At 62.7% G+C, this 44,267-nt stretch carries 37 protein-coding genes; 18 read left to right on the forward strand and 19 right to left on the reverse strand.

All coding sequences use genetic code 11. The features are described 5' to 3' along the window. Positions 1-305: 305 nt before the first annotated feature. The gene (locus EI969_RS11885) at positions 306-1,070 is read right to left on the reverse strand and encodes a putative DNA-binding domain-containing protein (protein ID WP_160387973.1); all 765 of its coding nucleotides are present in this window, start codon (positions 1,068-1,070) and stop codon (positions 306-308) included. Then, positions 1,063-1,905, reverse strand: coding sequence for a DUF692 domain-containing protein (locus tag EI969_RS11890; RefSeq protein ID WP_160387974.1), 843 nt, complete (start codon positions 1,903-1,905; stop codon positions 1,063-1,065). Before EI969_RS11890 ends, EI969_RS11885 begins: the two co-directional genes overlap by 8 nt. 438 nt (positions 1,906-2,343) lie before the next feature. Here EI969_RS11890 and EI969_RS11895 point away from each other — a divergent pair, with 438 nt between their 5' ends. Further along, positions 2,344-3,390 carry a class I SAM-dependent methyltransferase gene (locus tag EI969_RS11895; protein WP_160387975.1) on the forward strand — a complete coding sequence of 349 codons (1,047 nt, stop codon included), beginning with the start codon at positions 2,344-2,346 and terminating at the stop codon, positions 3,388-3,390. Positions 3,391-3,553: 163 nt separating this feature from the next. Continuing rightward, on the forward strand, positions 3,554-4,396 hold the full coding sequence (locus EI969_RS11900; protein ID WP_160387976.1) for an NAD-dependent protein deacetylase: 843 nt from the start codon (positions 3,554-3,556) through the stop codon (positions 4,394-4,396). Positions 4,397-4,510: 114 nt separating this feature from the next. Here EI969_RS11900 and EI969_RS11905 read toward each other — a convergent pair whose 3' ends face one another. After that, a complete protein-coding gene (locus tag EI969_RS11905; protein WP_160387977.1) occupies positions 4,511-5,407 on the reverse strand; it encodes a LysR family transcriptional regulator in 897 nt (298 codons plus the stop codon). A 264-nt stretch (positions 5,408-5,671) separates the two neighbouring features. Here EI969_RS11905 and EI969_RS11910 point away from each other — a divergent pair, with 264 nt between their 5' ends. The 3 genes from EI969_RS11910 to EI969_RS11920 are packed head-to-tail and all read left to right on the forward strand — an operon-like array spanning position 5,672 to position 8,265. Beyond that, positions 5,672-6,370 carry a CoA transferase subunit A gene (locus tag EI969_RS11910; protein ID WP_110662269.1) on the forward strand — a complete coding sequence of 233 codons (699 nt, stop codon included), beginning with the start codon at positions 5,672-5,674 and terminating at the stop codon, positions 6,368-6,370. Positions 6,371-6,406: 36 nt separating this feature from the next. Next, entirely contained in the window at positions 6,407-7,072 is a 666-nt protein-coding gene (locus EI969_RS11915) for a CoA transferase subunit B (protein ID WP_057399619.1), read from the forward strand. A gap of 11 nt (positions 7,073-7,083) precedes the next feature. Further along, positions 7,084-8,265, forward strand: a complete 1,182-nt coding sequence (locus EI969_RS11920; RefSeq protein WP_160387978.1) for an acetyl-CoA C-acetyltransferase — start codon at positions 7,084-7,086, stop codon at positions 8,263-8,265. Between the two features lie 205 nt (positions 8,266-8,470). Here EI969_RS11920 and EI969_RS11925 read toward each other — a convergent pair whose 3' ends face one another. Further along, a complete protein-coding gene (locus EI969_RS11925; RefSeq protein ID WP_160387979.1) occupies positions 8,471-9,793 on the reverse strand; it encodes an Nramp family divalent metal transporter in 1,323 nt (440 codons plus the stop codon). A gap of 385 nt (positions 9,794-10,178) precedes the next feature. Here EI969_RS11925 and EI969_RS11930 point away from each other — a divergent pair, with 385 nt between their 5' ends. From EI969_RS11930 to EI969_RS11945, 4 genes are all read left to right on the forward strand, one after another. Continuing rightward, positions 10,179-10,973: a hypothetical protein gene (locus EI969_RS11930; protein ID WP_160387980.1), complete on the forward strand. Its 795-nt coding sequence runs from the start codon at positions 10,179-10,181 to the stop codon at positions 10,971-10,973. A 58-nt stretch (positions 10,974-11,031) separates the two neighbouring features. Continuing rightward, positions 11,032-11,949, forward strand: coding sequence for a DMT family transporter (locus EI969_RS11935; protein ID WP_160387981.1), 918 nt, complete (start codon positions 11,032-11,034; stop codon positions 11,947-11,949). Positions 11,950-12,032: 83 nt separating this feature from the next. Then, positions 12,033-12,713 carry a glutathione S-transferase family protein gene (locus EI969_RS11940; protein ID WP_160387982.1) on the forward strand — a complete coding sequence of 227 codons (681 nt, stop codon included), beginning with the start codon at positions 12,033-12,035 and terminating at the stop codon, positions 12,711-12,713. Between the two features lie 70 nt (positions 12,714-12,783). Beyond that, positions 12,784-13,350 (forward strand): hypothetical protein, encoded by a 567-nt coding sequence (locus EI969_RS11945; protein ID WP_160387983.1) that lies wholly within the window; start codon positions 12,784-12,786, stop codon positions 13,348-13,350. Between the two features lie 3 nt (positions 13,351-13,353). On the opposite strand, the gene EI969_RS11950 is transcribed toward EI969_RS11945, so the two are convergent. The 3 genes from EI969_RS11950 to EI969_RS11960 form a co-directional block, all read right to left on the reverse strand. Further along, positions 13,354-14,070, reverse strand: a complete 717-nt coding sequence (locus EI969_RS11950; protein ID WP_160387984.1) for an alpha/beta hydrolase — start codon at positions 14,068-14,070, stop codon at positions 13,354-13,356. Positions 14,071-14,251: 181 nt separating this feature from the next. Beyond that, a complete protein-coding gene (locus tag EI969_RS11955; protein WP_160387985.1) occupies positions 14,252-15,364 on the reverse strand; it encodes a M14 family metallopeptidase in 1,113 nt (370 codons plus the stop codon). Positions 15,365-15,565: 201 nt separating this feature from the next. Then, on the reverse strand, positions 15,566-16,345 hold the full coding sequence (locus EI969_RS11960; protein ID WP_160387986.1) for an ABC transporter substrate-binding protein: 780 nt from the start codon (positions 16,343-16,345) through the stop codon (positions 15,566-15,568). Between the two features lie 307 nt (positions 16,346-16,652). Here EI969_RS11960 and EI969_RS11965 point away from each other — a divergent pair, with 307 nt between their 5' ends. Beyond that, positions 16,653-17,291: a type 1 glutamine amidotransferase gene (locus tag EI969_RS11965; protein ID WP_160387987.1), complete on the forward strand. Its 639-nt coding sequence runs from the start codon at positions 16,653-16,655 to the stop codon at positions 17,289-17,291. 23 nt (positions 17,292-17,314) lie between these two features. On the opposite strand, the gene EI969_RS11970 is transcribed toward EI969_RS11965, so the two are convergent. Continuing rightward, positions 17,315-17,749, reverse strand: coding sequence for a rhodanese-like domain-containing protein (locus EI969_RS11970; protein ID WP_160387988.1), 435 nt, complete (start codon positions 17,747-17,749; stop codon positions 17,315-17,317). Between the two features lie 101 nt (positions 17,750-17,850). Between EI969_RS11970 and ftrA the strand changes: the two genes are divergently transcribed. Beyond that, a complete protein-coding gene (gene ftrA / locus EI969_RS11975; RefSeq protein ID WP_160387989.1) occupies positions 17,851-18,825 on the forward strand; it encodes a transcriptional regulator FtrA in 975 nt (324 codons plus the stop codon). Between the two features lie 106 nt (positions 18,826-18,931). Here the strand turns inward: ftrA and cobF are convergent, their stop codons facing one another. Both cobF and EI969_RS11985 read right to left on the reverse strand, forming a co-directional pair. After that, positions 18,932-19,687, reverse strand: coding sequence for a precorrin-6A synthase (deacetylating) (gene cobF, locus EI969_RS11980; protein WP_160387990.1), 756 nt, complete (start codon positions 19,685-19,687; stop codon positions 18,932-18,934). Continuing rightward, positions 19,687-20,253 carry a histidine phosphatase family protein gene (locus tag EI969_RS11985; protein ID WP_160387991.1) on the reverse strand — a complete coding sequence of 189 codons (567 nt, stop codon included), beginning with the start codon at positions 20,251-20,253 and terminating at the stop codon, positions 19,687-19,689. The genes cobF and EI969_RS11985 overlap by 1 nt, the downstream gene beginning before the upstream one ends. Positions 20,254-20,786: 533 nt before the next feature. Between EI969_RS11985 and EI969_RS11990 the strand changes: the two genes are divergently transcribed. The 3 genes from EI969_RS11990 to EI969_RS12000 all read left to right on the forward strand — a co-directional run bounded on the left by EI969_RS11990 (position 20,787) and on the right by EI969_RS12000 (position 23,905). Then, positions 20,787-21,803: an arginine N-succinyltransferase gene (locus tag EI969_RS11990; RefSeq protein ID WP_160387992.1), complete on the forward strand. Its 1,017-nt coding sequence runs from the start codon at positions 20,787-20,789 to the stop codon at positions 21,801-21,803. Between the two features lie 55 nt (positions 21,804-21,858). Continuing rightward, entirely contained in the window at positions 21,859-22,893 is a 1,035-nt protein-coding gene (gene astA, locus EI969_RS11995; protein WP_160387993.1) for an arginine N-succinyltransferase, read from the forward strand. A gap of 142 nt (positions 22,894-23,035) precedes the next feature. Continuing rightward, positions 23,036-23,905, forward strand: a complete 870-nt coding sequence (locus EI969_RS12000; RefSeq protein WP_160387994.1) for an oxaloacetate decarboxylase — start codon at positions 23,036-23,038, stop codon at positions 23,903-23,905. A gap of 3 nt (positions 23,906-23,908) precedes the next feature. Here the strand turns inward: EI969_RS12000 and EI969_RS12005 are convergent, their stop codons facing one another. Beyond that, entirely contained in the window at positions 23,909-25,012 is a 1,104-nt protein-coding gene (locus EI969_RS12005; RefSeq protein WP_160387995.1) for a diguanylate cyclase, read from the reverse strand. 199 nt (positions 25,013-25,211) lie between these two features. Between EI969_RS12005 and EI969_RS12010 the strand changes: the two genes are divergently transcribed. The 3 genes from EI969_RS12010 (at position 25,212) to EI969_RS12020 (ending at position 29,135) form a co-directional block, all read left to right on the forward strand. Then, entirely contained in the window at positions 25,212-26,666 is a 1,455-nt protein-coding gene (locus EI969_RS12010) for an NAD(P)/FAD-dependent oxidoreductase (protein ID WP_160387996.1), read from the forward strand. Between the two features lie 22 nt (positions 26,667-26,688). Next, positions 26,689-27,645 carry an alpha/beta fold hydrolase gene (locus tag EI969_RS12015; protein WP_160387997.1) on the forward strand — a complete coding sequence of 319 codons (957 nt, stop codon included), beginning with the start codon at positions 26,689-26,691 and terminating at the stop codon, positions 27,643-27,645. 110 nt (positions 27,646-27,755) lie between these two features. Beyond that, positions 27,756-29,135 (forward strand): VOC family protein, encoded by a 1,380-nt coding sequence (locus tag EI969_RS12020; RefSeq protein ID WP_160387998.1) that lies wholly within the window; start codon positions 27,756-27,758, stop codon positions 29,133-29,135. A 724-nt stretch (positions 29,136-29,859) separates the two neighbouring features. On the opposite strand, the gene EI969_RS12025 is transcribed toward EI969_RS12020, so the two are convergent. The 4 genes from EI969_RS12025 to EI969_RS12040 all read right to left on the reverse strand — a co-directional run bounded on the left by EI969_RS12025 (position 29,860) and on the right by EI969_RS12040 (position 34,775). Next, positions 29,860-30,438: a hypothetical protein gene (locus EI969_RS12025; protein WP_160387999.1), complete on the reverse strand. Its 579-nt coding sequence runs from the start codon at positions 30,436-30,438 to the stop codon at positions 29,860-29,862. 132 nt (positions 30,439-30,570) lie between these two features. Then, positions 30,571-31,644 (reverse strand): lipocalin-like domain-containing protein, encoded by a 1,074-nt coding sequence (locus EI969_RS12030; RefSeq protein WP_160388000.1) that lies wholly within the window; start codon positions 31,642-31,644, stop codon positions 30,571-30,573. After that, entirely contained in the window at positions 31,634-34,105 is a 2,472-nt protein-coding gene (locus tag EI969_RS12035; protein WP_160388001.1) for an FtsX-like permease family protein, read from the reverse strand. The genes EI969_RS12030 and EI969_RS12035 overlap by 11 nt, the downstream gene beginning before the upstream one ends. A gap of 1 nt (position 34,106) precedes the next feature. Next, a complete protein-coding gene (locus tag EI969_RS12040; protein ID WP_160388002.1) occupies positions 34,107-34,775 on the reverse strand; it encodes an ABC transporter ATP-binding protein in 669 nt (222 codons plus the stop codon). A 135-nt stretch (positions 34,776-34,910) separates the two neighbouring features. Here EI969_RS12040 and EI969_RS12045 point away from each other — a divergent pair, with 135 nt between their 5' ends. Then, on the forward strand, positions 34,911-36,884 hold the full coding sequence (locus tag EI969_RS12045; RefSeq protein ID WP_160388003.1) for an alkyl/aryl-sulfatase: 1,974 nt from the start codon (positions 34,911-34,913) through the stop codon (positions 36,882-36,884). An 893-nt stretch (positions 36,885-37,777) separates the two neighbouring features. On the opposite strand, the gene EI969_RS12050 is transcribed toward EI969_RS12045, so the two are convergent. The 4 genes from EI969_RS12050 to EI969_RS12065 form a co-directional block, all read right to left on the reverse strand. Further along, positions 37,778-39,169 carry a DUF1254 domain-containing protein gene (locus EI969_RS12050; protein ID WP_160388004.1) on the reverse strand — a complete coding sequence of 464 codons (1,392 nt, stop codon included), beginning with the start codon at positions 39,167-39,169 and terminating at the stop codon, positions 37,778-37,780. After that, on the reverse strand, positions 39,166-40,515 hold the full coding sequence (locus tag EI969_RS12055; RefSeq protein ID WP_160388005.1) for a DUF1254 domain-containing protein: 1,350 nt from the start codon (positions 40,513-40,515) through the stop codon (positions 39,166-39,168). Before EI969_RS12055 ends, EI969_RS12050 begins: the two co-directional genes overlap by 4 nt. Before the next feature lie 160 nt (positions 40,516-40,675). After that, entirely contained in the window at positions 40,676-42,013 is a 1,338-nt protein-coding gene (locus EI969_RS12060; protein ID WP_160388006.1) for a DUF1329 domain-containing protein, read from the reverse strand. Positions 42,014-42,024: 11 nt separating this feature from the next. Continuing rightward, complete coding sequence (locus EI969_RS12065) at positions 42,025-43,851, reverse strand: DUF1302 domain-containing protein (RefSeq protein WP_160388007.1); 1,827 nt, start codon at positions 43,849-43,851, stop codon at positions 42,025-42,027. Between the last annotated feature and the right edge of the window lie 416 nt (positions 43,852-44,267).

Consider the following 44,267-nt stretch of genomic DNA (forward strand, 5'->3'; position numbering starts at 1 on the left):
TGTTCATCCGGGGATTGGCGCGCAGCGCCGTTCGACGCAGTCGAACTCATCGCATGTAGGTGCCAGCGAAGCCAACCGGAGGGCGATGCCCCCGGATGAATGCCGGAGCGAAGGAACGCCGAGCCTAAGCGAGGGGCCGGACGCCAGGGGCGAGCGCTTTTTTTGCTTACTTTTTTTGAGGCGCTTGTTAAAAAAAGTGAGTCGCCGTAAGGGCGAAACCATAAGTCGCCGTTACCGCAGAAACGGATATGTACTCAATCAACCAAGAACCTGGTCGGCCCAAAGGCCGCCAAGGTCAAAGAAGGTCAAAGAAGGTCAAACACCCCCAACACCCCCTCCCCATGCATCTGCCGCAACAACCCCAGACCACCCTCGAAAAACGCCGAAGAGCCAACCTGCCCTGCCTCCACCGCCAACCCTTGCAACTGTTCACGCCCGGTCAACTCCGGAAACTCACCAACACGCAGCAACAACCGCCAAGCCAACGGACTCAACCCGGAAAACCTCACACCCCAGTCCTCATCCCGACGCACCAACAACAACGTCGGCTGATCAGGCAACACATCCGGCTGATAATCCGGTCCAACCTGATGCACCGCCCAGGCATAAGCCAACGGCCAGGCCAAATCCGATACCCGCAACGGCCGATCCAGCAACAACGCCGCATCACCCACAGCCAAAGGCTCGGCATCAGACTGCTGCAAAGCCATTTCCACCCACTCGTAATGCGCCAGCTCCACCATGAACGGCGGCCACGCCCCCTCGTTCAACACCTCAGTCCCGGCCGCGAGAAACTCGACAAACTCCTGAGCAATCTCACCAAATTTCGGCGTGCGGGCGCGGTAGTCCCGCAGAAAGATCCGCACCAGCGAACGCCAATCCTCATCCCCGAGAATCTTCACCAACACCGGAAAAGTGCCACTGAGCAAGGACGACAGGTTGGCGAACACCAGATCGCGGTAAACCTGTGCCCGCACCGGGTCCATCTCGGTGGGTGGCGCGTTGTGCTCAGGGTCGCGCAGGTACAGGCCCATGGCGGTTTGTTGCTGCAAAAGGTTCGACTTATCCACGGTTCAATCCCTCCTGTTGCAGGCGGCGAATGGTCTGCAATTCGGCCACCAGCTCGGCGAATGCCGGAAAGTTGAAATCGCGCTCCAGCAAGGTCGGTTGTGCACCGACCCGCGCATAAGCCTGGGCCAGCAACGACCACACCGCCGGTTTGACCGAAGCGCCATGGGTGTCGATCTTCAAGGTCTCGGACTCGTCGAAATGCCCGGCGATATGCATCGCCACCACCCGGCCCGCATCGATACCCGCGAGAAACGCCTGCGGATCGAAACCGTGGTTGATCGAATTGACGTACACATTGTTGACGTCCAGCAGCAGGTCGCAATCAGCCTCGCGCAACACCGCATTGGTGAACGTCACCTCGTCCATGTCCTGGCGGGGCGCGGCGTAGTAGGAAACGTTTTCCACCGCCAGGCGCCGACCGAGAATGTCCTGGGCCTGACGGATACGCGCGGCGACGTGGTGCACCGCCTCTTCGGTAAACGGCAGCGGCAACAGGTCGTAGAGGTGACCGTCATCGCTGCAATAGCTCAAGTGCTCGCTGTAGAGCGGCACCTTGTAGTGGTCGAGAAAAACCCGCACCTCCTGCAGGAAACCGACGTCCAGCGGCGACGGCCCGCCCAGGGACAGGGACAAGCCATGGCAAGACAACGGATAACGCTCGGCCAGCGCCCGCAGCGCCGCACCGTGGGCGCCGCCGATGCCGATCCAGTTTTCCGGCGCGACTTCGAGAAAATCGAAATGGCCGGCCGGGGCCGCTTGCAGGTCTTTGAGTAAACCGCGACGCAGGCCAAGCCCTGCGCTGGCCTTGGCTACGGGGGGAATGGATGTGTGCATGGTGTCGATCTCGCCAGATGTTCAAGGACGCGAGCCGGTGCCCGCCTTGAGACACAGTTAATCGAAAGGGTGTATCGGGACTGTGTTCGGCTGGGGGCGGAACAAGAGGTCACTGTGTCAGGAAGGGTTCTGGATACAGTGGAATACACGATCCCTGTGGGAGCGGGCTTGCCCGCGATAGCGGCCTTTCAGTGATGGAGATGTTGGCTGACACACTGTCATCGCGGGCAAGCCCGCTCCCACAAGGTTTTGTGTCGAACCAGAAATTGCAGCCAAGGGACTTTCGTCGCGAGAAAAACCAGCTCACAGCCCCCGGACTAAACTTACTGCACACAGGGCCCGCTCAGCGTCCTGCACATTCCCACGACCACCGCCCAGCGGCGAACGCCTCGCCAGACAATGCCCCTGGACCGTGATCCTGCCAAAGGAGCACACGTGATGGACGAGGCCAGACTCAACGATTTCATGGGCAAACTGGTGAATGACATGGGTGGCGCGGCGATGCTCGCCAACGTCATCCTCGGCGAAGAACTCGGCCTGTACCGGGCGATGGCCGACAGCCAGCCGATCACCCCCGAAACCCTTGCCCAGAGAACCGGCTGCAACACCCGCCTGCTGCGTGAGTGGCTCAGCGCCCACGCCGCCTCCGGCTACATGGAACACCGCGACGGCCAGTTCCGCCTTCCGGAGGAACAAGCCCTGGCCCTGGCCATCGAAGATTCACCGGTCTATATCGCCGGAGGCATCGGCGTGGTCGCGTCGTTTTTCCATGACAAGGACAAGCTGGTCAACGCCATGCGCGGCGACGGCGCCCTGCCCTGGGGCGATCACCATCCGTGCATGTTCAGCGGCACCGAACGATTCTTCCGCCCCGGCTACAAAGCCCATTTGATCGCCGAATGGCTACCGGCCCTCGACGGCGTGGTGGCCAAACTCGAAGCCGGGGCCAAAGTGGCGGACATCGGCTGCGGCCATGGCGCCTCGACGGTGATCATGGCCCAGGCGTTTCCGGACTCGCGTTTCGTCGGTTTCGACTACCACGCGCCGTCCGTCACCGTCGCCACCCAGCGCGCCGAAGAAGGCGGCGTGTCCGCACGCGCCCGGTTCTTCCAGGGCAACGCGAAAAGCTACCCCGGCAGCGACTACGACCTGATCTGCTATTTCGACTGCCTGCACGATATGGGCGACCCGGTGGGCGCGGCCAAACATGCCTATGAGTCGTTGAAGGACGACGGCACCGTGCTGCTGGTCGAGCCCTACGCCAATGACTTGCTCGACGACAACATCAACCCGGTCGGACGCCTGTTCTACGCCGCCTCGACCTTCATCTGCACGCCCAACTCGCTGTCCCAGGAAGTCGGCCTCGGCCTCGGCGCCCAGGCCGGCGAAGCGCGGTTGCGCAGGGTGTTCAACGAGGCCGGGTTCACGCAGTTTCGCCGAGCCACGGAAACGCCGTTCAACCTGATACTGGAGGCGCGCAAGTAACCCCCGTAATCCCTGTAGGAGCTGGCTTGCCAGCGATCGCGCAATGTCTGTCGAAAACCCGATCGACCGGACGATCGCCATCGCTGGCAAGCCAGCTCCTACAGGGGACGCGGGCGCCAGATGCTACGCTGCATGCATTCAAGTGCCCCGGGGAGTATTGGACATGCTCGACTGGCAGACCCGCAACCAACTCGACCGCCTCCATCAGCTCATGGCCGATGCGCCGTTTGCGGTGTTGACCGGTGCCGGTATCAGCACACCTTCGGGCATCCCCGATTATCGTGACAACCAGGGCGTGCGCCGGGGCCGGCAGCCGATGATGTACCAGGAGTTCCTTTCGGCCCCCGAATCCCGGCGACGCTACTGGGCGCGGGCGATGCTCGGCTGGCCGCGGGTGCGTCTGGCCCAGCCGAACGAGGCCCACGACAGCCTGGCCCGATTGCAAGGCAGGCGGCAGATCAGCGGGCTCATCACCCAGAACGTCGACACCCTGCACGACCAGGCCGGCAGCCATGACGTGATCGAGTTGCACGGCAGTCTGCACCGGGTGCTGTGCCTGGATTGCGGCCGGCACAGCGAGCGCGATTCGATCCAGCACCTGATGGAAACACAGAATCCGTACCTGGCCGGCATCGATGCGGTGCAGGCACCGGATGGCGACACCCTGCTCGACCCGGCCTTCGAGGCCCGCTTCCAGGTCCCGCATTGCCCGCATTGCGCCGGGGTACGGATGAAACCGGACGTGGTGTTTTTCGGCGAGAACGTCGCTCAGGCCACGGCGGCCAAGGCGATGGCCACTGTGGAAAAGGCCGCGGGATTGCTGGTGGTCGGCTCGTCGCTGATGGCCTATTCGGCGTTTCGCCTGTGCCGGGCGGTGGTGGACCAGGGCAAGCCGTTGATCGCGATCAACCTGGGCAAGACCCGGGCGGATGAGATGCTGGATATGAAGATCGAGGGGTCGTGCGAGCGGTTGTTGCCTTTACTGGCCGAACGCCTGTCTTCCTGACCCCCAAAACCTGTAGGAGCCGGCTTGCTGGCGAAGGGGCCGGTACATCAAACAAAGTTGTTGGCTGACAGACCGCCTTCGCCGGCAAGCCAGCGCCTAAAGGTTCCGTGCAATTCAAGTCAGTCGCTCGCCCAGATTCTCTTCCTTGAGCACATCAAACAACGCCTGCGCCGCCGCCGACAGCTCCCCACCCGGCAAGGTCAGCACCCCCAGCGCCCGCTCCACCACCGGGTCACGCAAGGTGATGCAACGTGCGCCCAGTTCGCGCATCTGCCCGGCGCACAGGGCCGGCACCGCGCTCACGCCCAGGCCACTGGCGACCATGCGCCCGACCGTCGCCAGTTGATGGCTTTCAAACTCCACCGACAACTGCATGCCGCGGGCCTGCAAGTGTTCTTCCAACATGACCCGCACGGTGGAAGGTCGCTGCAAGGTAATGAACGGCTCCTTGAGCAGCGTCTGCCAGTCGATGGCATCGAGTTCGGCCAGCGCCGAATCCAGGGGCACCACCGCGACGAAACGATCGATGTACAGCGGCGTGAATTGCAGAGGTGAACTCATGGTCGGTTCGAACGCCACGCCCAGTTCAACCTGGCGGTCACGGACCATTTCCAGCACTTGCTCGTTGATCACGTCGTTGACCGTCACGTTGACATTCGGATAACGCGCGCGGAAGGTCTTGAGGATCGGCGGCAGCAGGTTGCCGGCGAACGACGGCATCGCCGCCAGGGTCACGCGACCGCGCTGCAAGGTGAAGCGTTGGCGCATTTCATCCTCGACATTGTCCCAGTCGGCGATCAAGCGGCGCGCCAGCGGCAGCAGGGATTCGCCTTCGGCGGTGAGCGCCACGTTGCGCGTGTTACGGGTGAACAGGCGCCCGCCCAAGCCCTCCTCCAGCGCCTTGATGGTCAGGCTCAGGGCCGATTGCGACAGGTGCAGGCGCTCGCAGGCCACGGCAAAGCTCAGGCTCTGGGCCACCGCCAGGAAGGCGCGGATCTGCTTGACTGTCATGGGTCGCTTGGCTCCAGAATGAATGACCACTGAACCCTGTAGGAGCCGGCTTGCCGGCGATAGCGATAGGGCAGGCGAAATCGATGTTGGCCTTATCCGCCGCCATCGCCGGCAAGCCGGCTCCTACAGGTCTGCGTATTTCAGCATTTAATGAGCTTTATCAATCAATCCAATCTAAAAATCAACTTAACAAATGAATCTTACAGCGAGACACTCCATCCCATTCGGCTAGCCAGCCGCCCACAAAGAATAAAAGAGGTGCATATGGCAGGTTTCGACAAGCGCGTGAGTTCCTACGAGGAAGCTCTGGCAGGTCTTGAAGACGGCATGACCGTGATCGCCGGCGGCTTCGGCCTGTGCGGGATCCCGGAGAACCTGATCGCCGAGATCAAGCGCAAGGGCACTCGCGACCTCACCGTGGTCTCCAACAACTGCGGCGTCGACGGTTTCGGCCTCGGCGTGCTGCTGACCGACCGCCAGATCAGCAAAGTGGTGGCGTCCTACGTCGGCGAAAACAAGCTGTTCGAAGAGCAACTGCTCAAGGGCGAAATCGAAGTCATCCTGACCCCGCAAGGCACCCTCGCCGAAAAAATGCGCGCAGGCGGTGCCGGCATCCCGGCCTTCTTCACCGCCACCGGCGTTGGCACTCCGGTTGCCGACGGCAAGGAAGTGCGCGAATTCCATGGCCGCAAGTACCTGATGGAAGAGTCCATCACCGGCGACTTCGCCATCGTCAAAGGCTGGAAAGCCGACCATTTCGGTAACGTGATCTACCGTCACACCGCACAAAACTTCAACCCGCTGGCGGCCACCGCCGGCAAGATCACCGTGGTCGAAGTCGAAGAAATCGTCGAACCCGGCGAGCTGGACCCGGCGCAGATCCACACCCCTGGCATCTACGTCGACCGGATCATCTGCGGCACGTTCGAGAAGCGCATCGAACAGCGCACCGTGCGTAAGTGATCCCCTGCCCCCGGACCGAATGAAGGAATAACGACAATGGCACTTTCCCGCGAACAAATGGCTCAACGCGTCGCCCGCGAAATGCAGGACGGCTTCTACGTGAACCTGGGCATCGGCATTCCGACCCTGGTCGCCAACTACATCCCCGAAGGCATGGAAGTCATGCTGCAGTCGGAAAACGGCCTGCTGGGCATGGGTCCGTTTCCCACCGAAGAAACCATCGATGCCGACATGATCAACGCCGGCAAGCAAACCGTGACCGCGCGCATCGGCGCTTCGATCTTTTCCTCGGCCGAGTCCTTCGCGATGATCCGCGGTGGTCATGTCGACCTGACCGTATTGGGCGCGTTCGAAGTGGACGTGCAAGGCAACATCGCCTCGTGGATGATCCCCGGCAAACTGGTCAAGGGCATGGGCGGCGCGATGGACCTGGTGGCCGGCGCCGACAACATCATCGTGATCATGACCCACGCCTCCAAGGACGGTGAGTCCAAGCTGTTGTCCCAATGCAGCCTGCCACTGACCGGCGCCGGCTGCATCAAGCGCGTGCTGACCGACCTGGCTTACCTGGAAATCGAAAACGGCGCGTTCATTCTGAAAGAACGCGCACCGGGTGTCAGCGTCGAAGAGATCGTCGCCAAGACTGCCGGTAAACTGATCGTGCCGGACCACGTACCGGAAATGCAGTTCGCTGCCCAGTGAGGAATCATTCCATGCAAGAAGTCGTCATTGTTGCCGCCACGCGCACCGCGATCGGCAGCTTCCAGGGCTCGCTCGCCAATGTGTCCGCCGTCGACCTGGGCGCCGCGGTGATCCGCCAGTTGCTGGCGCAGACCGGCCTGGACCCGGCTGAAGTCGACGAAGTGATCATGGGCCAGGTGCTGACCGCCGGCGCCGGGCAGAACCCTGCGCGCCAGGCCGCGATCAAGGCCGGCCTGCCCTTCGCCGTGCCGGCCATGACCCTGAACAAGGTCTGCGGCTCGGGCCTCAAGGCCCTGCACCTGGGCGCCCAGGCGATCCGCTGCGGCGATGCCGAGGTGATTATCGCCGGCGGCCAGGAGAACATGAGCCTGGCCAACTACGTCATGCCCGGTGCCCGCACCGGCCTGCGCATGGGTCACGCGCAAATCGTCGACACCATGATCAGCGATGGCCTGTGGGATGCGTTCAACGATTACCACATGGGCATCACCGCCGAGAACCTGGTCGAGAAGTACAGCCTGACTCGCGAGCAGCAGGATACCTTCGCTGCGGCCTCGCAGCAGAAAGCCGTGGCCGCCATCGAAGCCGGGCGCTTCGTTGATGAAATCACCCCGATCCTGATCCCCCAGCGCAAGGGCGATCCGCTGTCCTTCGCCACCGACGAGCAGCCACGGGCCGGCACCACCGCCGAATCCCTGGGCAAGCTCAAGCCGGCCTTCAAGAAGGACGGTTCGGTGACCGCCGGCAACGCTTCGTCGCTGAACGACGGTGCCGCCGCCGTGATCCTGATGAGCGCCGAAAAGGCCAAGGCCCTCGGCCTGCCGGTACTGGCGAAAATCGCGGCTTACGCCAACGCTGGCGTCGACCCGGCGATCATGGGCATCGGCCCGGTGTCGGCCACTCGCCGCTGCCTGGACAAGGCCGGCTGGAACATCGACCAGTTGGACCTGATCGAAGCCAACGAAGCCTTCGCCGCGCAATCGCTGGCGGTGGCCAAGGACCTGGAATGGGACTTGAACAAGGTCAACGTCAACGGCGGCGCCATCGCCCTGGGTCACCCGATCGGTGCCTCGGGTTGCCGCGTGCTGGTGACCCTGCTGCATGAAATGCTCAAGCGCGACGCCAAAAAAGGCCTCGCCACCCTGTGTATCGGTGGTGGTCAGGGCGTGGCACTGGCGCTCGAACGAGCTTAAAAGCGTTCAACAGACGGCGCGGGGACCCACGAAGATCCGTCGCCGTCTGAAAAAACACCCGGTGCGATGCAAATCGCACCGGGTTCTTTTTTGCCTGCGTTTTTTTCGGCCGAACCGCGTTATCGTTCTTCGCGAGCAGGCTCGCTCCCACAAGGGAACGCGGTCAACTGTGGGAGCGAGCCTGCTCGCGAAGGGGCCAGACCTGTCACCCCAGAAACTGCAGAATCAACCAGCTATTAGCCCCACTGATCACCCCAAACAACCCCCACGCCAGCACCCGTGTCGGCAGCCGGTTCACCAGCGGCCCCATCAATGCGTGATCGTTGGTCATGCGGATCAACGGGTACAACGCGAACGGCAACTGCAAGCTCAACACCACCTGACTCAACACCAGCAACTTGCCGATCGCGTCATCCCCCATCAGCCACACGCCGATGAACGCCGGGATCAGCGCCAGCCCGCGGGTGAGCAGGCGCCGTTGCCAGCAGGGAATGCGCAGGTTGAGGAACCCTTCCATGATCACCTGGCCGGCGATGGTGCCGGTGAAGGTCGAACTCTGCCCTGAAGCGAGCAACGCCACGCCAAACAACACGCTGGCCAAGGCCCCGCCCACCAATGGGTCGAGCAAGTGGTAGGCATCCTGGATGTCCACCACATCGGTGTGCCCGGACTGATGGAAGGCTGCCGCCGCCAGAATCAGGATCGCCGCGTTGACCAGCAGCGCCAGCGCCAGGGAACCGATGGTGTCGATGCGCGCCAGCTTGACCGCGTCCTGCTTGCTGGCCAGGTCCTTGCCGATCAACCGGGTTTGCACGATGGAGGTGTGCAGGTACAGGTTATGCGGCATGACCGTGGCGCCGAGGATGCCGATGGCCAGGTACAGCGGCGCAGCATCGGCAATGGCCGACAGCGAAGGCGTGAAGCCGCGGGCGACGTCCGGCCAGTAAGGTTTGATCAGCAGCAACTCGACAAAAAAACACAGGCCAATGGTCACGACCAGCACCAGCATGATCGCTTCGAGCCGGCGGAACCCGCGGTTCTGCAAAGCCAGCACCAGCAAGGTATCGAACGCCGTCAGGGCGATGCCGAAGGTCAGCGAGCAACCGAGCAACAAATGGAACGCCAGCGCGCAGCCCAGTACCTCGGCGAGGTCAGTGGCGATGATGGAAATCTCCGCGAGAAACCATTGGGTGCGCGCGGTGCGGGTGCTGTAGCGCTCCCGGCACAATTGCGCCAGGTCGCGCCCGGTGGCAATGCCCAGGCGCGAACACAGGCACTGCACCACCATCCCCGCCAGGCTCGCCAGCAGCACCACGAACAGCAGGCTGTAGCCGAACCGCGAACCGGCCTCGATGGCGGTGGCCCAGTTGCCCGGGTCCATGTAGCCGATGGACACCAGCAACCCCGGTCCGGCGAAGCGCAGGACACGTTTGAAGAACGACGCACGCGGGTCGACGGCGACGCTGCCGGCCACTTCCGGCGGGCAAAACGGCGCAGTCGCGGTCTTGGGCAAAAAACTGAATTTCACACGATGATCCATCAACAGGTGGGAAAACTCGCAGGCTGGTGGTGATCATCGCAAAATTCAGCAGCCGCAAAAGCCTCTTTCCTACAATTTCGAGGGATAGCACGTGTGAACCGGTTAAACACGCCACACCTGGGTCCATCGCCAACGCGGCTCCTTGTAGGAGCTGGCTTGTCGGGTCGCCGCATCGCAGCGATGGTCGTTAACGATAACGCGTAAAACCGGATAAAACGCGGCGCATTGGAGTCCATCGCCAGCAAGCCGGCTCCTACAGGTGTTGCGTTATCGGGGTTTGCCGGGATTGCGTGAAGAAGCTTTTATTTTTGTATACAAAATCCAACCAATGCGATGTTACCGTTGCCACCCCACACAGGTCGGAGACATACGCGTGCTGATCCTCAAACTACTGGTCATCCCAGGCTTCCTGCTCCTGATTTCCCTGGCCGGCAAACGCTGGGGGCCGAGCGTGGCCGGTTGGTTGTCGGGGTTGCCGGTGGTGGTCGGGCCGATCCTGTTGTTCCTCGCCTTGGAACAAGGCCAGGCGTTCGCCGCGCAATCGGCCACCGCCGCGCTGTCGGCCATGTTCGCGATGATTGCGTTTTGCGTGACCTACGCCCAGGTCGCACAACGGGCCGGATGGCCGCTGGCGTTGCTGGTCTCGCTGTCGGTCTGGGCGGTGGCGGCGGTTGCCCTGTCGCTGATCCCGCCATCCCTGGTGTTTTCACTGTGCGCCGCTGCGACCGCGCTGCTCGCCGCGCCCTGGCTGTTCCCTGCCGTGCAACCGGTGCTCAGTGGCCCGGCGCCGAAATCCGACAAGCTCCTGCTGCGCATGCTGGCCGGTGCCCTGCTCACCCTGGTCGTGACGCTGCTGGCCAGCACCGTCGGCGACCGCTGGAGCGGCCTGTTGGCGGTGTTCCCGGTATTGGGCAGCGTGATGGCGGTGTTCTCCCAGCAAACCCGTGGCCCGGCCTTCACCGCCGCGTTGCTGCGCGCCACCGCCACCGGCATGTACTCGTTCGCCGCGTTCTGCCTGGTGCTGGCCCTGGCACTGCCGACCATGGGCATGAATGCGTTTGTCCTGGGCGTCGCGGTATCGGTGGCCATGCTGGGCGTGACCAAACGCTTGCTGGCGCGGCCGGTCGGCCCGACGACGGACACTGGAGGAACGGCGATCAAACGCTAAGCTGCATGATGTCATCGGGCCAGGATGTTGCCCGCCTCTTCGCCCTGAAGGAACAGACATGACTGCATCACGCTTGCGCAATGCCCGTTCGGCGACCGCCGTGGGCGTGATTGCGATCTTCCTCTGGTCCTGCCTGGCGTTGTTGACCACCCTCACCGAAGGCATCCCGCCCTTTGAATTGCTGACCTTGAGTTTCGGCGTAGCGTTTGCCGCCAGCCTGATCACCCTCGGCCGCCACGGCCTGGCCGGGTTCAGCAGCTGGCGCCAGCCCTGGGCCGTGTGGGCCACCGGGTTCATCGGCATTTTCGTTTATCACGCGCTGTACTTCTTCGCGCTCAAGGTCGCGCCTGCCGCCGAAGCCAGCCTGATCAATTACCTGTGGCCGTTGATGCTGGTGCTGCTGTCGGCCTTCGCCGCCGGAGAAAAACTGCACAAGCGCCAGGTGCTCGGCGCGGTACTGGGCCTGGCGGGCACGGCGTTCATCATGCAACAACGCGCCACTCACACGGCCGCAACCATGCCGGTCGCCGGATACCTCGCGGCGTTCGGCTGCGCGCTGATCTGGGCCGGCTACTCGGTGTTCAACCGTCGTTTCAGTGCGGTGCCGAGCAGCATCATCGGCGGAATCTGCGGCATGTCGGCCGCCGCCGGGCTGGTCTGTCACCTGGCCTTCGAAACCACGGTGTGGCCCGATTTCAAACAATGGGCGGCGATTGTCGTCCTCGGCCTGGGCCCGGCCGGCCTGGCGTTTTTCGCCTGGGACCACGCCACCAAGCATGGCAACCTGGCGACGCTGGGAGCGTTGTCCTATCTGGCGCCGCTGATTTCGACCTTGCTGCTGATCGTCGTCGGCCATGGCCACGCCAGCCCGATCCTGATCGTGCCGGCGCTGCTGATCATCGCCGGCGCGGTGATTGCCACTGCGCAGGCGCCGGAAAAAGCCCCGGCAACCCGTTCGATCATTTCGCACGAGTAGAACAACTAGCTTGCACGTCAATCGAACGGGTTTGCTTCAACATCAGCCTCAGTTCCAACCCCTACCCGACTGAGGCCTACAACATGAAATTCTTTTTCCACCCTTCGCCGAACCCGATGAAAGTTGCCCTGCTGCTCGAAGAGCTGCAAACGCCCTACGAATTGATTGGCGTCGACACCTTCAAGGGCGAGCAACACCAACCGGCCTTCCTGGCGATCAACCCGAACGCCAAGGTCCCCGCGCTGGTGGATGGCGATGCCACCGTGTTCGATTCCCAGGCGATCCTGCTGCACCTGGCGCAAAAACATCAGCGCTTCGTACCGACGTCCGCCGCCGGCCAGGCCGAGATGCTCTCGTGGTTGATGTTCATCGGCACCGGCCTGTCGCCGTTCTCCGGCCAGGCGGTGCACTTCCTGCACCATGCACCGGAAGATCTGCCCTACGCGAAAAACCGTTACCTCAAGGAAGTCGAGCGCCACTACCGCATCCTCGACGAGCGCCTGGCCAAGCATCAGTACCTGGCCGGCGACACCTACAGCATCGCCGACATCGCACTGTGGGGCTGGGCCAACTACGCGCCGTACATCCTCGGCGAAAACGGCCTGGCGGCCTACCCGAACGTCAAGCGCCTGTTTGATGACATCAGCGCCCGCCCGGCGGCCCAACGCGCCCACGGCCTGAAAGAGCAACTGGTGCTCAAGGCCGAATTCGACGAAGAAACCCGTCGCAACCTGTTCCCGCAAAACTCAGTGACCGCTCGTTAGGCCACGCTGGAATCCATCACAACCTCCATGGGATGATCGCGCCCCCGCGCGTTCTTCCCTGGAGATTCCGATGTCATTGTTGAGTAACAAAGCCCTTGTCCTGCTGTTGATTGCGGCTACCAGCCTGGGGGCTTTGAATGCGCAGGCCGCCACGGCCGTTTCCAGCGATGCGCCCGCGCAAAAAGTCTCGATGCTCGGCGGCAAGTTCACCTTCAACCTGCCCAAGGGTTTCAGCGCCAGCCCGCTGCCCGCCAGCCCTGACGGCGCCAGCGGCACCCTGTACAGCAATGCGACGACCAAGACCGTGGTGATCGCCGCTGAAAACAACCTGCCCAAAGGTGTCAGCGTCAAGGACAACGACGGCGAGTTCCTCGACGGCACCGTGGCCGACTTCGATACGGCGCAACAAAAATCCCTGCCTGACTACAACAAGCTCAGCGAGAAATCCCTGACCCGGCCCACCGGGCTGGGCCTGCGCCAGGTCGACGGCACCGCCACCCAGGGCGGTGGCATGACCCTCACCACCACGCTGATGGCGGCATCCGGCACGCGCATGGCGGTGGTCCAGGTGATTTCCCGTCCCGGCGACATGGCGGCCCATGAAACCCTGATCAAACAGATCGTCAGCGGCAAATAAGGCTCAGGGGTTGAGTCGCTGCAACCAGGCGCTCAAGTCCTGGATCTCCTCGGCGCTGATGTTGTGGCCGACACCGGGATAGGCGTGAAACTCGGGCTCGAGTGACACGCTCTGCAACAGGCTGTTGGCTTCGCTACCGTCGCTGAATGGCAGGCGTTTGTCCTGCTCACCATGACCGATGAAAATCGCCAGCGACTGGCGCTTTTCATCCGGTTTCAGTTCGGCCTTGAGCACCGGCAGAATCCGCCCGCTCAACGCGGCGATCCCGCCCAGTGCTTCGGGATGTCGCAGGCCCACTTCGTAGGACATGATCGCGCCCTGGCTGAAGCCCACCAGGAACACCTTCTCGGGTTCGGTGTGATATTTCTTCGTGGCCTGTGCGACAAAATCCAGCAGCACCTGGCCGCTGGACTTCAGATCATCGGTCTCGCCGTTGTAGGCCCCTTCGCCCTTCTTGCGGAACCACTGATAGCTGCCCGCCTCCATCACCAAAGGTGCCCGCACCGACAGGTAGGTGTAAGTCGCGGGCAAGTCATCCTTGATGCCGAACAGGTCCTGCTCGTTACTGCCGTAGCCGTGGAGGAAAATCACCAGGGGTTGATGGTTCGAATCGGCGTTGGCCTGCTCCAGGTACTTGAGCGGCAGGTCGGTTTGCAGCGGGGTTTGGGCGTGGACGGCGGTGGATGCCAGGAGCGTGAGCAGCGCGAGAATCTTCAACATGGGTCTTCCTTCACTGAATGCAGGATTCGGGGAAGAGCCTAACACTGTGAAGTAAGCAGGAACATCTCAGGCGTGGCTGATGCCGTCATCGCGGGCAAGCCCGCTCCCACAAGGTTCACTCGGCCCTTGTGGGAGCTGGCTTGCCAGCGATGAGGCCCGAACAGACGATGTAGATCCCGGCTCAGTCGTTGATCAACTTGCCCACCCGAATCGGCTCACGCCCGGCAACCTTCGCCTGCCAGGTTCCCGGCTGGGTGTAGCGCCCACGGTCGATGGCGAACAGCACGCCACTGGTCCCCGCCCGCACGGTGGTGACCTTGTCGTTCAACGGGTCGACCACCTCGAACAGCGCATCGCCCTGCTCCACCCACTCCCCGGCCTCGCGCAGGAAACTGACCACGCCGTGATGCGGGGCGAACAGGTATTGGGTGCCTTCGAACGGCATGCCTTCGCAGCATTCGGCCGGTGCCGCAGGCCAGGTGCCGGAGATGAAACCCTGCTCGGCGAGGAAGCCGAGAATGGCCTCGCAATTGGCCTGGGCCTGGTCGACGCGGGTGTCGCCCATGCTGCCCAGCTCCAGGGTGGTCGCCAGGTTGGCCGGTGGAATCGCCGCCGCCGGAAACATCCTCGCCAGGCGCAACCATGGTGAAGAACAGGATTCATCGAACGAGCTGCCGCCGGAATCTTCACACAACAACGCCACGCCGGCCTTCAGGCGCGCCGCCAGGGATTGCCATTGCGGCCAGTGCTGCGGCAAGGCGTAGATGTGGATCGCCGCTTCGAAATCGCAATGCAGGTCGAGGGTGATGTCGGCGTCGCAGGCATGGCGCAGCAACAGGCGGTGCATCGCTTCGAGCTGCGAGGTCGCGGCCGGCAAGTCATCGAGGACCTGGCCCATGGTCTGGCGAATCAGCGCGATGTTGGCCTGGGCATCGCTGCCGAGGCGATCACCGACCCGCTCGGCCACCGGCGCACTGAGTTCGACGAACGAGCGGTTGAAGTTCTTGCCGCTGCCCAGCTCGAAACGCCCCATGTGGCTGCCTTGCAGGTGCTGGTCGAGGCCAATGGGATTGGCCACCGGTACCAGTTCGATCACACCGCTCAACTGTCCCTGTTGTTCAAGTTCGGCCAGGCGCTTCTTCAACTCCCAGGCCGTGCGCATGCCCGGCAGTTCATCGGCGTGCAGGCTGGCCTGGATGTAGACCTTGCGGGCGCCCGCGCCATAACGAAATACGCTGAGGCTGCGTTCGGTGCCCAGGTGGCTCCAAGGCAATGGGTGGTCGATGCGTTGCATGGGGAACTCCGGAAGTCAGAACGGCGAGATCACCTGTGGGAGCGAGCTTGCTCGCGATAGCGGTGGGTCAGTACAACATTATTCGACTGAAGGACCGCTATCGCGAGCAAGCTCGCTCCCACAAAGATCTCCTTACATTAGAAAATGCACAAAAAAAATGGCAACCGCGTCTGACGGTTGCCACTTTTCCGAACGGCTCGCTTACTCGCCGTAAACGTCAAACTTGAAGTACTTGTCCTGCACTTGCTTGTACTTGCCGTTGGCGCGGATGTCGGTGATGGCTTTGTTGAATTGCTCGGCCAGGGCGGTATCGCCCTTGCGCACGGCAATGCCGGCGCCGCCACCGAAGTATTTCGGATCGTTGTACTCAGGGCCGACGAAAGCGAAACCCTTGCCGGCATCGGTTTTCAGGAAACCGTCGTCCAGGTTGACCGAGTCGGCCAACAGCGCGTCAATGCGGCCGGAGACCATGTCCAGGTTGGCTTCCTGCTGGGAGCCGTAGCGCACCAGGACAATCCCCGCCGGTTGCAGCACTTCAGTGGCGAAGCGGTCGTGGGTACTGGCGCGCAGGACACCGACTTTCTTGCCCTTGAGCTCGGTCAGCGGGTCCTTGACGTCGGTGCCTTCCTTCATCACGAAGCGTGCCGGGGTGTGGTAGTACTTGATGGTGAAATCGACGTTCTTCTTGCGGTCGTCAGTGATGGTCATGGACGACAGGATGGCGTCGATTTTCTTGACCTTCAGCGCAGGGATCAGGCCGTCGAACTCTTGCTCGACCCAGGTGCACTTGACCTTCATCTGCTCGCACAGCGCGTCGCCGATGTCCACGTCGAAACCGGTGAGTTTGCCGTCCGGGGTTTTCATCGAGAATGGCGGGTAGCCGGCTTCGATACCGATGCGGATCGGCTTGGCGTCTTCAGCCACGGCGGTCAGGGACAACATCGACAGTGCCAGGGCACCGAACATCACTAGCTTCTTCATTTATAACTCCTGTGTGCGGAGGCTTTTATTGGCAGCTTCGATTGGCAGCGTTCGGTCCTCGCCTCGTGGGCGCAAACCGAAGTGGCCGGCAGTCTAGAGCGGCTACAGGAGGGCAAATTACGTCGAGGCGACAAATATTTATAGAAAAGTGGCGCCGGGAGAGAGGCAGTGCGGTGAACGCGCCATGACGGTGCAAAGTCTGTCAGACAAGGCGCGCTTTGAGTCCCGGCCTACAGGTCTTTCGACTGGCGATACCGGGTGATTTACGGCACATTGAGCCCCCATTCGTCCCATCGAGACTCGCCCGATGCCCACGTTGAACCTGATCCAGCATCACCCCGCCGAAGGTCCGGGCGCGATCGCCGTCTGGGCTGAATCCCGAGGGCTGACGCTGAAGGTGTTTCGCGCCGACCTGGGCCAGTTGCCGCCCGTCAGCGCCGATCCGGTGATCCTGCTGGGCGGGCCTTACGAATCCAATGCCGGCCCGGCCTGGCTGGAAGCCGAACGTCAATGGCTCAAAGGCAGCCTGGATCTGGGTGGCGCCGTGTTCGCCATCTGCCTGGGGGCACAGTTGCTGGCGTTGAGCCTGGGCGGCAATGTGCAGCGCATGGACCGCAGCGAAACCGGCTGGACCTGGGTGAACTTCATCGATGGGCAAACGCTGAAGGTCCTGGAGTGGCACGAAGATGCCATCGACCTGCCGCCTGCCGCGCAACTGCTGGCCAGCAGCGAACACTGCGGCCAACAGATGTACCGCGCCGGGCCGACGCGGTTGGGGTTGCAGTTTCATCCGGAGTGGAACGCCGGGTCGGTGGCGATGCTCAATGCGCATTTTGGTGATGAGTCGCCGTTGCCACGAGGGGCGCAGGATGCTGCGGATTACGCAGCGGTGGCCACATGGTTAGAGGCGACACTGGATGAGTGGTGGGCGGCGGCCTGTAGCTGAAATACATATCTGTGGTGAGGGGATCAGCACTCACATCCGATCGCAGCATTCACCGGGCGCTGCTCGGTGACACTCAACTCAAACCCTTCATCCAGCCAGCCGGTCACGCCGCCGATCATCTCCTTGACCGGATAACCCAGGGCCGCCAGTTTCACTGCCGCCTTGTTCGCGCCGTTGCAATGTGGCCCGGCGCAATAGACCACGAACAGGCTGTTTTTCGGATAACCGGCCAGACCTTCGGCGGTCAGCAAACGCCCTGGGATGTTGAGCGCTCCCGGCACATGACCGCGCTCGAACGCCAGCGGGCCACGCACATCCAGCAGGACGAAATCGACTTCACCACTCTGCTGGCTGGCGTGGACGTCGGAACAATCGGTTTCGAACGTCAGGCGGTTGCTGAAATGCATCAGGGCAATGGCCGATGGGGCGGCGGGAATTTCGCGAACCAGACTGGTCATGCTGTGTACTCCAAGGTATCGGTGGGTGTAGGAAGACTTTATCCGCCAGCCACTTGCGGCTAAAGTGGCGCACAAGACACTCACCGGGAACTTTCCGCCAAATGCAGCCCACACCAGGCACCGTCGCGATTCTGGCCTACGACGGCCTCTGTACGTTCGAGTTCGGCATTGCCGTGGAGATCTTCGGCCTGCCACGCCCCGAGTTCGATTTCCCGTGGTACGAGCATCGTATCGTCGCCGTCGATCAAGGCCCGATGCGCGCCATGGGCGGCATCCAGGTACTGGCCGACGGCGGCATGGAATTGCTCGCCGATGCCCGCACCATCATCATTCCCGGCTGGCGCGACCGCAGCGCCACGGTGCCGGCAGAACTGATCGCCGCCCTGCGCCAGGCCCATGCGCGGGGCGCGCGGTTGCTGTCGATCTGCTCCGGTGTTTTCGTCCTCGCCGCCACCGGCTTGCTCGACGGGCGCGGTGCGACCACGCACTGGCGCTACACCTCGGAACTGGCCGAGCGGTTTCCCGGGATCCTGGTGGACCCGGACGTGCTGTATGTCGATTCCGGCCAATTGATCACCTCCGCCGGCAGCGCGGCCGGCATCGATGCCTGCCTGCATCTGGTGGCGCGGGATTTCGGTACGCAGGTGGCCAATTGTGTGGCCCGGCGCCTGGTCATGTCACCGCAACGCAGCGGAGGCCAGGCGCAGTTCATTCCGACGCCGGTCAGCCCCACACCGCGCAGCGATCTGTCGCGCGTCATGCAGTGGGCACGCGAGCGTTTGCACGAACCGCTGGAGGTGCGCGACCTGGCCAGCGAAGCCGCCATGAGCGAACGCACCTTCCTGCGCCGCTTCAGCGAAGCCAGCGGACAGTCACCGAAAACCTGGTTGCAACACGAACGTTTGGGCCGCGCACGTGAACTGCTGGAAAGCAGCGACCAGAACACCGAGCAGATTGCCGAACGTTGCGGTTATCGCTCGGTGGAAAGCTTCCGGGTGGCGTTTCGCACGGTGGTCGGGGTGCCGCCTTCGGTGTATCGGGAGCGGTTCGGGCGTGGTGCCCCTGCTGGTTTTTGAGGCGCTCTCGAGGGCCTCTTCGCTGGCAAGCCAGCTCCCACAGGGTTCGCGTAAGTCCTGTGGGAGCTGGCTTGCCAGCGATGGCGTCAGCCCGGTCACCGATTGATCACGGCTTGCGCAATAGATAGGTATCCATGATCCAGCCATTGGCCAGCCGCGCCGCCTTGCGCACCCGTTCGATGTCATCCGCCACATCCCTGAGCTTGCCGCTGATGAGGATTTCATCCGCCGTCCCCAGGTAGGCCCCCCAGTAAATCTCGGTGTCCTGATCCACCACCTGACGGTAGGCATCCTGCGCATCGAGCATCACCACCAGGCTGTCGGCATCGCTCACCTGCCCCGCCGCCAGACGCCGGCCCGTGGTGATTTCAACGGAACGGCCGATCTGGTTGAGCGGCACCTTGTGTTGTGCCGCCAAGGCCTGGACGCAGGTAATGCCGGGGATGACCTCGAACTCGAACGCGCAGGCGCCCGAGGCCTGGATCGCCTGAAGAATGCGAAGGGTGCTGTCGTACAGCGCGGGGTCGCCCCATACCAGAAAACCACCACACTGGCCGTCGGACAGTTCCTCGTTGATCAGCCGTTCGAAGGTCTGCTGCCTGGCCAGGTTCAAGTCGTCGACACTGCTCCTGTAGTCCACCTCACCGCGCTCGCGCTCCGGGCTGTGGGCTTCGACAAAACGGTAAGCGGGGTCGGTGATGTAGCGTTCGCAGATTTCGCGCCGCAGTTCGATGAGCTTGTCCTTGCTCTCGCCCTTGTCCATGAGAAAAAACACGTCGACCCGATTCAGCGCCTTCACCGCTTGCATCGTGATGTAGTCGGGATTGCCGGCACCGATGCCGATGACCAGGAGTTTTTTCATCACAGCGGCTCCTCAAAGTCGGTGCCCGGCAAGCGCAGCCGCCAGCGGCCATGGAAACTCAACTCGACCGTTGCCAGGGGCTCGACGTCGATCAGGCTGGACGATGCGCCCTGCAACACGTGCGTCAGCGCGGCACGGATGACAAAGGGATGGGTGATGGCAACGATGTGCCCCGGCTGCAACGTTGTCAGCCACGCGCCCAGCCGTTCCTCGAGTTGCAGCACCGACTCGCCACCGTGGGGTGCCGAAGCCGGATCCGCCATCCAATGCTGGAGCTCCTCGGCCTGGGTCTTTTGCAGCTCGTTGATGCGCACACCGGCCCATCGTCCGAAGTCGCAGTCCTTCAGCGCATCGACAATCTGCGGCGCGCTGCCGAACAGTTCGGCGGTTTGCCGGGTGCGCAACTCCGGACCACAAACAAGCCGGGGAGTCCCCTTGAACTGCTTGCAACGGGAAAGCCTGTGCGCTTGCCAATCCATTTCCAGAGGTTCGTCCAAGGCAAATCGCGCCAATTTCCAGGCGACGGTTCGAGCGTGGCAAATCAGGGTTAAACGGGTCGCCTGCACCGGCAATCACTCTATGAATGGAAAGGAACGACAGCGTCAGGTGAACGCCATGACGCAATTGTGCCGCAAGAAAGCAGGGTCCGGGGGCGTTTAGTTTCCCGGTAGATTTTCTGATATCGCTGACGGCAAACCGGGCAATGACCTACACGCTTTTGCGAGATCGGCGTAGGCCCTTTCCATAGACCTTTCGCCCCATTTTTGGGCACGTCCCAAGCTCGCAAAAATTAACTAGACAGGCAGTGCGCGATAATTAAATACTTCTTTCAACGGATTGTTGAAGCATGTACCACACTCATCCAGCAGGAGCCCGGATGCCCTTTCCCCAACACCCGATCAATGCACCTGGCCAGGCATCGCCTTCGGCCGAACCGTCCGCTCCCCGTTTAATGCGGTCCAGCACAAGCAGCATCTGAATAGAAAAAGAGTGGCGCCTGGCAACGATCAGACGACCACCGATTCATGTGTGGAAAAAACCGACAGTGATAGTCAGGTTCGGCACAAAACGCCGGATCGTTTGATACAGGAGTGTCTCCATGCTGGTCTTGCGTCCAGTCGAGTCAGCCGACCTGCCCCAGTTGCAGAAGCTCGCTCGTGAAAGCCTCGTGGGCGTCACCTCCCTGCCCGACGACAGCGAACGGTTGCGCGAAAAGATCCTCGATTCCCGAGCCTCGTTCGAGAAGAACGTCGAGGCCCATGGCCCGGAAAACTATTTTTTTGTGCTCGAAGACCTGACCACGCAACAACTGGTCGGATGTTCGGAGATCCTCGCCACGGCCGGGCACAGCGAGCCGTTCTACAGCCTGCGCAACCGCCACTTCACCAGTGCCTCCAGGGAACTGAACATCGAGCACGGTGTACCGGCCTTGTCGTTGTGCCACGACCTCAACGGCCATACCCTGCTGCGCGGTTTCCATATCGATGCCGCGCATGTACGCAGCGCGCATTCCGAACTGCTGTCGCGGGCGCGCCTGTTGTTCATCGCCGCCCACGCCCGGCGCTTCTCCGAAACACTGATCACCGAGATCGTCGGTTACAGCAGTGACGAAGGCCACTCACCCTTTTGGGATGCCGTGGGCAAGCATTTCTTCGACCTGCCCTACGTCGAGGCCGAACGGTTGTGTGGCCTGCAGAGCCGCACCTTTCTCGCCGAACTGATGCCGCAGTATCCGATCTACGTGCCGATGCTGCCGCAGGCGGCACAGGACTGCATCGGCAGCATCCATCCCGACGGCCAGGAAGCCTTCGACATCCTTGAACGTGAAGGCTTCGAAACCAACAGCTACATCGACCTGTTCGATGGCGGGCCGACGCTGTATGCACGCACATCGGCCATTCGTTCAATCGCCCACAGCCAGTGCGCCGTCACGCGCACTGGCGCGGTGATCGATGCCCGGGGCAGCTATCTGGTGAGCAACGAGTGCCTGGAGGATTATCGGGCCATCGTCGCCGATCTTGATTACATCGCCGGGCAACCGGTGACCCTGGACGCAGTCATGTGCAAGGCGCTGAAGGTCACCGAAGGCAGCCCGATCAGGCTGATCGCTCTGTGAATGCACGCCGCCGTCAACGCCAACGCCCGAACACGCGCGAACAAGGAACAGCCGCATGATTGTCCGTCCGGTCCAGATCACCGACCTGCCCGCCTTGTTCACGCTGGCACGTCAGGCCAGTCCCGGACTCACCAGCCTGCCGGCCGACGAGGAACACCTGGCCTACCGGATCCGCTGGGCCCAACGCGCCTTCGCCGGACAGGTCGATCGGGCCGATGCCGATTATCTGTTCGTGCTCGAGGACGATGACCAGCAAGTGGTGGGCGTCAGCGCCCTCAAGGGTGGCGTCGGCCTGCGCGAGCCCTGGTACAACTACCGGGTGGGCCTGACGGTCAGCGCTTGCGCGGACCTGGGTATCCAGCGCCAGATCCAGACCCTGTTCCCGAGCAATGAATTGACCGGGCAATCGGAAGTCTGCTCGTTGTACCTGCGCCCCGATCAGCGCCAGGGCAGCAACGGCCGTTTGCTTTCCCTCGGGCGCTTGTTGTTTGTGGCCGAGTTTACCCAGCTGTTCGGCAGCCGGCTCATTGCCGAACTGCGCGGCCGTGCCGACGAACGAGGTGGCTCGCCGTTCTGGGACAGCCTCGGCCGGCATTTTTACAAGATGGACTTTTGCCACGCCGATCACTTGTCCGGGCTGGGCAGCAAATCCTTCATCGCCGAACTGATGCCGCGCCAGCCGCTGTACACCTGCCTGCTGACCGAACAGGCGCAGGCGGTGATCGGCAAGGCCCACCCCAATACCGAACCGGCCCGGAAAATCCTCAGCGCCGAAGGTTTTGCCCATCAGGGCTACATCGATATCTTCGACGGCGGGCCGGTCATTGAAGCCCCGGTCAGCGATATCCGCACCGTGCGCGACAGCCAGGCGCTGCTACTGGCCATTGGCTCGGCGGACGCTGACGATCCGCTCTGGCTGATTCACAATCGCCGCCTGGAAAACTGCCGCATTACCTGTGCCCCGGCCCGACAGGTGGGCAACTGCCTGGTGGTCGATCGCCTGACCGCCAAGCGCTTGCAGCTGCAACCCGGCGACCTGGTTCGCGCCGTGACGCTGCTCAATCGGCGGCAACAGGCCGTGGCGGCGTGACCTGGCAGGTCCATTGTTGCGACGTCAATCGGCCTAACCCAGCAAATTCGTCATCATTCTCCCGCCGCGCGCGTGATAGCCTTTTATTCCTTCGGCGTTGACACTTTTGCTCAAGCCCTTCCATTCCATTGGTGGAACTCATATGTCCAGGCTTTCCCATCAAGATTTGCGCCGCAATTTTCGCCAACTGTTCGCCTCTGACGCCTGCTATCACACGGCCTCGGTGTTCGACCCGATGTCGGCGCGCATCGCCGCCGACCTGGGCTTCGAAGTCGGGATCCTTGGCGGTTCGGTCGCCTCGCTGCAGGTGCTGGGCGCTCCCGACTTTGCCCTGATCACCCTCAGCGAATTCGCCGAACAGGCCACGCGCATCGGCCGTGTCGCCCAGTTGCCGGTGATCGCCGACGCCGACCACGGCTACGGCAACGCGCTCAACGTCATGCGCACCATCGTCGAACTGGAACGCGCCGGCGTCGCCGCGCTGACCATCGAAGACACCCTTCTGCCCGCGCAGTTCGGCCGTAAATCCACCGACCTGATCACGGTCGCCGAAGGCGTCGGCAAGATCCGCGCGGCACTCGAAGCCCGCTGCGACAAGGAAATGGCGATCATCGCCCGCACCCACGCGGGAATTCTGCCGGTGCAGGAAATCATCAGTCGCACCCGCCAATACCAGCAAGCCGGCGCCGACGGCATCTGCATGGTGGGCGTCAAGGACTTCGACCATCTGGAGCAGATCGCCGAGCACCTGAGCGTGCCACTGATGCTGGTGACCTACGGCAACCCGCTGCTGCGTGACGACAAGCGCCTGGCTGAACTGGGCGTGCGCGTGACCATCGACGGCCATGGCGCGTACTTCGCCGCGATCAAGGCGACCTACGACAGCCTGCGCGAGCAACGCCAGATCCTCACCCAGACGTCGGACCTGAGCGCGACCGAGCTGACCCACACCTACACGCAGCCGGAGGAATACATCCGCTACGCGGAAGAATTCATGAGCGTGAAGGAGTGAGGGTCAGGCGTCATTGATGTTGAATGTGCTGGCCCCTTCGCGGGCCAGCCCGCTCCCACAGGGTTTGCCATTGCCGCAACAGATCACCCGGTTGCGCCCGGTGGTCTTGGCTTCGTATAGCGCATGATCGGCGTCGTTGAGCCAAAGCGTCGCATCGGTGTGGGCCGGGTTGAATGAGGCCAGGCCAATGCTCAGGCTGACTTTGAGCGCCGGATTCTGCTCGTAACCCAAGGTGGCGAAGCGATCACGCAGTGCATCCATGACCACGGCGGCGCGGTTCAGGGGCAGGTCCGGCAGGATCACGCAGAACTCGTCACCGCCGTAGCGCCCTGCCACATCGGTCGCGCGCAGGTTCTGCTTGAGCATTTTGCTCAGCTGACGCAAGACGATATCGCCGGCAACATGGCCGTAGGTGTCGTTGATGGCCTTGAAATGGTCGATGTCGATCAGGGCGATCGCCCCGCCTTTCTGTTGGCGCTTGCAACGCTGGAACTCGACCTCCAGCTGGTCTTTCCAGGTGCCATGGTTGAGCAGGCCCGTCAGGCTGTCGGTGCGGCTCAGTGCCAGCAGTTCACGTTTCTGACGGCCGAGGGTATGGGCCTGGCGAAAGCAGATCCAGCCCAGCGCCAACGGGTACAGGCACAGCAAGGGCAAACAGGCATAGAGCTGCAGCGGGCTGGTGGCGGGAATGAATGCCGGGGCGAAAAGCTGTAGACCGACACCGACGCCCAGCAATTGCGCGGCCGTCCCGGCCAACAGGAAGCGCATGCCGCCGATGGCCACGTTGTTCATGGCCATCATGGAAATGGTGGTCGCACTGGGCAGCGGATTGAAATGCATCGCGGCAATCCAGAAGCCGCCGAGAAAGGCATCGAGCAACAGATTGCGGTGTTCGGCGTGATAAGGCTTTTTCGCCCGGCGCGCCAATTGATACGCCAGGTGCGGCCAGATCAGGCCGTTGAACCACATGAATCCCCAGACCCATGGCGCCGGATCGAGTGGATACATCGCCGCGCTCACGCACACCAATCCCAGGGCCACCCCGAGGATTCGCGATGTATAGAGCCTCTTGGCCAATGAAAATCCTTTTCCTCCCGTCTTTACCATAGGGCCTCTGTGCCACTCGACGAAATGCGATTACAGCCTGAGCCTTTGCGTTGGAGTCTATCAGGGCGATCTTAAATAGCCATCACCGGCTGGCGGGCTGAATATCGCGACATCACGCGTGCATAAAAGCAAAAGCCTCGTCTCCAGAAACGGCTATACATGAAAGAAGGGGTTGATCGATAACCATAAGAGGAGGCCCATGCAGACCTTTCAAGTATTGATCATCGGCAGCGGGTTTGGCGGCCAATGTGCTGCAATCAATTTGCTCAAGGCCGGCATCGACGATTTCCGCCTGCTCGAACGCCGGGATTTCTTCGGCGGCACCTGGTGCCAGAACACCTACCCCGGCGCGGCAGTCGACGTTCCCTCGCCGTTGTACTCCTTGTCTTTCGCCCCGTATCGCTGGACGCAAATGTTCGCCGAACAGGCCGAACTGCACCGCTACACCCGCCACGTGGTGGAACACTTCGGCCTGCGCGACAAGGTGGAGCTGGACGCGAATGTCAAGCGCATCGAATGGGACGACACCGCCAAGCGCTGGACCGTATACACCGCCGGCAAGGGCACGTTCAGCGCGCAGTTCCTGATAAATGCGACCGGGCCGCTGAGCCAGCCGGTGGTGCCGCACTTCGAGGGACAGGAACGCTTTGGCGGAAAGACGTTCCACACCAACAACTGGGATCACGGCTATGACTACCGGCACAAACGCGTGGCCATCGTCGGCAGCGGCGCCAGCGCGGCCCAGGTGATTCCGGCGATTGCCGCGGATGTCGGGCACTTGCATGTGTTCCAGCGCACGCCGCACTGGGTGCTGCCCCGGACTGATCGCCGCTTTGGCCGCTTCCAGCGCTGGCTGCTGGGGCTCAAGCCGGCCTACAAGCTGCTGCGCTGGGGCATCTACTGGCAGTTCGAAACCCGGGTGATCGCCTTCAAGTATTCGAAGCCGGCGGTGCAGATGGTCCAGCGCCAGGCCCTGCGTTTTCTCAAGCGCCAGGTGCCGGACGCCGAGCTGCGGCGCAAGCTCACGCCGGACTACACCATCGGCTGCAAACGGGTGATCCTGTCCAGCACGCTGTACCCGGCACTGGCCCGCCGCAACGTGACATTGCACAGCCGCGAGCAGGGCATCGCGTCCATCGACGAAACCGGCATCGTCACCCTCGACGGCCAACACATCGACCTGGACCTGATCGTCTGGTCCACCGGCTACGACGCCACCGACGGGGTGATTTCCTACCCGGTGACGGGCAGGAACGGCACCCGTCTCAGGGAAGTCTGGGCACAATACCCGCGGGCCTACCTCGGCACCGCCCTGCCCGACTTTCCCAACCTGTTCATCGTCACCGGGCCGAACACCGGCATCGGCCACACCTCGGCGCTGTTCATCATCGAATCGCAGATGAATTACATCCTCGACTGCATTCGCACCTTGCAGACTCAAGGTTTGCGCAGCATCGAAGTTCGCCATGAAGCGGAACGTACCTACACTGAAATGATCCACCGGGAAATGGAACGTACCGTGTGGAAGTCCGGTGGTTGCCACAGTTGGTATCAAAGCAAGAGCGGTCATGTGATTGCGATGTTTCCGGGGTTCAGTTTCAGCTTTCATCGCTTGACCCGAGCGCTGAAACCCGCCGATCACATTTTGTCCTGAACAGATAGAAGGGAGACGCGTGATGCTTTTGTTGTTCGTCGTTCTCGCAGTTTTCGTCGCCTGGAGCTGGCTGACCTACCCGGCCGTCGGCTACTGGCTCTATGACCTGAACATGGCGGCCGAGGCCAAGCTGTACCGGCTGCACAAAATCGTCGTGCCCATCCCCGAGATGACCGTCTCGACCTGGCAAGGCGGGCCCTACGAAGCCACCAGCAGTGTGCTGATGCTGCATGGCTTCAGCGCCGACAAGAATCTCTGGCTGCGTTTCGCCCGGCATTTTGTCGGCAGCCATCGGGTGATCATCCCGGACATCGCCGGCCATGGCGAAACCGGCTTCAAGGCCGGTGGCGGCTACGACATCCCGTTGCAGGCCAAGCGCATGATCCAGCTGCTGGACGTGTGCGGCGTCGAGAAAGTCCATGTCATCGGCAATTCCATGGGCGGCTACATGGCGGCATGGCTCGCGGCCAATTACCCGGAACGCATCGTGTCCGTGGCGCTGATCGACCCGGCCGGGGTCACCGCGCCCGAACCCAGCGACCTGGAGCGGCATCTGGCCAAGGGCCACAATCCCTTCCTGATTCACTCGCGCGAAGAGTTCAAGCGTTTCTACGCCATGACCATGGCTTCGCCGCCCTGGGTACCCAAGCTGGTGCTCGATGCCGTGGCCCAGCGCTATGAACAGTCCCGCGACGAGCTGGAAGAAATCTTCCGCGATTTCCGCGCCAGCCCGCCGATGGAGCCGCACCTGCCCGACATCATGGCCCCGGCGCTGTTGCTGTGGGGGCGCAAGGACCGGCTGATCGATGTCAGCAGCGTGGCGGTGTGGAGCAAGGGTATCGCCGACCTGCGGGTGCATATCTGGGACGCCATCGGGCACATGCCCATGGTGGAGGCGCCGACCGGTTCGGCGCGCCTGTATCGCGAGTTTTTGGCATCACTGCGATCGGAGAGCCCACAGGATCAACGACTGCACTAGGCATCCATGACTTTGCAGAATGAAGTTCGTCAGAAACTTCGTTTGTCGGCGTCGCTGAAGGCTGCGATCTTTCGTCCATCCTTTACGTCACCGCGCCAGGAATCCTGTTCATGAACCAGCCGAACTTCGTCAGCCCTGACCTGATCCGCCAACGCTTCTCCAAAGCGATGTCCGACATGTACCGCGAGGAAGTGCCGTTGTATGGCGCGCTGATGGAGCTGGTGGAGCAGACCAACCGTCACGTGCTCGACAGCGATCGGCAGGTCCTGCAGCAGCTCGCGAGCACCGGGGAAATCGAGCGCCTGGACCTGGAGCGTCACGGCGCGATCCGCGTCGGTACGGCCGATGAACTGGCGACCCTCGCTCGCCTGTTCGCGGTGATGGGCATGCAACCGGTGGGTTACTACGACCTGACACCGGCCGGCGTACCCGTGCATTCCACGGCTTTTCGCGCAGTGCACGAAGCATCGTTGCAGGTCAGTCCGTTCCGGGTGTTCACCTCGCTGTTGCGCCTGGAGTTGATCGAAGACCCGCAGCTGCGAGCGTTTGCCGAGTCGGTGCTCGAGCGGCGCGCGATCTTCACGCCCCTGGCCCTGACCCTCATCGACCGCGCTGAAAGCCAAGGTGGCCTGACCGAGCAGCAAGCCCTGGAATTCGTCGAACAGGCCCTGGAGACCTTTCGCTGGCACCACAGCGCCACCGTCACCGCCGAGCAGTATCAACAGCTCAGCGCCCAGCATCGGCTGATCGCCGACGTGGTGGCATTCAGGGGCCCGCACATCAACCACCTGACACCGCGAACCCTGGACATCGACATCGTCCAGGCGCAAATGCCGGCCCACGGCATCACCCCCAAAGCGGTGATCGAAGGCCCGCCCCGCCGGCAGTGCCCGATCCTGCTGCGCCAGACCAGTTTCAAGGCCCTGGACGAGCCGATTGCGTTCAGCGATCAACACGAGGCTCGCGGCAGCCACAGTGCCCGCTTCGGCGAGATCGAACAGCGCGGTGCCGCCCTCACGCCCAAAGGTCGCGCCCTGTACGACCGCCTGCTGAATGCCGCGCGGGACGAACTCAAGGACTTCCCCAACGAAGCCAACGCCGCCCGTTACAACGCGCTCATGGCGCAGCACTTCAACGAATTCCCTGACACCTGGGAAGGCATGCGCCAACAGGACCTGGCTTACTTTCGCTACTTCGTGACGGAAAAAGGCCTGGCGGCGGGCGACCTGAAAAGCGCTGCCCTGGAAGAGCTGGTCAACGCTGGTTATCTGCGGGTTGAACCGCTGGTGTACGAAGACTTCCTGCCGGTCAGCGCGGCGGGGATTTTTCAGTCAAACCTGGGGGACGCGGCGCAAACCCGTTACGGCGTGCATTCCAATCAACAGGCATTCGAAAAGGCCCTGGGGCGTTCGACCATCGATGAGTTGGGCTTATATGCCCAGAGCCAGCAGCGTTCGATTGAACAGTGTTTCGCTGCTTTGGGCCTGTAGGAGCCGGCTTGCCGGCGATGGACTCAAGTGCGCCGCGTTTAACCAGTTCATACGCGTTATCGTTAACGACCATCGCGAGCAGGCTCGCTCCTACAAAGGGCGGGTGTCGCTCACAAGACCTGTAGGAGCCGGCTTGCCGGCGATGGACTCAAGTGCGCCGCGTTTATCCAGTTCATACGCGTTATCGTTAACGACCATCGCGAGCAGGCTCGCTCCTACGGGCGGGTGTCGCTCACAAGACCTGTAGGAGCCGGCTTGCTGGCGATGGACTCAAGTGCGCCGCGTTTATCCGGTTCATACGCGTTATCGTTAACGACCATCGCCAGCAAGCCGGCTCCTACATGGGACCGTGCCCACGTTGAAAATGAAGTGATCTCCAAGCCAGTGAAAGCCCCAAAAAAAAGGGCGACCTGCAGGTCGCCCGTTTTTTATATTCGAAACTTTCAATACAGCAAATCAAAGTGTTCGCCCAGTGCAGTGGCCTCGGCAATCCATGCACTGGTAAAGAGCCGTAACACTGGGCGAACGGAAAGTATTCTAGTAGAAGAGAATTACTATGTCCGCATTGCAAAGATGAAATTTATCGACACAATATTTAATAAAATGTCGACTTAAATATTATGCAACCGGGCAGTAAAACCAACTATCCAGACCAAATGGGTTGATTATTCCTGTACAGAACTTGCACAAAAACAATCAACCCGTATAACGCCAGCATTCAATCTCAGTGCTTGCTGGTCACGGTCAATATGTCGGTGTAAACCACGTTGACGCTTTGCCCGACTTTCAAGTCCTTGAGTTTGGCCTGGACTTCCGGTCGCTTGACGTCGACGGTCTTGGACTTGCCTTCCGGGTTTTCGAAGGTCACCTGGTTTTTCTTCAGGTCAATGCCGGTGATTTTCAGTTGCACTTTCACCTGGCGATAAGCTTCGCCGCCAGGATTGGCGCTACCTGGCGCCGCGCGGATTTCACCGGTGGCTTCGGCGGTGCCGGGCAGGCCTTTGTCGACATCGGTGTCGAGGTAGGCGGCAACGGCGCTGGTGACCGTGATGTCGACCGTATCGCCAGCCTTGAGGTTATCGAGGTTTTTCGCCTTGTCGGTCAATTGCACCGGGAACTCATTACCCTGCGGGCCTTTAAGAACCACGGAATGGTTCGCGGCATCAACCGAAACGACTTTGGTGGAGACCTGATCAGCCACAACGACTTCGGACAACGGAATATCGGCGGCAACCGCGCCAAAACTGGCGGCAGACAGCAGGGTAGCGAGGGTGATGGCTTTGGTCAGTGCGTGGCGTTTCATAGGCAGAACATTCCCTGTGATAGATGGCAACAGACGACGTTGAAACCGGGTTCAACGCCATGTGTGCGAGTGAGCATAGACGCTGTTCTGCGAGTGGTCGCGCCGCAGCGGTGATTTTCCTTGCACGAGCGCCTAGTACCCGGTCATTTCCAGATAACCCTGCCCTGCATGGCTGCCACTGAGGCGCACCGGGCCTTCCCAATAGGGAATGCGCAAATCCATCCAGGCCTGGGGATTGAGCGCGGTGATGACGATATCGAGATGTCTGGCGGGGATCTTTATCGACCAGCGCACGGGCATCTCGCGGCCGGCCACGCGGGCGGTGTCTTGCGGGGTGAGGCTGATATCGCTGGCATCGAGCAATTGCGTCTGGCCCCGAGCGTCGATCCAGGTGCCGGTGAGGTACGGCTCGCCGTCCTTTTGCCGCATGCGATACAGCATCACCTGTTCGCCGCTGTCCAGGTGCAGGGAGAACCAGTCCCAGCCGCTCTGGTTGGCCGTCAGGGGCTGGCTGCTCCATTCGCGGTCGAGCCAGGCCGGGCCACTGACCGCAAAAGCCTGGCCGTCGATGGTCAAGGTGCCGCTGGCCTGGAAAAACGGCTGGCTGTAGTAGTAGGAAGCCTGACCCTGCTCGGATTTCTGGCTGAAGCCCTTGTCCCCTTGCAGCACCAGCGGCCCTGTCGGGATCAACCGTAGCCGGTAGCTGAAACGCTGGTCGCTGGCGCTGAGTTGCAGGTCGGCCAACGGATCGTCGGCAGTCCCCTGGCTGCGCAGCTGCCAGTCGTCGATCCACGCATTGAACGGCGTGAGGCTGACGCCCGCCTGGCCGACGCCGCCACGGGCATAACGTTCGGCCGCGTGATGCACGGTCGCCGAGGTCACCGCCGCGTGGCCGAGCCAGATCGTCTGGTTCTGCCAGCCCGCCACTTCGGGGCTGGCTTTCAAGGCGCTGCGGAACAAGGTCCATTGCGCGCCGAACGCTTGCCCCTGCTCGTCCTTCAGGTTGGCCGTGATGTACCACCATTCGATGCGAAAGCCGTCGTGGGGGCCGTGATCCGCCGGGAAGCCGAACACCCGACCGGGCACCACCGGGGTAAACGCAGCGGCCTGGTTGCCCAGCCCGGCAAAACCCTTTTCGACCGGTGCCGGTTGATCGCAACCGCTCGCCAGCAACGCCAGGAGCAAGACGCCGAACTTAATCTTCATGGGCGAATGTCCGCAGCAAATCCGCCGGTTGCGTGCGGTACAGGCGGTACAACGGCCAGGCCGAGGCCAGCAATGTCGCCAGCAACGCCAGCCCCATCAACTGCAACAGTTGCCATGGAAACACCCGCAACGGCAGACGCCAGCCAAAGGCCTGGACGTTGATCACCGTGTCCAGGCACCACGCCAAGGCGATGCCCAGGGGCAACGCCAGCACCAGGGTCAGCAGCGCCAGCAACCAGGTTTGGCCGAGGTTGAGCAGCATCAATTGCTGGCGCGTCACGCCCAGCGCCCACAGCGGCGCCAGTTGCCCGAGACGGCTCTGGCTTTGCGTCAGCAAGCTGATGAACAGCGCCACCCCGGCCACGCACAGCGTCAGGCTGTTGAGCGCGGCAGTGGCGGCGAAGGTGCGTTCGAAGACTTGCGTGGACCAGCCCTTGAGCCGCGCCTGGTCGACGATGCGGCTGTCATCCAGGCTGAAACGCGTCTGCAACGCCGTCACGAACGCAGGGATCGACGCCGGTTCGATGCGCAGGTTGAAACGGCTCGGTGTCAGCTGCGGCCAGCCCCGCAGCAAGTGGCGAATGTTGACCAGGATGTGGCCCTTGGGATTGCCATAGTCGGCGTAGATCCCGACGATCCGTGGCGACCATGGGCCGGTGGGCGTCGGCAGCGTCAGGTGATCGCCCAGTTGCACTTTCAGGCGCCGGGCCAGTTGTTCGCTGAGCATCACCGCGTCGTCCTTGGCCAGGCGCTGCCAAGGGTCGTCACCCAGGGCTTCGAGCAGCGGCCAGTGCTGGCGATAGGTCGGGTGGTCAATGATCCCGGACAGGTCCGTCGGCCAGCCCTGCAACTGGATCGATACTTGCCAGTTGGGCAGCACCGCCGCCAGTTGCGGCTGCTGGTTGAGCCAACTCTGCAGCTCCCTGGCCTGGGCCGGGTTCTGCGGGTTGAGGTAAAGCTCGGCCGTCAGCCGTTGTTCGAGCCAGTCGCTGAAGGTCTGGCGAAACCCGGCGGTCATGCTGCCGGCGCCGATGTTCGCGGCCATGGCCAACAGCAGCGCCATCAAGGCCAGGCTCAACGCCGGCAGTTGCTGGCGGCAATCGGCGACAAACCATTGGCCCAACACCGAGCGACTGCGCTGCGAAGCCAGACTGAGCAGCGCACTGAGCACCACCGGCAACGCCAGCGCGGCACCGATCAACAGCGCCGCCATCAACACGAAACCACTGATCAGGCTGTCGCCGAAACCCAATGCCAACAGCGCGATCACCAAGGCCATGGCCGCCACCCAACCCTGTCGACGCAACCAGCGCGCATGGGCCTGATGCCAGGCCTGCGGGTCGGCCAGCGCCAACAATGGCAAGCGCGCCGCCCGCAGCAGGCTGTTGGCACCGGCCAGCAATGCGCCGATCAGGCTCAGGCCGATGCCGCTGAACCACCATAAGGGGCTGAGGCTCAACTGCCCCGCCACTTCGGCGCCATACAAACCACGCAGGCTGGCGGCGACATCCGGCAATAGCACGCCGGCCAGCAGGTAGCCGCTGACCACCCCGGCCAACCCGCCGAGCAGGGCCAACCCGGCCAGTTCGACGGCCAGGCAAGCGATCAGCATCCGCGCACTCACACCGCAGGCTCGCAGGGTCCGCAGCAAACCTCGCCGCTGCTCCAGCGCCAGCCCGATGGCGGCGTGCACGATAAACAGGCCGACCACGAACGACAGCACCCCGAGGGCATCGAGGTTCAGGTGGAAGCTTTCGGTCAGGCGCGTCAGGTTGCTTTCTTCACCGGCGCTCTTGAGTTGCAGCTGCCCCTTGAACGCCTCCGGCAGCGGCGCGGTGAAATCCTTCGGCAACAGCAGCCGCGACAGTTGCTCCGGCAAGCCGAGCATCTGCTGGGCAAAACCGATGTCCACCAGCAGCACACCGGGCGCCATGTCAGCCTGCGCATGCAGCGGCGGCAGAGCCACGCCGGCCAGGTTCAACGGTCGGTCACCTTCACGCAAACCCAGTGCCTGCAGGGTCTGCGGCGAAATCCAGGTGGTGCCCGGCGGGCTGAAGAAGTCGACCACCTGTTCAATCGCCAGCGCCTGCCCGGCCACCGCCGCGCCCGCCGGCAACGACACCGGCTCGATGCCCATCAACTGCAGGCGCTGCGCTTCATGGCCCTTGAGCGTGATCCGGCCTTGCAGCACCGGTGACACGGGCCAGCCGGCGCGGCGCAGGTCGATGAACCATTGCTGCGCGAAGGTGCCGCCACCGGGTGCGCCGAGGCTGGCCTGAGGTTCGCCGCCGATCAACTGACTGGCGCGGGCGTAACTGTCGCGCGCCTGGCTGTTGAGTGCCTGGACGCCGGTCAACAGGCTGGTGGCCAGCCACAACCCGGTCAGCACACTGAAAAACTGCACCGGGTGCTGTCGCCAATGGCTGAGCAGCGCGCGCAGGGTTTCGCCGAAAATGCGCATGTCAGCGCTCGCCCGCACAGGCCAGTCGACCGCCGCTGAGCAAGGCTTTTTCCGCCAGCCGCGCCGCCACGCCGGGACTGTGGGTGACCATCAGCAGGCTGGTGGGACTGTCGTCGAGCAGCTCCAGCAATAACTGCAGCACCTCGGCGCCGGTGCTTTCATCGAGGCTGCCGGTGGGCTCGTCGGCCAGCAGCAATGGCGGGCGCGACGCCAGCGCCCGCCCCAGTGCGACCCGTTGTTGCTGGCCACCGGACAGTTGCTCCGGGTAGCGCCGCAGCAGCTCGCCCAGGCCCAGGCGCCGCACCAGGTGTGCTTGCCAGCGTGGGTCATGACGCCCCGCCAGCCGTGCCTGAATCGCCAGGTTGTCTTCGACCCGCAGGCTGCCGATCAGGTTGAATTGCTGGAACACCAGGCCGATTTGCGTACGACGCCAGTGCGCCAGTTGTCCTTCATTCATCTGTTCCAGGCGATGCTCGCCACAGTGGATGCTGCCGCGATCGATCCTGTCCAGCCCGGCAATCAGGTGCAGCAAGGTGCTTTTGCCACTGCCCGACTCACCCATCAGCGCCAGGCTGCTGCCGGGCCTGAGCGTCAGGTCGACGCCTTGCAGCACCGGCAGCGGCCCCTGCGCAGTGGCGTAGCTTTTGAAAACGCCGTGGACTTCAAGCATGGCTCACCTGTCGGGTATGCGAGGCCCAAGGATAGCGGCCCTGAATGGTTTTTGTCCGGTGACGCTCATCGCCCCGCCGCCCCACCACCCTACCCTCGAGGCTGGTCCAGCCATAACGATAAAAACGGAGACGCCATGCCTCGTTTCACCCTCAGCCCTCGCGGGCTGCTCGCTTGCCTGATCACTGCCTGCCTCGCACAAACGGTGGTCGCCGCCGATGCGCCGGTCGCGGTCAGCCCGCAGACCAAGGCCAGTAACGCCGCCGTGTTGCAACAACTGCCCTTCACCGACCGCACCGACTACGAGTCGGTCAGCAAGGGCCTGATCGCGCCGTTCAAGGGCCAGGTCAAGGACGCCTCGGGCAAGGTCATCTGGGACATCCAGGCCTACGATTTCCTCAGCAAGGACCAGGCCCCGGAGTCGGTCAACCCGAGTCTCTGGCGCCTGGCCCAGCTCAACGCCCACGCCGGTCTGTTCGAAGTCAGCCCACGCTTGTATCAGGTGCGCGGCCTCGACCTGGCGAACATGACCATCATCGAAGGCGACGACGGGCTGATCATCATCGACCCGCTGACCATGGCCGAAACGGCCAAGGCGGCGCTGGAGCTGTACTACCAGAATCGTCCGCACAAACCGGTGGTGGCGGTGATCTACAGCCACACCCACGTCGACCACTTCGGCGGCGTGCGCGGGGTCATCGACGAGGCCGACGTCAAGGCCGGCAAGGTCAAGGTGTTCGCCCCCGCCGGGTTCATGGAACACGTGATGAGCGAGAACGTCTATGCCGGCACCGCCATGAGTCGCCGCGCGCAGTTCCAGTTCGGCAGCCTGCTGCCCCGTGGCGATCACGGCCAGGTAGACGCGGGCCTGGGCAAAAGCTCGCCGAGCGGCGGCACCGTCACCCTGATCCCGCCCACCGACCTGATCGACAAGGAACTGGAAACCCGCACCATCGCCGGCCTCGACGTGGAATTCCAGTTGACCCCGGGCACCGAGGCACCGGCGGAAATGAACCTGTACCTGCCGCAGTTGCGCGCCTTGTGCATGGCCGAAAACGCCACGCAAATGATGCACAACATCCTCACCCCGCGCGGCGCGCAAGTGCGCGACGCCAAGGCCTGGGCGCAGTACCTGGACAGCAGCCTGGCGCGTTACGGCGACAAGAGCGACGTGTTGTTCGCCCAGCACAACTGGCCGACCTGGGGCGGCGAACGCATCCGCACCTTCCTCGCCGACCAGCGCGACATGTACGCCTTCCTCAATGACCGCACCTTGCACCTGCTGAACCAGGGCCTGACCCCGCTGGAAATCGCCGACTCGATCAAGAAACTGCCCGGCAGCCTCGACCAGAAGTGGTACACCCGTGGCTACTACGGCTCGCTGAGCTTCAACACCCGCGCGGTGTATCAGCGCTACATGGGTTTCTATGACGGCAACCCGGCCAACCTCAATCCGCTGCCACCGGTAGAAACGGCCCGGCACACGGTCGAGGCCATGGGCGGTGAAACCGCGGTGCTGGAAAAAATGCGTGGGGCGATCGCCAAGGGCGAATACCGCTGGGCCGCGCAACTGGGCAATCAGGTGCTGTTCGCCAACCCGGACAACGGCGAGGCGCGCAAAGCCCAGGCCGAGGCGCTGGAGCAAATGGGCTATCAAAGTGAAAACGCCACCTGGCGCAACATGTACCTGACCGGCGCCATGGAACTGCGCAACGGCGTGCCACCTCATGCGGGCACTTCGGTGTCGGTGGACATGGTGCGGGCGATGAGCCCCGAGATGTTCTTCGATTTCCTGGCGGTGCGCCTGGACAGTGAAAAGGCCGTGGGTCATGACCTGACCTTGAACTGGACCTTCGAAGACCTCAACAAAGACTTCAACCTGACCCTGCGCAATGGCGTGCTGACCCACCGTGCCGGGCTCAATGCTCAGGCGGATGCCGGTGTGAGCATGAGCAAGGCGACGCTGGAGCAGATCAGCCTCAAGCAGCTGGACATCCCGACGGCGATCCAGAAAGGCCTGATCAAGTTGCAAGGCAATGGCAAGAAGCTTGGGGAGCTGATGGGCAGCCTTGATACGTTTGCGCCGCAGTTCAATATCGTCACGCCTTGATACCGTCTTCGCGAGCAGGCTCGCTCCCACTGGAATCCATGCCGTTCACAGCATTTGTGAACGACACAGAACCACTGTAGGAGCGAGCCTGCTCGCGAAGGTCTGTCATTCGACGCTGGCTTGCGGGTGTACATATCCATTCCTGCGGTAACGGCCACCTAGGGTTCCGCCCTTACGGCGGGTGCCCACTGCGCAGAACCTGCGCTCGGCATCTCGATATAGGGCAAGAAAATCAAAAGCAAAAGCAAGGCGGCCGGATTCAACATCATCGTTGACTGACAGTCCGCCATCGCGGGCAAGCCCGCTCCCACAGGGTCCCGGTTGTGCACAAAGATTTTGGCCGACACAGAACCACTGTAGGAGCGACGGTGCGGCGATCCGACTTGCTCGCGATGGCGGCCTGGCAGCCTGGCAGCCGCCCCAATACATCAAGGTGAGCGCCCCTCCCCAAAAATAGGCCGACCGGTAGGTCGCCTCGCTTTGGCTTTTGATTTGGCTTTTGATCTTCTTGCCCCATCGAGAGGCCGAGTGGAGGTTCTGCGCAGTGGGCAACCCGGCATGGATGCCGGGTTAGCCGCCCTCGGCCATGGATGGCCGATGGCGGCGGGCCCACGGAGCAGGACCGGAGCGAGGGAATGCCGAGCCTAGGCGAGGCACCGAACGCCAGGGGCAAGAGCCCTTGGTTACTTGGGGCCGGGCGGCGTTCCGCTCTTCCAAGTGACCCGCCGTAAGGGCGGAACCATAAGCCGCCGTTACCGCAGCAATGGATATGTACACCCGCAAGCCAGCGTCGAATGACAGACCTTCGCGAGCAGGCTCGCTCCTACAGGATCCCGAGGTTCCCGGTTGTGCGCAAAGACTTGGACCGACACAAATCCTGCCCGCGATGCTCTTCAAGCAGACACCACTTCAACCACCGGCATTTGCCAGCGCTGATTGACCACCTGCTGCCCAGGTCCATACAGGCGCAGGACCAGGCTGAACGCCCCGCTTGCAGGTGTCGGCAACCAGTTGCTCTGCGCAGTTGGAGCGGTATTCTGCAGGATCAACGTCATCCCGCCGTCCGCGTCCATCTGCAGTTGATCCCGGCTGCTCAGGCAGTAACGATTGATCGGGTTGGCCACCAGTTGCCGGTCCGGCAGGTCATACAAGGTCAGCGACCAGAACTCGCTGGCCGGCGGCAGTTGACCCGGTGCGAAGCGCAGGCGATAGCTTCGCCCGCCCTGCAAGGGTTGCCCCTGATTGTCCAGGCGAGTGCCGGTGTAGAAGGCCTCCTCCACGCTGTTGCCGTAGATGCCGACACTCGCCGCGACAGCGCGGTTGAGGTAGTTGCCGTTCAGCGCTGCGCGAGTGCCGAACAGGCCGAGGGTGGTGCGTACCTGGCTCACCGCGGCTTGCAGTTGCGCCTGGGCCTCCTGGATTCCGGCAAGCAGTGCCTCGCGCGTAGCTTGCGGCAACGTTGCCGGGTCGAAACCCTGGCCGGGCACGATACCGATTCGTGCAAAGCGTGCGCGCAAGGCTTGTTCGGAAGGTTGCGTGGGGCACAGGCTGAGGATCTGGTTGAGCGCCGCAATGAACTCCAACCCCAACCCGGTCTTGCTGTCCCAGGGGCGCCAGCCAATCACCGGTGCCGCTGCGGGTGGTGCACTGCCGATGTATTCATGCAACGAACGCAACCCGTATTGCTGCTGCAAGGCTCGCACCGCCGGCAGGTCCCCGGCGTTTTTCAGGCCCGTTCTTCCGAGCACCATGACGATTTCGGTTTCACTGCGCAGCACCGCCTGGACGCCGTCCGGTGTCGGGCCTTGCCAATCGGGGCCGGCGATCAGGTAATTGCCCGCTTCGCGCCCGGTGCCGAGCACGCCGACATAGGCAAAGTTGTGGGTGTATTGGTCGACCAGTTGAAGCACGTAATAGCGCTCGTCATCGACCGCCGGCACGCTCAGCACCTGGGGTTCGCTGCGCAGGTCGAGCCAGGCCCAGGAGTACGGCGTGTCGTTGTTCGGCGTGACGATGTCGCGGTTGTCCGGGGTGAACAGCTCGCTGTAATGACGAAAGCGGTTGAAGCCGCCGACGTACTCCGGCGCAGCCGGGTTGAGCGCCTGTTTTTCCATGGTCTGGTAGTGCATGAGCATCGGATAGGCGTAGATCCACGCCTGCCGCGCAATGGCCCGAAGCTCATCGGCATCGGCATCGGCGGCCAGCAACCAGCCTGGCAACATCAGGCTTGCTCCCAGTACCCCCATGCTGCCCAGCATCCGGCGGCGACTGAACATCAGGTTCATGATTCGATCCTCGTTATCGTCGGCAACTGATAACTTCCGTCCAATGCCCCGCCCTTGGGCAGGTACAGGCGCAGCAACAGGTTGAACGGACCTTGCGGTGTCGGCAGCCAGTTGCCCTGCGGCGCAGCCTTGGGCGTTTCGCCTTGCAGGATCAGGGTCAGGCCGCCGTCGGCATCGTATTGTAGACCAGGGCTGCGATCACCCAGGGCATAACGCTGGATAGGGTTGGCGGCGAGCAACTGGGTCTTGCCGTCATACAAGGTCAGCGACCAGAACGCGTTCACCGGCGGCAATTGCCCGGCGGGGAAATGCAGGCGATAGGCGTGCCGGCCGTCGAGCATCTGCCCCTTTGCATCGTGCAGTGCCATCGGGTACAGCGCTTCCACCGCGTTGTTGGCATAGATGTAGCGCCAGGCGACCGCAGCGCGGGTCAGGTCGTCGTCGCCAAACTTGCCGACGTTGGCCGGCGACGGGAGCCAGCCCTGCTGCTCCACCGACAGCTGGCTGGAGGCTGCGCGCACCTGCTCGCGACCGGCTTCGGCACCCTCGGCGACGGCTTCGCTCAAGTCCGCCGGGGCCTGGAATGCAACGCCCGGCTTCACCCCGATGGCGGCGAAACGGGCGAGTTTTTCCTGCTCGCCGGCGCTCCACTGGTGCAGCGGCGCCAACGCGTTGAAGGTGCTGAACAGCGTCTGCGCCGGCCCCTGTCGGGTGTCCGCATAGGCTGGCAGTTGCAGCGCTGCCGACGGTTCAGGTGGCGCGCCGCCGCTGACTTTGGACAGTGGTTGCAATGCATAACCGGTCAGCACGTTGGCGGCGTCCTTCTGGTCGGCATCGCCCTTGACCTCGGTGCGTCCCAGCAGGAACACCAACCGGCTCGGTGAGCGGATTACGCCGCTGATGCCCGCCGGTACCTCACCCCGCCAATCCGGACCGGCAATCAGGTAGCGCCCCGCCTGATCACCCGTGGCGCGGGTGCCGATGTAGTCGAGGTTGTCGGTGCGCATGTCGACCAGCTGGAAGCTGTAGTAGCGACCTTGCACGGCCGGCACATCGAGCACCATCGGTTCGCTGCGCAGATCGAGCAAGGCACGGGAGTAGAACGTGTCGTTGTTCGGCGACACCACTTTGTTGTCTTGCGGGCCGAGCAGGCGCGGTTCGCTGTAGAGACGGTTGAACGGCAGCTTCGCGGCGATGGCGCTGAGCACCTTGTCGTGTTCGACGGTGGCGAAGGCGAACACGTAGGCCTCTTGCGCCAACGCCTTCGCCTGGGATTGATCGAGGGTTGTGGCGTGAACAGTGCCCAGGCTCGCGCCCAGGGCCAGTGCGGATATCCAGTGGCGCACGGTAGGTCTCCTTTGTGGAATCAACAATGCACCACAACCCCCTGTGGGAGCGGGCTTGCCCGCGATGGCGGTGTGTCAGACAGCAATGTCGTCGACTGACACTCCCACATCGCGGGCAAGCCCGCTCCCACAGGGACTTGCGGTGGTGCTGCAATACGATTTACTTGGCCCAGCGCCGCAGGTCCGACGGGGTGTAGTCGTCGGTCTTGGCGGCGAAGCCCACGCGCATCGGTTCGGTCTCTTCGTTGGCCAGGCCGCCGGCGTAGTAGCGCCCGGAAATCAGGTCGTATGAAGTTTCCAGCACGTTGTAGGTGAAGCCGTGGTCGTACTGTTGAATCGCGTGCAGTTCACCGCTGCGCCACAGTTCACCGCGGCTGTCGTACTGGTCCGACTGCGCGATCTGCCAGCTGTCCTCGTCCACATAGAAGCGGCGCTTGGCATAGATGTGCCGGGCACCCGGCTTGAGGGTCGCCTCCACCACCCACACGCGGTGTTTCTCGTAGCGGGCCAGGTCCTGGTTGACGTGGTTGGGCTGGATCACGGTGTCGTACTTGAGGTCGCGGCTGCCGATCTTGTAGCTGTTGTAGGGGATGAACAGCTCTTGCTTGCCCACCAGTTTCCAGTCGAAACGGTCCGGTGCACCGTTGTAGCCGTCGATGTTGTCGGCGGTGATCAGGCCGTTGCTGTAACGGGCGCTGTTGTCGTAGGCGATCATCGGCGCACGACGCACGCGACGTTGCCCCGGCAGGTATTGCCAGGCCGAACGCGGCTCGGCGACCTGGTCGATCGGCTCATGCACCAGCACCGCCTCGCCGGACAGGCGCGCCGGTTCCAGCACCCGGCTCTTGAACATGAACAGGATGTTCGAGTTGGGTTCCAGCCCGCCGACGGTGTCGGCGAAGTTGATCAAGGACTGGTTGCGCACGTAGCTGGTGGCGCCGTTTTCACGCACCAGCGCCGAGCTGCTGATGCGCTCGTAACTGCCGCCGCGATAACGGGTCATGTGGTTCCACATCACCTCCAGGCCTTCGGTGGGCAATGGAAACGGAATACCCCTGGCGTAGTCGTGCAGGCCGTTGCCACCATCGGCCATGCTGGTCTTGGCCACGTTGTCGCGGCTCGCCGCCAGCACATCCTTGGGCAGGTTGGCGCTGCGATGGCTCGGGTAGATGTTCATCTTGTAGGTGTCGGGAAAACGCTTGAACAGCGCGACTTGCCCGGGGCTGAGAAACTTCTCGTACTGCGCCACGCTCTTCGCCGTGACGGTGAACAACGGTTTCTCGGCGGCATACGGGTCGCTGTAGCCGCCCTTGCTGTCGACGGTGCCGGCGTTGCTCGCCAGACCACCGGTCCAGGCCGGAATGCTGCCGTCGGCATTGGCCGCCATTTCCGAACCCATGGGGGTCAGGGTCTTGCCCAGGGCCGCCGAATCGGTGCCTTTGGCCTGAGCCAGGCCGACGGTGCAGGCCAGGGCCAGCACGCACAATTGCATACGCATAACGGTTCTCCTTAGAAGTCTGCCTTGAAGCTGACTGATGCGAAATCGCGGTCGTCGAGGGTGCTGTAGTCGTTAGAACCGAAGAATGAGTTGTAGGCCAGTTCCACGCTGTAGTCGTTCATGTAGACGCCGGTCAGGCTCAAGCCCAACGCTTGCTGGCCTTCCTGGAACGGCCCTTGCGGATCGTAGGAATAGCCCGAAACGTCATGCCGCCAGTTGACGGCCGGAATCAGGTTGATGCCCGGCAACACGTCGCTGTATTCGAGGCTGGCGCGCAGGCGATAACCCCACGACCAATCGGTGGCAAAACCCTTGTCGGTGCAGTATTGGTTGGTCACACCGGAAGCCACGGTGTTGCACGGCGTACCGTTGCGCGGTGCGCTGCGGCCGAACGCGGCGTTACGGCCCAGACGCTCGTCGCCGAGATCGTCGATGTGCACCACACCGGCTTCACCGAACAGGCTCAGGCGCGTGGCGCCCAGCACGTTGTCGATGGCCTGGGTGGCCGAGCCGGTCAACTGCCAGACGCCCTTGCGCTCCCATGCATCGAACTGGCTGCCATTGGTGGTGCTGAAGCCCGGCGGCAACTGCAACCAGGAACTGCCCCCGGGACCCGAAATCACCGCGACGTTGACGTCGGGTGCGTTGATCCCAAGCGGCATGTTCGGCCGGTAGCTCAACTCGCCGGCCAGGGAAATGCCGGTAACCGGCTCGACACCGTTGAGGCTGATGCCGTACAGGTGAATGTTTTCCGGAAAGGCCGCCGCATAGCTCGGCCCCTGGATGCCACCGGGGAAGGTGCCGGGCAAGGCGGTGTTCCTGGCATCGATGGTGAAGTACGGCAGGCGCGAGTGATAGTTGATGTAGTAGAACGCCGCTTCGGCATCGTTCAACGCCGGAATCATCTGACGCAACGCAAAGCCGAACTGGCCGTTGTCCGACGGCGATTCGTTGCCCCGCGAAGTGGCGTACAAACCGGCGGCCTGCATCTGTTGATCGGTCTGCACCTGGCTCAGGTAAAGCGGCCCGCAACCGGGCTGGATCGCATCACTGGTGGCGAAAAAGGTGCCGCAACCGTCGAGCACGCTGGGGCGCCAGTTGTACTGGTAGAAACCTTCGAGGTTGGTGGTGTCGGTCAGGCCGAAGCTGAAGGAGACCATCTCCACCGGCAACTGCCCTTCCTTGATCTCCACGCCCGGACGGTTGAACGCCGAGATGTCCAGCGGGTTGATCACGTTGATGCCGTTCTGGATCAACAGCGCCTCGCCCCAGGACAACACCTGGTTACCGACCTTCACGTTCAGTGGATGCCCGGCCAGCTGGAAGTCTTTCCAGACGTACGCATCGAGCACCTCGAAGCCCTTGAACCTGGACAGATCGTTCCAGCCCGAATCGTCGAAGTCCTTGAAGCGGCCATTGCCGGTTTCGTAGGCATGGTCGTACCAGTACTTGAAGCGCAGGAACGCACCCTGGCCCTGACCATCGAGACTGACATCGGTGAGCCCCTTGAACAGCTGCGAGATGGTGTCGCCCTTCTCGAAATTCAGCCGATTGTCGTCGGCGCTGACGCTGGTGCCATTGGCATTCACGCCCTGGGCCTGCAAGGCATTGGCGCGGGTCATCAGGCTTTTGTCGGGGTTCTGCGTCGACCAGCTGCTGCCCAGGCTCAGGCTGGTCTTGGTCGACAGGCTCCAGTCTTCGTTGAGGTCCCAGGTGGTGGCATGGGTCGGCCCCGTGAGTACGGCAAGAATCGCCAGCGCAAGCGGTTGCGGGCGAGTATGGCCAAGCCGGTGAAGTCGTTGGCGGACTCCGGCTGTGGCCGAGCGTTTTTTTATCATTATTGGGCTCCGGTCAGGTTTGCTCAGCCCGGACACGGTGCCCAACTATCGGTCATGACACGCAAGCGATGGCCGACAAAAAATAATCATTGGGGATCTGTGGGCGCTTCTGCTGTGGCTACCTGTAGGAGCGAGCCTGCTCGCGAAGGTCTGTCATTCGACGCTGGCTTGCGGGTGTACATATCCATTGCTGCGGTAACGGCGGCTTATGGTTCCGCCCTTACGGCGGGTCACTTTGGAAAAGCCTGCGCGGCCCGGCCCAAAGTAACCAAAGGGCTCTTGCCCCTGGCGTTCGGTGCCTCGCCTAGGCTCGGCATTCCCTCGCTCCGGTCCTGCTCCGTGGGCCCGCCGCCATCGGCCATCCATGGCCGGGGGCGGCTAACCCGGCATCCATGCCGGGTTGCCCACTGCGCAGA

Source organism: Pseudomonas sp. PB101 (genome assembly GCF_009764265.1).
Taxonomy (GTDB): Bacteria; Pseudomonadota; Gammaproteobacteria; order Pseudomonadales; family Pseudomonadaceae; genus Aquipseudomonas.

Coding starts and splice junctions, on each gene's coding strand:
- EI969_RS11890 (WP_160387974.1), bottom strand. CDS start 1,905: ATGCACACATCCATTCCCCCCGTAGCCAAGGCCAGCGCAGGGCTTGGC.
- EI969_RS11895 (WP_160387975.1), top strand. CDS start 2,344: ATGGACGAGGCCAGACTCAACGATTTCATGGGCAAACTGGTGAATGAC.
- EI969_RS11900 (WP_160387976.1), top strand. CDS start 3,554: ATGCTCGACTGGCAGACCCGCAACCAACTCGACCGCCTCCATCAGCTC.
- EI969_RS11905 (WP_160387977.1), bottom strand. CDS start 5,407: ATGACAGTCAAGCAGATCCGCGCCTTCCTGGCGGTGGCCCAGAGCCTG.
- EI969_RS11910 (WP_110662269.1), top strand. CDS start 5,672: ATGGCAGGTTTCGACAAGCGCGTGAGTTCCTACGAGGAAGCTCTGGCA.
- EI969_RS11915 (WP_057399619.1), top strand. CDS start 6,407: ATGGCACTTTCCCGCGAACAAATGGCTCAACGCGTCGCCCGCGAAATG.
- EI969_RS11920 (WP_160387978.1), top strand. CDS start 7,084: ATGCAAGAAGTCGTCATTGTTGCCGCCACGCGCACCGCGATCGGCAGC.
- EI969_RS11935 (WP_160387981.1), top strand. CDS start 11,032: ATGACTGCATCACGCTTGCGCAATGCCCGTTCGGCGACCGCCGTGGGC.
- EI969_RS11940 (WP_160387982.1), top strand. CDS start 12,033: ATGAAATTCTTTTTCCACCCTTCGCCGAACCCGATGAAAGTTGCCCTG.
- EI969_RS11945 (WP_160387983.1), top strand. CDS start 12,784: ATGTCATTGTTGAGTAACAAAGCCCTTGTCCTGCTGTTGATTGCGGCT.
- EI969_RS11950 (WP_160387984.1), bottom strand. CDS start 14,070: ATGTTGAAGATTCTCGCGCTGCTCACGCTCCTGGCATCCACCGCCGTC.
- EI969_RS11955 (WP_160387985.1), bottom strand. CDS start 15,364: ATGCAACGCATCGACCACCCATTGCCTTGGAGCCACCTGGGCACCGAA.
- EI969_RS11960 (WP_160387986.1), bottom strand. CDS start 16,345: ATGAAGAAGCTAGTGATGTTCGGTGCCCTGGCACTGTCGATGTTGTCC.
- EI969_RS11965 (WP_160387987.1), top strand. CDS start 16,653: ATGCCCACGTTGAACCTGATCCAGCATCACCCCGCCGAAGGTCCGGGC.
- EI969_RS11970 (WP_160387988.1), bottom strand. CDS start 17,749: ATGACCAGTCTGGTTCGCGAAATTCCCGCCGCCCCATCGGCCATTGCC.
- ftrA (WP_160387989.1), top strand. CDS start 17,851: ATGCAGCCCACACCAGGCACCGTCGCGATTCTGGCCTACGACGGCCTC.
- cobF (WP_160387990.1), bottom strand. CDS start 19,687: ATGAAAAAACTCCTGGTCATCGGCATCGGTGCCGGCAATCCCGACTAC.
- EI969_RS11990 (WP_160387992.1), top strand. CDS start 20,787: ATGCTGGTCTTGCGTCCAGTCGAGTCAGCCGACCTGCCCCAGTTGCAG.
- astA (WP_160387993.1), top strand. CDS start 21,859: ATGATTGTCCGTCCGGTCCAGATCACCGACCTGCCCGCCTTGTTCACG.
- EI969_RS12000 (WP_160387994.1), top strand. CDS start 23,036: ATGTCCAGGCTTTCCCATCAAGATTTGCGCCGCAATTTTCGCCAACTG.
- EI969_RS12005 (WP_160387995.1), bottom strand. CDS start 25,012: ATGGTAAAGACGGGAGGAAAAGGATTTTCATTGGCCAAGAGGCTCTAT.
- EI969_RS12010 (WP_160387996.1), top strand. CDS start 25,212: ATGCAGACCTTTCAAGTATTGATCATCGGCAGCGGGTTTGGCGGCCAA.
- EI969_RS12015 (WP_160387997.1), top strand. CDS start 26,689: ATGCTTTTGTTGTTCGTCGTTCTCGCAGTTTTCGTCGCCTGGAGCTGG.
- EI969_RS12020 (WP_160387998.1), top strand. CDS start 27,756: ATGAACCAGCCGAACTTCGTCAGCCCTGACCTGATCCGCCAACGCTTC.
- EI969_RS12025 (WP_160387999.1), bottom strand. CDS start 30,438: ATGAAACGCCACGCACTGACCAAAGCCATCACCCTCGCTACCCTGCTG.
- EI969_RS12030 (WP_160388000.1), bottom strand. CDS start 31,644: ATGAAGATTAAGTTCGGCGTCTTGCTCCTGGCGTTGCTGGCGAGCGGT.
- EI969_RS12035 (WP_160388001.1), bottom strand. CDS start 34,105: ATGCGCATTTTCGGCGAAACCCTGCGCGCGCTGCTCAGCCATTGGCGA.
- EI969_RS12040 (WP_160388002.1), bottom strand. CDS start 34,775: ATGCTTGAAGTCCACGGCGTTTTCAAAAGCTACGCCACTGCGCAGGGG.
- EI969_RS12045 (WP_160388003.1), top strand. CDS start 34,911: ATGCCTCGTTTCACCCTCAGCCCTCGCGGGCTGCTCGCTTGCCTGATC.
- EI969_RS12050 (WP_160388004.1), bottom strand. CDS start 39,169: ATGAACCTGATGTTCAGTCGCCGCCGGATGCTGGGCAGCATGGGGGTA.
- EI969_RS12060 (WP_160388006.1), bottom strand. CDS start 42,013: ATGCGTATGCAATTGTGCGTGCTGGCCCTGGCCTGCACCGTCGGCCTG.
- EI969_RS12065 (WP_160388007.1), bottom strand. CDS start 43,851: ATGATAAAAAAACGCTCGGCCACAGCCGGAGTCCGCCAACGACTTCAC.